The organism is Myroides sp. DF42-4-2 (genome assembly GCF_030326445.1).
Taxonomy (GTDB): domain Bacteria; phylum Bacteroidota; class Bacteroidia; order Flavobacteriales; family Flavobacteriaceae; genus Flavobacterium.
The window spans coordinates 1-57,671 of the sequence record NZ_JACAKI010000011.1; the positions used below are offsets into that span (position 1 = coordinate 1).

General features: G+C 38.5%; 49 protein-coding genes and 2 tRNA genes (1 of these 51 running past the window's edge). 19 read left to right on the forward strand and 32 right to left on the reverse strand.

The genetic code is table 11. The features are described 5' to 3' along the window. Positions 1-430: 430 nt before the first annotated feature. The 14 genes from HX062_RS09415 to HX062_RS09480 form a co-directional block, all read right to left on the reverse strand. The gene (locus tag HX062_RS09415) at positions 431-1,603 is read right to left on the reverse strand and encodes a porin (protein ID WP_182628446.1); all 1,173 of its coding nucleotides are present in this window, start codon (positions 1,601-1,603) and stop codon (positions 431-433) included. Positions 1,604-1,629: 26 nt separating this feature from the next. After that, positions 1,630-2,982: an anaerobic C4-dicarboxylate transporter family protein gene (locus HX062_RS09420; RefSeq protein ID WP_182628445.1), complete on the reverse strand. Its 1,353-nt coding sequence runs from the start codon at positions 2,980-2,982 to the stop codon at positions 1,630-1,632. 115 nt (positions 2,983-3,097) lie between these two features. Next, on the reverse strand, positions 3,098-4,168 hold the full coding sequence (locus HX062_RS09425; RefSeq protein ID WP_286467214.1) for a type II asparaginase: 1,071 nt from the start codon (positions 4,166-4,168) through the stop codon (positions 3,098-3,100). Positions 4,169-4,187: 19 nt separating this feature from the next. Next, positions 4,188-5,597: an aspartate ammonia-lyase gene (gene aspA, locus HX062_RS09430; RefSeq protein WP_182628443.1), complete on the reverse strand. Its 1,410-nt coding sequence runs from the start codon at positions 5,595-5,597 to the stop codon at positions 4,188-4,190. 508 nt (positions 5,598-6,105) lie between these two features. Next, positions 6,106-8,082, reverse strand: a complete 1,977-nt coding sequence (gene dnaG, locus HX062_RS09435; RefSeq protein WP_182628442.1) for a DNA primase — start codon at positions 8,080-8,082, stop codon at positions 6,106-6,108. Between the two features lie 76 nt (positions 8,083-8,158). Continuing rightward, complete coding sequence (locus HX062_RS09440) at positions 8,159-9,367, reverse strand: carboxypeptidase-like regulatory domain-containing protein (RefSeq protein WP_286467215.1); 1,209 nt, start codon at positions 9,365-9,367, stop codon at positions 8,159-8,161. A 14-nt stretch (positions 9,368-9,381) separates the two neighbouring features. Then, positions 9,382-10,524, reverse strand: coding sequence for a hypothetical protein (locus tag HX062_RS09445; RefSeq protein ID WP_286467217.1), 1,143 nt, complete (start codon positions 10,522-10,524; stop codon positions 9,382-9,384). Next, positions 10,514-11,143, reverse strand: a complete 630-nt coding sequence (locus HX062_RS09450; protein ID WP_182628439.1) for a hypothetical protein — start codon at positions 11,141-11,143, stop codon at positions 10,514-10,516. The genes HX062_RS09445 and HX062_RS09450 overlap by 11 nt, the downstream gene beginning before the upstream one ends. After that, positions 11,125-11,697, reverse strand: a complete 573-nt coding sequence (locus HX062_RS09455) for an RNA polymerase sigma factor (RefSeq protein WP_182628438.1) — start codon at positions 11,695-11,697, stop codon at positions 11,125-11,127. The genes HX062_RS09450 and HX062_RS09455 overlap by 19 nt, the downstream gene beginning before the upstream one ends. Before the next feature lie 277 nt (positions 11,698-11,974). Then, positions 11,975-12,583, reverse strand: coding sequence for an outer membrane beta-barrel protein (locus HX062_RS09460; RefSeq protein WP_182628437.1), 609 nt, complete (start codon positions 12,581-12,583; stop codon positions 11,975-11,977). A gap of 75 nt (positions 12,584-12,658) precedes the next feature. Continuing rightward, on the reverse strand, positions 12,659-13,639 hold the full coding sequence (locus HX062_RS09465; protein ID WP_182628436.1) for a polyprenyl synthetase family protein: 981 nt from the start codon (positions 13,637-13,639) through the stop codon (positions 12,659-12,661). A 95-nt stretch (positions 13,640-13,734) separates the two neighbouring features. Next, a complete protein-coding gene (gene rlmN / locus HX062_RS09470; RefSeq protein WP_286467218.1) occupies positions 13,735-14,775 on the reverse strand; it encodes a dual-specificity RNA methyltransferase RlmN in 1,041 nt (346 codons plus the stop codon). A 404-nt stretch (positions 14,776-15,179) separates the two neighbouring features. Next, on the reverse strand, positions 15,180-15,920 hold the full coding sequence (locus tag HX062_RS09475; RefSeq protein WP_286467219.1) for an SDR family NAD(P)-dependent oxidoreductase: 741 nt from the start codon (positions 15,918-15,920) through the stop codon (positions 15,180-15,182). 157 nt (positions 15,921-16,077) lie between these two features. Continuing rightward, positions 16,078-17,679, reverse strand: coding sequence for a fumarate hydratase (locus HX062_RS09480; protein ID WP_182628433.1), 1,602 nt, complete (start codon positions 17,677-17,679; stop codon positions 16,078-16,080). Between the two features lie 193 nt (positions 17,680-17,872). On the opposite strand from HX062_RS09480, the gene HX062_RS09485 reads away from it, so the two are divergent. Further along, positions 17,873-18,733, forward strand: coding sequence for an alpha/beta hydrolase (locus tag HX062_RS09485; RefSeq protein ID WP_286467220.1), 861 nt, complete (start codon positions 17,873-17,875; stop codon positions 18,731-18,733). 129 nt (positions 18,734-18,862) lie between these two features. Beyond that, the gene (locus tag HX062_RS09490; RefSeq protein ID WP_286467222.1) at positions 18,863-19,654 is read left to right on the forward strand and encodes a TlpA family protein disulfide reductase; all 792 of its coding nucleotides are present in this window, start codon (positions 18,863-18,865) and stop codon (positions 19,652-19,654) included. Between the two features lie 77 nt (positions 19,655-19,731). Here HX062_RS09490 and HX062_RS09495 read toward each other — a convergent pair whose 3' ends face one another. The 8 genes from HX062_RS09495 to hemA form a co-directional block, all read right to left on the reverse strand. Beyond that, entirely contained in the window at positions 19,732-20,145 is a 414-nt protein-coding gene (locus tag HX062_RS09495; protein WP_286467223.1) for a c-type cytochrome, read from the reverse strand. 185 nt (positions 20,146-20,330) lie between these two features. Next, positions 20,331-21,323 (reverse strand): porphobilinogen synthase, encoded by a 993-nt coding sequence (gene hemB / locus HX062_RS09500; RefSeq protein ID WP_182628429.1) that lies wholly within the window; start codon positions 21,321-21,323, stop codon positions 20,331-20,333. Between the two features lie 17 nt (positions 21,324-21,340). Further along, positions 21,341-22,261 carry an oxygen-dependent coproporphyrinogen oxidase gene (gene hemF, locus HX062_RS09505; RefSeq protein WP_286467224.1) on the reverse strand — a complete coding sequence of 307 codons (921 nt, stop codon included), beginning with the start codon at positions 22,259-22,261 and terminating at the stop codon, positions 21,341-21,343. A 35-nt stretch (positions 22,262-22,296) separates the two neighbouring features. Next, complete coding sequence (locus HX062_RS09510) at positions 22,297-22,656, reverse strand: hypothetical protein (RefSeq protein WP_286467225.1); 360 nt, start codon at positions 22,654-22,656, stop codon at positions 22,297-22,299. 63 nt (positions 22,657-22,719) lie between these two features. Continuing rightward, positions 22,720-23,748, reverse strand: a complete 1,029-nt coding sequence (hemE, locus tag HX062_RS09515) for a uroporphyrinogen decarboxylase (RefSeq protein WP_182628426.1) — start codon at positions 23,746-23,748, stop codon at positions 22,720-22,722. A gap of 36 nt (positions 23,749-23,784) precedes the next feature. Next, entirely contained in the window at positions 23,785-24,441 is a 657-nt protein-coding gene (locus HX062_RS09520; RefSeq protein WP_182628425.1) for a uroporphyrinogen-III synthase, read from the reverse strand. 4 nt (positions 24,442-24,445) lie between these two features. After that, positions 24,446-25,378: a hydroxymethylbilane synthase gene (gene hemC / locus HX062_RS09525; protein WP_182628424.1), complete on the reverse strand. Its 933-nt coding sequence runs from the start codon at positions 25,376-25,378 to the stop codon at positions 24,446-24,448. Continuing rightward, entirely contained in the window at positions 25,371-26,630 is a 1,260-nt protein-coding gene (gene hemA / locus HX062_RS09530) for a glutamyl-tRNA reductase (RefSeq protein WP_182628423.1), read from the reverse strand. The genes hemC and hemA overlap by 8 nt, the downstream gene beginning before the upstream one ends. Before the next feature lie 227 nt (positions 26,631-26,857). On the opposite strand from hemA, the gene HX062_RS09535 reads away from it, so the two are divergent. The 5 genes from HX062_RS09535 to HX062_RS09555 are packed head-to-tail and all read left to right on the forward strand — an operon-like array spanning position 26,858 to position 31,565. Next, positions 26,858-27,733, forward strand: a complete 876-nt coding sequence (locus tag HX062_RS09535) for an AraC family transcriptional regulator (RefSeq protein ID WP_182628422.1) — start codon at positions 26,858-26,860, stop codon at positions 27,731-27,733. Further along, on the forward strand, positions 27,733-28,752 hold the full coding sequence (gene hemH / locus HX062_RS09540; RefSeq protein ID WP_182628421.1) for a ferrochelatase: 1,020 nt from the start codon (positions 27,733-27,735) through the stop codon (positions 28,750-28,752). The genes HX062_RS09535 and hemH overlap by 1 nt, the downstream gene beginning before the upstream one ends. 9 nt (positions 28,753-28,761) lie before the next feature. Next, the gene (locus HX062_RS09545) at positions 28,762-29,307 is read left to right on the forward strand and encodes a CopD family protein (protein ID WP_182628420.1); all 546 of its coding nucleotides are present in this window, start codon (positions 28,762-28,764) and stop codon (positions 29,305-29,307) included. Further along, a complete protein-coding gene (locus tag HX062_RS09550; RefSeq protein ID WP_182628419.1) occupies positions 29,304-30,773 on the forward strand; it encodes a sensor histidine kinase in 1,470 nt (489 codons plus the stop codon). The genes HX062_RS09545 and HX062_RS09550 overlap by 4 nt, the downstream gene beginning before the upstream one ends. Before the next feature lie 12 nt (positions 30,774-30,785). After that, positions 30,786-31,565, forward strand: a complete 780-nt coding sequence (locus tag HX062_RS09555) for an enoyl-CoA hydratase/isomerase family protein (RefSeq protein WP_182628418.1) — start codon at positions 30,786-30,788, stop codon at positions 31,563-31,565. An 87-nt stretch (positions 31,566-31,652) separates the two neighbouring features. Here HX062_RS09555 and HX062_RS09560 read toward each other — a convergent pair. Both HX062_RS09560 and HX062_RS09565 read right to left on the reverse strand, forming a co-directional pair. Continuing rightward, positions 31,653-31,723 (reverse strand) — tRNA-Gln (locus HX062_RS09560). A 259-nt stretch (positions 31,724-31,982) separates the two neighbouring features. Then, positions 31,983-32,053: transfer RNA gene (locus HX062_RS09565), tRNA-Gln, on the reverse strand. A 176-nt stretch (positions 32,054-32,229) separates the two neighbouring features. Between HX062_RS09565 and HX062_RS09570 the strand changes: the two genes are divergently transcribed. The 9 genes from HX062_RS09570 (at position 32,230) to HX062_RS09610 (ending at position 47,178) form a co-directional block, all read left to right on the forward strand. Then, the gene (locus tag HX062_RS09570; protein ID WP_286467228.1) at positions 32,230-35,466 is read left to right on the forward strand and encodes a glycosyltransferase family 117 protein; all 3,237 of its coding nucleotides are present in this window, start codon (positions 32,230-32,232) and stop codon (positions 35,464-35,466) included. A 136-nt stretch (positions 35,467-35,602) separates the two neighbouring features. Then, complete coding sequence (gene thiL, locus HX062_RS09575; protein ID WP_182628416.1) at positions 35,603-36,646, forward strand: thiamine-phosphate kinase; 1,044 nt, start codon at positions 35,603-35,605, stop codon at positions 36,644-36,646. 142 nt (positions 36,647-36,788) lie between these two features. Beyond that, positions 36,789-37,169, forward strand: a complete 381-nt coding sequence (locus tag HX062_RS09580) for a hypothetical protein (protein WP_182628415.1) — start codon at positions 36,789-36,791, stop codon at positions 37,167-37,169. Between the two features lie 187 nt (positions 37,170-37,356). Continuing rightward, the gene (locus HX062_RS09585) at positions 37,357-37,734 is read left to right on the forward strand and encodes a hypothetical protein (protein ID WP_286467229.1); all 378 of its coding nucleotides are present in this window, start codon (positions 37,357-37,359) and stop codon (positions 37,732-37,734) included. Positions 37,735-37,957: 223 nt separating this feature from the next. Beyond that, the gene (locus HX062_RS09590; protein ID WP_286467230.1) at positions 37,958-42,316 is read left to right on the forward strand and encodes a CusA/CzcA family heavy metal efflux RND transporter; all 4,359 of its coding nucleotides are present in this window, start codon (positions 37,958-37,960) and stop codon (positions 42,314-42,316) included. Positions 42,317-42,320: 4 nt separating this feature from the next. Further along, complete coding sequence (locus HX062_RS09595; protein ID WP_286467231.1) at positions 42,321-43,484, forward strand: efflux RND transporter periplasmic adaptor subunit; 1,164 nt, start codon at positions 42,321-42,323, stop codon at positions 43,482-43,484. Positions 43,485-43,815: 331 nt separating this feature from the next. Next, positions 43,816-45,360, forward strand: coding sequence for a glycine--tRNA ligase (locus HX062_RS09600; RefSeq protein ID WP_286467233.1), 1,545 nt, complete (start codon positions 43,816-43,818; stop codon positions 45,358-45,360). Positions 45,361-45,574: 214 nt separating this feature from the next. Beyond that, positions 45,575-46,444, forward strand: coding sequence for a hypothetical protein (locus HX062_RS09605; RefSeq protein WP_286467235.1), 870 nt, complete (start codon positions 45,575-45,577; stop codon positions 46,442-46,444). A gap of 158 nt (positions 46,445-46,602) precedes the next feature. Beyond that, positions 46,603-47,178 (forward strand): YceI family protein, encoded by a 576-nt coding sequence (locus HX062_RS09610; RefSeq protein ID WP_182628409.1) that lies wholly within the window; start codon positions 46,603-46,605, stop codon positions 47,176-47,178. A gap of 53 nt (positions 47,179-47,231) precedes the next feature. Here HX062_RS09610 and HX062_RS09615 read toward each other — a convergent pair whose 3' ends face one another. The 3 genes from HX062_RS09615 to HX062_RS09625 all read right to left on the reverse strand — a co-directional run bounded on the left by HX062_RS09615 (position 47,232) and on the right by HX062_RS09625 (position 48,540). Beyond that, positions 47,232-47,864: an NAD(P)H-binding protein gene (locus tag HX062_RS09615; protein WP_182628408.1), complete on the reverse strand. Its 633-nt coding sequence runs from the start codon at positions 47,862-47,864 to the stop codon at positions 47,232-47,234. A 105-nt stretch (positions 47,865-47,969) separates the two neighbouring features. After that, positions 47,970-48,344 carry a YchJ family protein gene (locus HX062_RS09620; protein WP_286467236.1) on the reverse strand — a complete coding sequence of 125 codons (375 nt, stop codon included), beginning with the start codon at positions 48,342-48,344 and terminating at the stop codon, positions 47,970-47,972. 4 nt (positions 48,345-48,348) lie between these two features. Beyond that, a complete protein-coding gene (locus HX062_RS09625) occupies positions 48,349-48,540 on the reverse strand; it encodes a hypothetical protein (protein ID WP_286467237.1) in 192 nt (63 codons plus the stop codon). Between the two features lie 102 nt (positions 48,541-48,642). Between HX062_RS09625 and HX062_RS09630 the strand changes: the two genes are divergently transcribed. Together HX062_RS09630 and HX062_RS09635 are read left to right on the forward strand one after the other, a co-directional pair. Continuing rightward, positions 48,643-49,323: a ComF family protein gene (locus HX062_RS09630; protein WP_286467238.1), complete on the forward strand. Its 681-nt coding sequence runs from the start codon at positions 48,643-48,645 to the stop codon at positions 49,321-49,323. Positions 49,324-49,490: 167 nt separating this feature from the next. Continuing rightward, positions 49,491-51,002, forward strand: coding sequence for an Ig-like domain-containing domain (locus HX062_RS09635; RefSeq protein WP_286467240.1), 1,512 nt, complete (start codon positions 49,491-49,493; stop codon positions 51,000-51,002). A gap of 149 nt (positions 51,003-51,151) precedes the next feature. On the opposite strand, the gene HX062_RS09640 is transcribed toward HX062_RS09635, so the two are convergent. From HX062_RS09640 to HX062_RS09660, 5 genes are all read right to left on the reverse strand, one after another. Further along, positions 51,152-51,922 (reverse strand): nitrilase family protein, encoded by a 771-nt coding sequence (locus tag HX062_RS09640; RefSeq protein ID WP_286467242.1) that lies wholly within the window; start codon positions 51,920-51,922, stop codon positions 51,152-51,154. Between the two features lie 251 nt (positions 51,923-52,173). Further along, a complete protein-coding gene (locus HX062_RS09645) occupies positions 52,174-52,914 on the reverse strand; it encodes a succinate dehydrogenase/fumarate reductase iron-sulfur subunit (protein WP_182628402.1) in 741 nt (246 codons plus the stop codon). 51 nt (positions 52,915-52,965) lie between these two features. After that, entirely contained in the window at positions 52,966-54,966 is a 2,001-nt protein-coding gene (locus HX062_RS09650; protein ID WP_286467243.1) for a fumarate reductase/succinate dehydrogenase flavoprotein subunit, read from the reverse strand. A 17-nt stretch (positions 54,967-54,983) separates the two neighbouring features. Continuing rightward, positions 54,984-55,811 carry a succinate dehydrogenase cytochrome b subunit gene (locus HX062_RS09655; RefSeq protein WP_182628400.1) on the reverse strand — a complete coding sequence of 276 codons (828 nt, stop codon included), beginning with the start codon at positions 55,809-55,811 and terminating at the stop codon, positions 54,984-54,986. Positions 55,812-55,993: 182 nt separating this feature from the next. Then, positions 55,994-56,848, reverse strand: a complete 855-nt coding sequence (locus HX062_RS09660; protein WP_286467244.1) for a ChaN family lipoprotein — start codon at positions 56,846-56,848, stop codon at positions 55,994-55,996. Between the two features lie 158 nt (positions 56,849-57,006). Between HX062_RS09660 and HX062_RS09665 the strand changes: the two genes are divergently transcribed. Further along, positions 57,007-57,671, forward strand: the 5' portion of a protein-coding gene (locus HX062_RS09665) for an alpha/beta fold hydrolase (protein ID WP_182628447.1). 121 nt of this gene lie beyond the right edge of the window; the window shows 665 of its 786 coding nt (coding positions 1-665); it begins with the start codon at positions 57,007-57,009; the stop codon falls past the right edge of the window.

The window sequence follows — 57,671 nt, forward strand, 5'->3', positions numbered from 1 at the left end:
AATTATTTGTTGCTTTTTTTTCAGTGAAATTCCACTTTTATTCACAACTCATTACTATAACGCACGTTAGATCGAAATTTTTTTTTGTAGGTTGCTCGTTGCTCTTCGTTCTTCGTTCGATGCTCGTTGTAAAGCACAATTATCTTACAAATGAAGAAACTAAACAAACCGTTCAAATCGTAGCGTAGCGTAGATTCATCGAACACCAAAACAAATATAAACTAAGTGAGATAAACCGTGCAAAGAACAAATCGTAAATTCATCGAACACCAAAACCAATATAAACTAAGTGAGATAAACCGTGCAAAGAACAAATCGTAGATTCATCGAACACCAAAACCAATATAAACTAAGTGAGATAAACCGCGCAAAGAACAAACCGCAATAAAAAAGGAGAGCCTTGGCTCTCCTCTTTATCGTATAAAATCAATTAAAAGATCAACAATGGTGCGATAAATCCTACACTCAATCGGCCTGTATTATAATTCTCTTGTCCTAAATGCTCCTTGGCATAGGTTGAATAATTGTAATAGCGTCCTACATAAGAGGCATAAAATCGGATATTCATATTTTTAAATGGCAAATATTCTACTGTTGGAATAAATCCATAACTTGAACGAATATGGCTTACCCCGCTATTTTCAGATACTAAATTTTTAGCATAGGCATTGTTATTCATTAAAGTCAATGTAACATTTACTTTTGGAGCAATTAAATACTCTGCTTTAATCCAGTTCTCAAGGTAAGATACATTTTGTTGAGCGACTACATTATCTCCCGTCATCATATCTGTAATTATTCCCTTGCGATCTAACCCTTCGTTGCTGTATTTAAAATCGTACATCAGCGTAAATCGGTTGTTTTGATATTTATTACCAAGGGAATAATAGTTCATTCCTCTATTTTTAGCTTCTTGAAAGTAGCTGTAGCTGTAGATAGTTTCAAATTTTCCATCGAAAAAACTTCCTCTCCAATTGGTTACGATCGCCATTGGGGCTTTAGCTTTTTCAATTCCCTCTGGCATTTGTCCTTTATATACATCTTCGAAATTAGAAACGCGTGAATTTAGCACTTGTAATCCAAAAGAGTGATTGTTGGACACTTGATGCGTCACCCCAACTCCTGTAAGGAAGTTATCAGCGTATTCTAGGATATCATTGTATTCTAAGATATCAATTGGATTGAGGTCAAATTCAAATCCTCCCCAATCTGCGCTCATTTTACCGAGGTTTAGTTGAGTTTTAGGAGACAAGGCTACGCCAATGAATGCCATATCCGTAGAGCGACTAATATTATCTCTACTTCCAGGATCTGTACTTTTGGTGTAGCGATCTCTGAATCTGAAATAGACTTTTTCGTGAATTTTACCTTTAATTTCAAGTCGGAACTGATTGTTGCTAAAGGTAGATTCTTGAAATTTACCATCGTGAAATAGGTTGTCGTTGGCAAAACGCATATTAAATATCATGTCGACGTTTTTCAACAGATCAATTTTTTCAACAGGGAGTAGCGGTTTTGAGAGCGTATCGGCTGTTGTTTGTGTTTCTTGTGCAACAATTCCTACTTGCACAAAGAGTGCTAAAAATAATAAGATTTTTTTCATAGCTCAATATTTAAGGGGTGTGTACCTTACAGTAGAAAGGATCCCAAAAGGAAGCCTGCTGCGATAGCAACGGTAATGGCGACTAAACCGGGAATCATAAAACTGTGGTTCACTACAAATTTTCCAATTTTTGTACTTCCAGTACGATCAAAGTTTATTGCTGCTAATAAAGTTGGATACCCTGGCAGAACGAAGTCTGCGTTTACAGCTGGGAATATAGCGATCAATGCAGGATTTGAAACTCCTAGCGCCATCCCTAAAGGCATCATTGTTTTTGTTGTTGCTGCTTGACTAAACATCAAGGCACCTAATATAAATACAGCAATTGCAAACGTCCATGGGTATAAAGTAACGACTTCACTTAAGAACCCTTTGATAGCCACTTCGTTGTGTGACATAAAAGTCGCACTCATCCAAACCACACCAAAAACGGACACAACCGCTGTTGCCATAGAGGAGAACAAGCTAACTTTGGTCACACTGATTGCACTTGTTTTGGTAATCAACATCATCAAAGCAGAAGCAGAAAGGGTAATCATACTAATAACACTTACCATTTGCAGTTCACCATTGGCTTTGACAACCAAACTAGCGGCTCCTGGTTCAAACTGAGGTAAGAGTTGTGGAAAAGCTCCAGCAATAACAATTAATAAAACGGCAATAGCGAAAATAACCACGGATGTTTTTGCTCCTTTTTTTAGGGGAGTTTGATTTCCACTTTCATCTTCACCCGTATCCAAGCTCTTTGCAAATTCAGGATCTTTCATCTTTTCAATAAAGATTGGATCGTCTTTTAATTCTTTTCCTTTGCGCAATACGACAAAGCAAGTGATAAGTATACCGATTAAACACGCGGGGATACACACTTTCATAATATCAATTAGCGCACCTGGATAAGCGAGAATACTAGCTCCGGCAAATGCGGCAGTGGCAGCACTCATGGGACTACCTGTAATAGCCAAATGAGATGCAATCACTGAAACACTTAAGGGGCGTTCGGGTCTAATTCTCTTTTTTGTAGCTACCTCAGCGATAATTGGAAGTAACGAATACAGCAAGTGAGCTGTTCCAGCGAACAGACAAAAGAAATACACCGTAAAAGGCGCAATAAAAACAATGTTAGAAGGGTTACTGCGGATCACTTTTTCTGCTAATCGCACCAAGTAATCTAATCCTCCACAAGCTTGTAAAGTAGCTGCGGTAGACACAATAGCCATAATAACCAACATCACATCAATTGGAGGATCTCCAGGTTTCATCTGAAAGATGAACACAAAGATTAACAACCCAATCATACCCATCACTCCTAATCCTATTCCCTTCATTTGGGAACCGATTAATATCATCGCAATTAAAATTGCAAACTGAATCAATAACATAACACTCGATTTAAGACGCTCAAGCTCATCAGTAGGTACAAAAAAGGGAGCGAACCACTAAAGTGTTCTATACGCTCCCCCCATTATGTTTTCCTTTTGATGTACTCAATAGGATTTAGTATTTAAAGAATATCTCTTGTAGTTCTTTTTGATTGTTAGTCTTGGTCAAGGCTAACATCAATAAAACGCGTGCTTTCTGTGGATTTAAATCATCTGCAACAACAAAACCTAGTGCTTGATCATCTACCTCATTGAACAAAGTTACACGACCTGAACCTGCACGAGCAGATCGACAAACGGCAATTCCCTTTTTAGCTGCTGCCTCTAATGCTTCACCTACTGGAGCATTAAAGTTTCCGTTGCCCATTCCGGCGTAAACAATGCCTTGTACTCCTTCTTCAATTGCTGTAGTCACCGCTCTTGGACTTGCATCAGCATAGCCGTATACAATTTCTACTTGTGGAAGTTTAGTCAATCCTTTTACACTGAATTTTTGTTCTGGTGAACGCAGTGTTTTGTAGTAGTAGTTTACTTTTCCGTCGTAGATTAATCCGATAGGACCAAAGTTTCTCGATTTGAATGTCGCCATATTTGTAGTTACGGTTTTAGTCACATCGCGAGCCGCGTAAACTTCTTCATTCATAGCAGTCACTACACCTACATCTTTACTATTTGGAGAAGCTGCCACCATCACAGCATCCAACAAATTGCGGTTTCCATCTTGACTCATTGCTGTAGAAGGGCGCATAGCTCCAACTAGAACAACTGGTTTTGTAGCGTTTACCGTTAATTCCAAGAAATAAGCAGTTTCTTCTTGTGTATCAGTACCATGCGTTACTACTACACCATCTGCCTCATTTTTCTCAAAAATCTCGTTGATACGATTACTCAATTTCAACCAAGTCTCAACATTCATGTCTTGACTTCCGATTTGTGCAATTTGCTCCCCCTTAATTTTAGCGATGTTGTGCATTTCAGGAACAGCATTCAACAAATCGTCAATAGGCACTTTACCAGCAGTGTAGGCAGCCTTTGTTGAAGACTCACCAGCTCCGGCAATTGTTCCTCCCGTTGCCAAGATAATGACACGAGGCAAATCTTTCGTCGTTTGACTATTTTTCTTGGGCTGTGCTTGTACTTGAAAAACTAGTAAAAAGACAAACAATACATTTATGATCTTTTTCATATTAGGGTGTGATTTTAGTTTAGGATACAATTAGTTTAGGATTGATTAAGTTGTCTAACGAGTAAACTTCCTCCCATTTTGCTTGCGAAATCAACTTGCGTTCTTCTACTACAATTTGGTGTACACTTTTACCAGACAACAACGCTTCACCTGCAACACTTGCACAAGTTTCATACCCTAGGATTGGGTTTAACTGTGTTACAATTCCGATGCTGTTCATCACTAGATTCGCACAATGCTCTTCATTAGCAGTAATGCCAACAATACATTTTTCGATTAAGGTTGTTAAGCTATTTCCTAAATACTCTAGAGAAGTGAACAAAGCAAATCCGATCACAGGTTCCATAACGTTCAATTGCAATTGTCCTGCTTCAGCAGCCATGGTAACAGTTAAATCTTGTCCGATTACATAGAAACACGTTTGGTTTACTACTTCTGGAATTACAGGGTTCACTTTTCCTGGCATGATAGAAGAACCAGGTTGACGCGCTGGAAGGTTGATTTCGTTCAATCCCGTACGTGGACCAGAGCTCAACAAGCGCAAGTCATTACAAATCTTTGATATTTTGATTGCCGCGCGCTTTACTGTTCCCATGATTTGAACATAGGCCCCAGTATCGCTCGTTGCTTCAATTAAATCTGGAGATAATACTAAAGGCAATCCTGTTTCTTTAGATAAATACTTCACACATAATTCAGGATAAGCTTCTGGTGCATTAACTTTTGTTCCGATTGCTGTTGCACCCATATTTACTTCTAGGATTAAGCGTTGTGCTTCGCGCAAGCGCAATAAGTCTTCCCCAACTGTTGTTGCAAACGCGTGAAACTCTTGACCTAAAGTCATTGGCACAGCATCTTGCAATTGGGTACGCCCCATTTTAAGAACACTTTTGAATTGCTCGCCTTTGGCTGCAAATGCTTTTTCTAAATCTGATATTATTTGACAGAATCCGTCTAACTTGTAATACAAGGCCAAGCGAAAAGCTGTTGGATAAGCATCGTTGGTAGATTGAGAACAGTTTACGTGGTTATTCGGGTGTACATATTGATATTCTCCTTTTTTATGCCCGAGGTATTCCAACGCAACATTGGCAATTACTTCATTCGCATTCATGTTCACTGAGGTTCCAGCGCCACCTTGAATCAAATCACTCACAAACTGATCGTCGTATTTTCCCGCTATTACTTGATCACAAGCAAAGCAAATTGCCTCCGCAATTTTTGCGTCCAACACCCCACAGTCTCTATTGGCTAAAGCAGCAGCCTTCTTAACCTCACCTAAAGCTTTGATCAACCCTTTTTCATGATTCAGGGTAAGACCTGTAATGGTGAAATTTTCAACAGCGCGAAATGTTTGAACCCCATAATATTTGTCATTGGGAATATCTAATTCGCCTAAAAAATCGTGTTCTCTTCTTGTATCTTTCATATGCTTTAAATTTTATTATTATCGTAATTCATTTATATTATTTCTATTCGCATGCTATGCTTTATTTCACACTTCAAAAATAATGCTAGAAAAAAAATCATTTTATGACAAAAACACATTGATTATTTTATTTTTTTTACATATATTAAAGAAATCCTCCTTAGTATTACTAAACAAATCATAATAAATACTGTCTTTATGTTTAACATAATAATAAATAGTTGAAAAAAATCTCAAACCATCTATTTATAACATTAAAATATCTTAAAAACACCTATAATTACCAATCAAATATATAAAAAATTAGTGTTAGTAATTCATTTTAGCAACTTTATTTTAAAAAAAATATAAAATTACCATTATAGTTAGAAATGTTTGTTTTTTTTTGAGTTTTACCGGATTGAAAGCAAATATCTGTTTCGTTTTTCTAGTTATTTTTAGCCTTAGCGGGACTAAATGCAGAAAAAATAACGCAAAAAAAAACCTCATTGTCCATGAGGTTTATGTTTTATAATCTAAATCGGGTGGTTACTTGTCCTAATCGTTTCGAAAATGTATTCATTAAAGTGGAATAATCAATAATAATTCCGAGTATTTCAAAAGCGCGATCTTGTTCTACGCCTCCTAATTTGCTTTTATACTTCTCTATAATAGCATTTACAAGATGCATGCGCAGCGTTAGAATCGTTTCAGTTGTATATTGGGCAATACCATCTTTTTTTTGTTTGACAAAAATGTTTTGCGATTCCCATTTGTGTAAGTTTTCCTTTTCTTCCTCCATGAGAATAGTTGTCACTTGTGCAGACAGTTCACTATCTAAGCGCTTGAGGTAATCCTCTAGACTCCACGTATTGTTGTGGTAGTAGTTCATTATATCCGCATAGAGTTGTTTGAAAATAGGATTGGTCAACTGCACTTCATCTTCTTGTAAGCTCAGGTAAATGCGTTCATATACTTTTTGAACGATTTTGTGCTCCACTTCAACAATTTCGTCGTCTTCGTTCGTTTCAAAGAGGAGCTCTACAAATTGTTCTTCTTCATTGCCATACAACAACAATATTTCAATAATGCGCTGTTCTAAAAGATAGAGTGCATCAACTGCAATTTCTTCTGTTTTTTTATCAGCGTGCACCACTTCCATTTGTTGGCGCTCTTGGGTAAACTTTTTATTGGCATCAGCGAGTTCTTTTCTACTTATTTGAGCTAAAGAGGAAAAGATTACTTCTTCGGAAATATCCATGATTCGCGAACACTCTTGAATGTAGATTTCCCTTTTAATCGGATCGGGTATTTTAGAAATACTCGTCACCATATCGCGGATAATATCTGCTTTTTTAATGGGATCCCCTTTAGATTCTTCCATCAAAGTATTGGCTTTGAAACGGATAAAATCGGTAGATTGTTCTTCGAAGTAGGATTCTAATTCTTCTAAGCTGTGTTTTCGTGCGAAGCTATCAGGGTCTTCTCCTTGAGGAAGAGGGCAAATGCGCACATTCATTCCTGCTTCAAGAATTAAATCAACCCCGCGAAAAGAAGCGCGGATTCCTGCGGCATCGCCGTCGAACAGCATGGTTATATTCTGAGTCAATCGGCTTATTAGTCGAATTTGTTCGGGTGTTAGGGCAGTTCCTGAAGAAGCTACCACGTTTTTTACGCCCGTTTGATGCATCTGGATCACATCGGTATAGCCTTCGACCAAATAACAATTGTCCTTTTTAGCTATTTCTTGTTTGGCATGAGAAATCCCATACAACACTTTACTCTTGTGGTAGATATCACTCTCTGGCGAATTGAGGTATTTTGCTGCCTTTTTATCCTGGGTCAAAATACGCCCACCAAAACCCAATACACGTCCCGACATACTTTGAATGGGGAACATCACACGTCCTTTGAAACGGTCAAAACGCTTGTCATCCTTAACGATTGTCAATCCCGTTTTTTCCAAATAGTCTAACGAATAACCTTTTTTCAAAGCAGCTTCAGTAAACGCATCCCATTTATCTGGAGAATAGCCCAACCCAAAAGTCTTAATAGTATCCGAAGTAAACCCTCTTTCTTTAAAGTAAGACAAACCAATGGCTCTTCCTTCTTCTGAATTCAATAGCGTATCTTCAAAATAATTCTTGGCAAACTCCGACACGATGAACATACTTTCCTTTTCATTCATCTGTTCTTTTTCCGCATCAGTTTGCTCAGTTTCTTCTATTTCGATGCCGTATTTTTTAGCTAAATAGCGAATGGCCTCTGGATAGGAGAAGTGTTCGTGTTCCATCAAAAAGGTAATGGCATTTCCTCCTTTACCTGAACTAAAGTCTTTCCAAATCTGTTTGACAGGAGATACCATAAACGAAGGCGTCTTTTCGTTGACAAAAGGACTCAACCCTCTATAGTTTGCCCCTGCTTTCTTTAAATTGACAAAATCACCGATCACCTCCTCTACGCGAGCAGTATCAAAAACAGTATCAATGGTCGTTTTGGAAATCATAGTTTACATTTGTCCCACAAAGATAAAAAAAGAAGTTGCTTTACAATAAAACAACTTCTTTTCTATTGGTAAATGATTATTTGGTTTCTTTTGTTTGCAGCTGTTGCAGAACGCGCTCTTCTCCATCTGTCAAGGGTCGGAATACTCTGTTTTTCCAGTATTCCGTTTGATACTTGCTAGGATTTTGAAAAATATTCATTGCTTTTAGTCGGGATTTAGTGGGTAGGTTTGTCTCTTGTATTACATCATCTACAACTACTTCTCTAAGCATACTGACTACATTATCTCCGATTCGCTTATAAATGATGCGACAATCCATTCGCTGTGCTAGATAATATAGGTCATATTTACCTTGTCGTTCTTTATATACTCCTTGAAAACTCAGCTCATCGATACGCAATTGAAACAACAATGCATTTATCGTTTTAGGTTTGTTATGGTATGCTTTGGCCAATGCATAATGATAGGACAAAATTTGTTTGTGGTCTTGGGTAAAGACAATTTGTCCTTCATAGTATTTCCACCCCTCTACATTTGCTTTGGGTTTAAAAGAGACGGTTATTTCCTTTCCAGTTTCACCTTTGTTTTGTTTTAAGACATAGTCATATTCTTCGGGCGAGTCTAGTACTTCACGTACGGCATTTACTCCCGTATTGGAGGTAAAGAAATCTCGGATATCCCCTAGCCCCCCAATCAATGCAGAACTCAAAATTGCTTCATCACTCCCTCTAGGAATCTCCATTAGGGACTCAAGAACACGATGTTCTTTAAGTACTACCAAGGGAGTTTGTTTTGGTTTTTTGATATAATAGTCAAGCAAACCATCGGCTACATTAGTCACTTCCCCATTAGTCCACATAAATTCTCTCGCATAGGTCTGATAGACATCTCCACTTTTTTTAGGCCTTAACGCATTTTCAAAGGCATCATAGAACACCTTAGCTAAAGGTTCTGTAAAGGCAATGACTGCTTCAAGTTCCGTTTCTTTTAATTGTAATAGAACGGGCATCTTTCCCTGTGTATCAATTTCTCGGGTTTGATACGCTGGATGGCTCAAAACAATATGGTTCTGATTCTCCTCTAACTCAATCGAAAAATCACCATTGCCATCAGTTTGTGCCTTTCTTCCTTGGTCTTGTGTACTAATAGTAACCCCTTCAATACCGAGTTTTGATTGATGGTCTACTACATTCCCCTTCCAAACCGAAGTTTGCGCATGTATAACAGTCTTCACTCCTAATAGAAGAATCAAGACAAGAAAACACACCTTATAATATTTATCCATCTTTCTTCACTTTATTAAATATCTAATCGAAGTCCTAAAGACCACACATGTTGTTCTATACTATTGTGCTTAAATAGCGGAGTTAGTTCATACTGAAACTGTAGTGCCCAAGAGCGATAGCCTAGGTAACTTCCCACCCCAAATCTCGTTCGATCAATACCTAGATCAGAGCGATGTTTAACGCGATACGTTCCATTATCTTTATAGCGATACACTTGTTTTCCACTACTATTTCCAAAGTTAACATATCCTCCGACTCCTAAACGCCAACTACGCTCTGATATAAAATAGTTTTTCCCTGTTTTGCTATCTGTTTTCTTAGGTGTAAAATCAAACTCTAAATAAAGGGGAATTTGAAAAGAACCCAACGCTAATCTAGATTTTGTAAAGCGTTCATCGTAATCCGATAAGACCGTTTGTCCGTCTTGCACTTCAAAGAGGCGATGTTGACTCGGTTTTAGGTTACTGTACTCCCAAGCAATCCCATAGCGCAAGTGTAGTAAGTTATTGTTTTTTAGAAGTCTTGTCTTGACATGTAATCCAAACTGAATAAAATTAGACGGAACATAGCGAATTTCGGAATTAGCAAAGGCTCCATCGGTTTCCAGGTTACTAATCCCATACTGTAGATGAAGGCGAAGATTACTTCTGCGCTCCCCCAAAATGCGTTGTCCTTTTTTCTGATAGCTATCATAAGTACCGCCCATCATTACCGTTGCTACTCGTGTAGTTGTATCGGCAACTTTGAGAAATTCACCGTTCTTCATCGCGTAGTTGACCTGACTTTGTACAGCAAGAGTCAAACTGTCTTGCATGCGAACAACCTCTTTTTCAATGCGATCAGAAGCTTCTTTTGCAAATTTAGATTTCAATTCTTCTCCGAATTCTTCTGTTATACGGTTGTTATCGACCAAATTGTTAATAGAATCCACGCGGATGCGCAACCGCTCTTTTTGTTTTACTGTTGCATTCTGAATATCCACTGCAATTTGACTGACATTGTATTCAAAGGCTTTCAAGACTTGATCCGTCTTCTTTGATATCTTTTCTTTTTCTTCCAGATTATGGCCCTCTCGCTCTATTCGGATTTGTCCATAACTCGTTGTTAGGCTCAACAGCCACAACAACACCAAACTATATCTCCATTTACTTTTCATATATACTCTCTGATAAATCTACTACGGTTTTTCTCGTGGTATCAATAATTTTTTTCAATTTAGTCTCTCGGTATTCTACTTCAATTTCTCCTTCTACTTGTTTCAATAAATCGTTACTGTCCACCACAACTTTGCGCTGTGCGTTCTTTACGACGATCTCATCAATAACCAAGGAGTCCATTGTTTCTCTTTTAGCATCGATTGTTTTAGGTGCAATCGGCTCTATTTGTGCCAGCTGTAAAAATTGCGTTGTTGTTCCTACTTTATCTTGTTGTTGCGCAGGCTTAGGCACAATATATTCTGCTGGTTGTAGACTATCTTGCTGTTCCTGTGCATTCGTTTGATCGACTTGATCCGTTACGACATAATGCGTTGGTAGGGATTCTTCAGTTGAAGGCGAAGATAGGAAAGGCGCAGTGATCCAAAACACAAGGCCTAAAATTCCACCAATAAGCAAGCAAGCGGCAATTCCCATCCATTTTTGGAACGCTAGTTTTATTCCTTTCTTTTCTCTTTTGTCTAACTGTTGAGCTAATTTATCCCAAGCAGCTGAAGAAGGAGCAATGGTACGTTCGTCCATTTGCTTTTTCCAATCTTTATCTATTTTACTCCATTCCATAAACCTTGTTGTTTTAAATGCTCCAATTGTTGTTGTAATAATTTACGCGCTTGTGCGAGTTGTGATTTTGATGTGCCTTCGCTAATTTGTAGCATATGAGCGATTTCTTGGTGCTTGTATTGTTCAATTACATACAGGTTAAAGATCGTTTTACAACCCGCAGGTAATTGGTCGATTAGTCGTTGGATTTCTTCTAAAACTAAATCGCTTTCTTGGTGGTACTGCACTACTTCCTGAAGTTCGACCTGCTCTTCTAGATAGGAAAAAGGCCGCTGTGCGCGTAAGAATGAAATCGATTCATTGACCATAATCCGCCTAATCCAACCTTCAAAACTTCCTTTTCCCTCATATTTATGCACTTGTGTAAACACTTTCATAAAGGCGGTCACCATTACGTCTTCCGCATAGTGTATATCTTGTATGTACTGTCTACAGACGCTCAGCATCTTGCCCGACAACAATTGATACACCTCATGCTGAGCGGTTCGCTTCTCACACCGTAAATCATCGAGGTAATCTTCCACTTTTTTGGGGTACAATCGTATCAATTTCATAACTATTTAGTGTTGCTAAATGTATTATTTAAAATGCATCTTTGTCGTGATTCACGATAGAAATTGATGGATCCAAGACAGAATAGTGTCAACCATATTGATAATAAGTAGTAATAATCCTTTCATAATTTATTTTTTTGGGGTTCTCTATTACATAGACGCAACAAAAGAGCAAAAGGTTGGGATGAAAAGAAAAAAAAATATATTTTTTTTATCAAAAACAAGAAAGCCTCCAAATATGGAGGCTTTCTGTACAATTTAAAAAAGTTAGTTATCCTTAAAATCGATAACCAACACCAATAAAATACATCGTTGATTTGGTTACTTTTTGTGTATTAATTTTCGACAAATCGGACATAGCTTGTAGCCCTGCCTTTATCTCAACATTTTTATACATCATGTAAGATACGCCCATTCTTGCCATAAATCCAAAATTCCAACCCACATTTTTTTCTTTCCAAGTTAAATCTGTTGTTTTTTCTTGTGATTTATATAGATGTCCAGCGTATCCTCCAACATCTAGCTGTAGACTCAATTTTGTCTCATCTCCTTTTTTATAGAGAGGATAACTTGAGGTCAATCCAAAGGGAATAAGGAGATATTCATTCTTTAAATAGGTCGATTGACCCTCAAAGATACGGTTAGTTGTTAAAGAATAGGTTCCTAAACCTGCGTATACGCCAAACCCATCCCATTTTACGTCGAACTCTACGTTTACTCCATCTCGAATAAAACTATTTTGATCGACTTCTGCGCGCTGTTGTAAGACAGCATTTCCACTAAACACATAAGCAGATACGCCAAATTCAGGTTTAATTTTTTCTTTTTCTTGTGCCAATCCCCAAGTTGCTGAGGCCAAACACATACAGATTACCATTCGTTTCATCCCTATTTTTTTTTGGTTTGTTACGAATAAGACGCTAACAACTAAAAAAGGTTGGGACAAAAAAGAAAATATACGTTATTTTTTACGTTCAATCACGTAATTGACCATTTTAACCAAAGCTTCTTTATAAGGAGAAGATGGAAATTCTGCCACCAATTGTAAAGCTTCTTCTTGATAGGTAATCATTTTTTGTGTTGCATAGGTCAATCCACCGGCCTCTTTGACATACTCGATCACCTCTTTGACTCTGCGCTTGTCTTCATTGTGATTTTTTACGGAGTTAATTAGCCATTTGCGTTTTTCTTTGGTAGCGGTATTGAGGGCATATATTAGAGGCAAAGTCATTTTTTGTTCTTTAATATCGATACCCGTTGGTTTACCAATTGGTCCATCTGTATAATCAAATAAGTCATCTTTGATTTGGAAGGCCATACCAATTACCTCACCAAATTTTCGCATTCTTTCGATGAGTACAGCATCATCTGGTTGCACCGACGCAGCGCCTAAAGCACAACAAGCAGCGATGAGTGTTGCTGTTTTTTGGCGAATAATTTCGTAATAAATTTCTTCAGTAATATCTAAACGACGGGCTTTCTCGATTTGCAGCAGTTCTCCTTCACTCATTTCGCGTACAGCTACCGAAATGATGCGCAACAAGTCGAAATCTCCATTATCGATAGAGAGCAATAGTCCTTTGGACAGGAGATAGTCTCCCACTAAAACAGCAATTTTATTTTTCCACAAGGCGTTTAATGAAAAGAAACCGCGGCGTTTATTACTGTCATCCACAACATCGTCATGTACCAATGTCGCGGTATGAATCAGTTCAATCACAGAAGCCCCTCTATAGGTACGCTCATTTGCTCCCCCTTCATGCACCATTTTTGCGACTAAAAAAACAAACATCGGTCGCATTTGTTTTCCTTTTCGGTTGACAATGTAGTAGGTGATTCTGTTTAATAAAGCAACTTTCGTTGCCATAGATTTATGGAACTTCTTTTCAAAGAGATCCATTTCAACCTTAATCGGTTCCTGTATTTGCTGTACAATATTCATTATAAACAAATTTATGACTTTTTATGTCATACTATACCATTCAAACAAATATCTGTTCTATAAAAAGAGTAGAATCATCTTTTTAGTATGCATTTTTACGATTTATTCGCTAATTGTCCACAAGCTGCATCGATATCTTTTCCACGGCTTCGTCTTACTACTACGGTAATATCATTGCTTTCCAAGGCTTTAATATAATTATTTATCGCTTGTGGGTCAGCTTGTTGAAACTCACCATCGTCTATAGGATTATATTCAATTAGATTGACTTTACTCGGCATTTGCTTACAAAATTTAACCAACGCATCAATCGAAGCTTTGTCGTCATTGATTCCCTTCCACACCACATATTCGAAGGTAATTCTACTTTTTGTTTTGCTGTACCAGTACTGCAACGCATCACGTAGGTCAGTAAGTGGAAAACTTTTGGAGAATGGCATAATACGATTACGCGTTTCTTCAATTGCCGAGTGTAGAGAAACGGCTAATTTAAATTTCACCTGATCATCGGCTAGCTTTCGAATCATTTTAGGAATACCTGAAGTGGAAACGGTAATGCGCTTTGGTGACATGCCCAATCCTTCCTCTGAGGTAATTTTGTCTATAGCTGCCTGAACGTTGTTGTAGTTCATCAGGGGTTCTCCCATACCCATGAATACGATATTAGAAAGCGGACGCCCGTGGTTTTGACGGCTTTGTTGATCAATGGTCAACACTTGATCGTATATTTCATCAGGATTTAGGTTACGCATGCGTTTTAATCGTGCAGTTGCACAAAATTCACAGTCCAAACTACAGCCCACTTGAGAAGACACACAAGCTGTCGTTCTCGTTTCTGTTGGGATCAAAACGGATTCCACGATCAATCCATCGTGTAATTTTACTCCATTTTTGATGGTTCCATCTGAACTAATTTGCATATTATCCACGCGGATGTGATTAATCACAAAGTGATCTTCCAACATTTGACGAGTCGTTTTAGAGAGATTACTCATATCCTCAAAGGAATGGGCTCCTTTACTCCACAACCACTCGTACACCTGATTACCTCTAAATGGTTTATCTCCTTGAGAAACAAAAAAATCTCTCAATTGTTCTTTCGATAAACTACGTATGTCTTTTTTCTCTACTTGCATGCTGCAAATTTACTTTTTTTACTTGAATAATTAACCGTCCAATTTAGTTAACAAAAAGAGTCTTGAGAACAGCGTATTTATTCTTTGCTTTATCGTATTCGATTCCATACTATTGCTCGAATACTCAACAGGGAGTAAGCGAGCGAATACAAAGAAAAAACACGAGTTAAGTAGGTGTCTTCTTTGCATTTTGTTTGTGTTTTCTTTGAGGTACGTCCATTATGAGTCCATAGTGAGTCCATAGTGTCTCTATTAAAAGAGCGATTTCTAATAGACATACTATAGAGGCAGCATAGATGAATCATGGTCTTACCTATACCGTGTATAGATTAAAATCACAAAGACAAACCCTTCAGTGCCTAAAGAAAAAAGGCTATCTCGATGGAGACAGCCTCTTTTTTTATTTATTTTGCTAGGTATCCTCCTTCAATAGGATAATATCCTCCTGTTGCGAAGGACGCTTTATCTGAAGCCAACCACAGGATGATTTCGGCAACTTCTTCTGATTTTCCCAGACGCTGCATGGCGTGTTGGGATTCTAAGAAATGCTTCACTTGAGGGTCCATACTCGACAATAACGGTGTTTCAATAAATCCTGGTCCAACAGCATTGATGCGAATGTTTTGTGTACCATAATCCCAGGCTGCTGTTTTTGTTAATCCGACTACCCCGTGTTTTGCCGCTACATAAGCGGGAGATCCTGCAAAACCAACTTGTCCTAAAATAGATGCAATGTTGATAATGCTCCCTCCTCCATTGTTTAACATGGCTGGAATTTGATAACGCATTCCGTAAAATACCCCATCAAGGTTAATGGAGATCACTTTTTGCCATTCTTCTATCTCGTATTCACCTGTTGCTGCTGTTGCTCCGCCAATTCCTGCATTGTTTACTGCAATATCCAAACGCCCAAATTTTTCAAGCGTTTCTTTGACAAGTGCTTCATTGTCTGCAGGTGAGGAGGCATTGGATTTTACAAAATGGGTTTGAGTTCCCAAATTTTTCGCTAATTGCGTACCTAAATCTACGTTCAAGTCTGCAATAACTACTTTAGCTCCTTCTTTAACGAAGAGTTCAACAACTGCTTTTCCAATTCCTGAAGCCCCTCCTGTAACAATAGCAACTTTGTTTTCTAACATTTTCATATTTTATCTCTTTTAGTTCGCATTAAGTTACGAATTAAAAAAGGAACAAAAAGTTTCCAACTTTTTTATTAACAGACATTTAATGATAGAAGGACCAAAAAAAAACTGCCTTACCGAAGTAAGACAGCTTTTTCATCGTATTGAGTTCTTGTCTATTTTACAAATTTTGAAAGAAATCATTTCCTTTATCGTCTGTGATAATAAAGGCAGGGAAATCTTTTACCACGATTTTGCGTACCGCTTCCATTCCTAATTCTGGGAAATCGACTACCTCAACGCTCAAGATATTTTCTTTTGCAAGGATAGCGGCTGGTCCACCAATAGACCCTAAATAGAATCCACCGTGTTTTTTACATGCATCGGTTACCGCTTGAGAACGGTTTCCTTTTGCCAACATAATCATACTTCCACCTACGGCTTGGAACGGATCTACGTATGGATCCATACGGCCTGCTGTCGTTGGACCGAAACTTCCAGAAGGCATTCCTTCAGGTGTTTTTGCTGGTCCTGCATAGTAGATTGGATGATTTTTAAAGTATTCTGGCATTTCTTGACCGTTGTCTAACATCTCTTGAATCTTTGCATGTGCAATATCTCGGGCTACAATTACGGTACCGTTTAACATGACACGTGTTTTGATTGGGTGTTTGGTCAACTCAGCCAATTGTTCTTTCATTGGTTTATCTAAGTCAATAACTACAGGCTCTTCTAAATGAGGAGCTACAGCAGGTAATAAACGTGCAGGGTTTTCCTCTAATTGCTCAATAAACAATCCTTCTGCTGTAATTTTTGCTTTGATGTTACGGTCAGCCGAACACGACACCCCTAATCCAACTGGACAAGAAGCGGCGTGACGCGGTAAACGGATTACTCGAACGTCATGTGTGAAATATTTTCCTCCGAATTGAGCTCCAATATGAGATTCTTGACAAATCAATTGTAATTTCTTTTCCCACTCTATATCGCGGAAGGCTTGACCTCCCATATTTCCAGAAGTAGGTAAGTTATCATAGTAGCCCGCAGACGCTTTTTTCACTGCGGCAAGATTGGCTTCTGCAGAAGTACCACCAATCACTAAAGCTAAGTGATAGGGAGGACAAGCAGCAGTACCTAAATCCATGATTTTATCCTTGATAAATTCAGTCAAATTCTTGTCATTCAACAAAGATTTTGTCTTTTGATATAAGAACGTCTTATTTGCAGAACCTCCTCCTTTTGCCAAAAACAAAAATTCATATTTTTGACCCTGTGTCGCGTAAATATCAATTTGAGCAGGTAGATTTGATCCTGAGTTTTTCTCCTCAAACATACTGATAGGAACAATTTGAGAATATCTCAAATTCTTCTTTTGGTAGGTATTAAAGATTCCTTTGGACAAACTCTCAGCATCATTTGCTCCTGTAAATACGTTTTCTCCTTTTTTAGCTACGACGATTGCCGTACCTGTATCCTGACAAGAAGGCAATTGTCCTTCAACTGCCACTACAGCATTTTGCAATAAATTATAGGCTACAAATCGATCGTTATCCGTCGCTTCTGGATCGTCCAAGATCGCTTTTAAGCTTTCTAAGTGAGCCGTTCTCAACATAAAGGAAACATCAGTCATCGCTGCTTCAGATAAAACTTCTAAAGCCTTTGGATCTACTACTAAGATTTCGCGATCGCCTAATTTCTCAACTTTTACAAAATCAGCAGAAATTTTTTTATACTTCGTATCGTCTTTTTGAATTGGATACGGATCTTGATATATAAAGTCCATTGGATTATTCGTTTATTTTCGTCCGCTAAAATTACGAAATATACCAATGAGAAAACCGTAGAACGTTTCTAAATAACTCCCTGTTTATCGGGCTTTGAAACCAATACTCTGTGTTAATCTCCTTCTTTTTTTACCTGGTCTTCGTCAGTATCCTCCCATTTTCTGTACTTTTGGTTTTATTAAATAAAAACCTATGACCATTTTAAACAAAATTGTATCCCTTGCTTTGGGTGTATTCGCTCTCCTATTCTTTGGACAAACCCAAGCACAAAACATATCAGTTGGAGAATCTATCTCACTGACCTCAACCATCTTAAACGAGAATAGAACAATAAACATCTATCTACCTCCCTACTACCAACCCAATGATACGATAAAGTATCCCGTGGTTTACATTTTAGACGGTGGTGTAGAAGAAGATTTTATTCACCTAGCGGGATTGTTCCGCGTTAATTCACAACCGTGGGTTGACCGCTTTCCAGAAGCGATTGTTGTGGGAATTGAAAACACCAACCGCAGAAGGGACTTTACTTTTGCTGTACCGAACATTGACTTTTTAGACAACCTCCAGTATAGCAAGGATTTTTTTCCTCAATATGGCGGCGCTGAACCTTATGCGGCTTTCTTAGAAGGGGAATTGATCCCCTATATTGACCAACACTATAACACCACTAGTGAACGCACCGTTGTTGGTGAATCTTTAGCGGGATTAATGTCTTCTTACCTCTTAATCAAACACCCGCATGTATTTTCGAATTACGTAATTGTAAGTCCAAGTTTTTGGTGGGGAGAAGAAAAGTTGTTAGACGAAACAACAGTATGCTTATTGAATAAGATCAAACACCCAGTCCATGTGTATGTGGGTCTTCCGAGCAAAGAAGAAGATGAAATGATGTATGAAGTGGGAACTCGTTTCTATTCGTTCCTTCAACAAAACCCTATGATTCACGCGACGTTTGATTATATGCCAGACGAAGTACATGCTACTGTATTACATCAAGCAACACTCAATGCGATAAAAAAAGGATTTCACAAAACCAAAACCGCACAATAAAGCGTTCACTATTGAACAGTATTATACAAAACAAAAAAGTAAGCATCTGCAAAACAGCAGATTAAATATAAGATAAACCATGGTATGCCAATTGGATTATACAGCGTTAATGTATAATCCAATCCAACCATGAAAAAAACACTACTTTTATTTCTCTTGGGCACGACCCTCGCTATCGGTCAATCAAAGAAAGACAACTACATCAAAGAACACTTCCCTTTATTACTAGAAAACTTATCTTCCGAAGATTTACAGGCTTTTAAAAGCACCATGAAGATGTCGTCTAAGAACAAGCTCAAATACATTGACTCCGACTTACTTCGAAAAGGCAGTGGGGATCAATTTGGTGTGTACTACCAAATTTTTTCATTTGATCGAACTGGTGTTCGCAATCGCGTCACCATCATCGATGAGGAAAATAGAGAGATTGTTATAGAGGAAGATGGAACCATCTCTTTTGACAATACCCTGCCCCTAAGCCAAATCGACTCGGCAGCGGCTTCAACTACTCAATCTACCTTTACTACTTTTGAGGGAAAAACCTATGATTTAGCAGATTTATTAACAAGAGATGGTGTATTTCTCATTACTTCCACGACTTGCGGTCCTTGTATGTTGGCTTATGGTGACCTCAACCAATTGGCTAGTGATCCTGCCTATCAAAGTGTACCTTTTACCGCTTTATTTATCAATTCAGCAGCTAACCTCAAAACGTATACGGAAGGAACTGTATACAAAAACTTTGGACTGTTAGAGACTCCTTGGGAGTTGTTTACTTCAGCGGATCTAATTTCCCACTTGATTCCCAATTACAATGTAAAATCAAAAACGGTTCCTTATATCCTGATCAAAAAGAACAATAAGGTGGTATATTCGTCGAATCGAGGCATTAAAATCGACCAAATTAAAAAGAATTTATAACAACAAAAAAGCTTGAGTGACGAATCAACACTCAAGCTTTTTATTTTAGATGACATTAACTTGTAAATTAGGATGAATTACATGCTGCGCATATAGGCTTCCAAAGCCTCTAATTCAGTATCACTCATTTTTTTGGTGATTTCTAAATTGGCTTGCATAATAATAAACTGAGCCGGATCAACGATAGCTTCTTCTTGTCCTTTTAAGAACGAGATCAGACTGACATCGTGTTTATCGTAAATTTGAACAATTTCTCTAATACTCGGTCCGATGACTTTTTTATCAGCTAAGTGACAAGAAGCACAGGTTCCTTTTCCTTCGAATATTTTCTTTCCAAGTGCAATTTTTTCTGCTTGGGTCATTTCGGTTGCTCCACCGCGTTCTGATTCATATACTGCTTCAGGCATAGCTTGTTTTTCTTCTTTTTTTCCACAGGAAAATACAAGGAGGGCAACTAAAAAAGGAATTGTTTTAATGAGTGTATTGCGCATAGTGTTGTTTATTTTTTTGTTGTATCAAATGTACAAAAACAATTTGGGTCCACTCTTTCACAAATCACTCCTTTTCATGTAAAAAAACGACATAGCAGGCTGCAATATTCGCTACTGATGTGCTGTATTGCCTTGTATGAGTAGGCGAAAACAAAAAAGCTCAGCGTTAGGCTGAGCTTCATGTATTATTTGTTCAGCAAGATCGCTGCTTCTTTTGCAAAATAGGTTGAGATGATACTCGCCCCGGCGCGTTTAATACAGGTCAATTGCTCCATCATCACTAAATCGTGGTCCAACCAGCCTTTTTCAGCTGCAGCTTTGACCATCGCATACTCACCAGATACATGATACACAGAAACAGGTACGTTGACCGCGTCTTTTACCTCTCTTACGATATCAAGATAGGCAATTCCTGGTTTTACCATGACAATATCCGCTCCTTCTTCTACATCATACAGTGCCTCTTTGATGGCTTCTAAACGGTTGGCATAATCCATCTGATAGGTTTTTTTATCCGTTGGTATTTTGACATCCGCTCTTGGTGCACTGTCCAAAGCATCTCTAAAAGGGCCGTAAAAAGCGGAAGCATACTTAGCTGAATAGCTCATAATGCCCACATCTGTATAACCTGATTGATCTAAGGCTTCACGCATGCGCAACACACGACCATCCATCATATCACTAGGAGCAACGAAATCAGCACCAGCCTCCGCATGAGATACGCTCATACGCGTCAAGGCATCTACCGTTGCATCATTGATTACTTTTCCATTTTCAATAATACCATCATGCCCATAAATCGAATAAGGATCTAAAGCCACATCGGGCATGACAATCATTTCTGGGCAAGCGTCTTTAATAGCTTTAATAGCTGTTTGCATCAATCCATTGGCGTTCCAAGCCTCCGTTCCTGCATTGTCTTTTAGGTGATCACTTACCTTTACGTAGATATTCACTGCGCGAATACCCAAAGCGTATAGTTGTTTAACCTCTTTAACGGTTAAATCGACAGATCGCCTATAAATCCCTGGCATGGATAAAATAGGTTCTTCAACATTTATTCCCTCTGCAATAAACATGGGAAACATAAAATCTTGTGGAGTCACAATCGTCTCTCTTACGAGACTGCGAATAGACTCACTTGTTCTTAATCTTCTACCTCTTTGTAATGGAAACATACTATTTTATTTAGGGTTTACGGTGTACAATTTACGGTTAACCAATCGGTTGGATGAGCTAATACGTCTAACAGCTTAGCTTCATCACTTTCTGCTTCGGGTTGATAATCATACACCCATTGTACGTGGGGTGGCAAACTCATCAAGATGGATTCGATACGTCCATTTGTTTTCAAACCGAACAAGGTTCCTTTATCGTGTACTAAATTAAATTCTACATAACGACCTCTTCTGATTTCTTGCCAAGTGCGCTGCTCTGCGGTATACGCTAGGTTTTTTCTTCTTTCTACAATAGGGACATAGGCTTCCAAGAAGCTATCACCTACTGAAGTAACAAAATCATACCACTGTTGGGACGATTTTTCTGTTGTTTCTTCTAATCGATCAAAGAACAATCCACCAATACCACGAGCTTCATTGCGGTGTGCATTCCAGAAGTATGCATCGCATTGCTTTTTATACTGTGGATAAAAAGCAAGATCGTGCTGATCACAAGCGGTTTTACAGATTTGATGAAAATGAATAGCATCTTCTTCAAACAAATAGTAGGGCGTTAAATCTTGTCCTCCACCAAACCAGGAACGCACGACATTACCTTGTTTGTCGTACATTTCAAAATAGCGCCAATTCGCGTGTACCGTCGGCACCATTGGATTTTTGGGATGGATAACCAAACTCAATCCACAAGCATAAAAATCAACATCACCTACGTTGAAATACTGCTGCATTGATTTGGGTAATGATCCGTGAACGGCAGAAATATTAACGCCTCCTTTTTCAAAAACACGTCCATTTTCAATTACTCTTGTTCTTCCTCCTCCTCCTTCGGGGCGTTCCCAAAGGTCTTGTTGAAATTTAGCTTCCCCATCGACTTCTTCTAAACGAGCGGTAATTTGATCTTGGAGTTGCTGTATATAGTGATAAAACTGTTCTTTCATATGTTGTATAAGCCCAATGACTTAGTTACTTTCAATTAAAGTTGTCCTATTTTTGCCATAATCTCAAAGGAAAAAGCCTTACTTTCATTTTGAATAAAAGAATAGAGGCTTTTGGCTTTTGCTTTAAAGCGCTCTTCTTTTTTAGCCCATTGTGCCATTACATCGGCAAACTGTTCCATGCGATCCCAGCCAAAATTAAACTGCAGCAATTGTTGATTCAAGGCAGTAGCCTCCATCTCTAGCAAAATCGCAAAGGTCAAGCCTATTTTTGCTAATTCTGCGTCAATTTCTTCTTTTACTTTTAGATCATCGGGAACAAATCCAATGGACGAAAGCTTCACAACAATCGACTCGATTCTTCTATCTTCTTCGCTTTTTACTCCTTTATTCAGCATAAATTTGGGTATAAAAGGCAAAAAAGTTTACGCTGTATCCGTAAACCTTTTTGCGTAATTCTTTTATTTTTGTTCGTATTCTTTTACTGCTTCGATAAAAGCTTTGGCGTGATCCACAGGAATATGCGGTAAAATACCATGTCCTAGGTTCACGATATACTTGTCTTTTCCGAAAGCGTCAATCATTTCGTGCACCATTTTTTTGATGGTTGGAATCGGTGACATCAATCGACTTGGGTCAAAATTTCCTTGTAGGGTAATGTCGCCACCTGTAAATAAACGCGCATTTTTAGGGCTACAGGTCCAATCTACCCCTAAAGCAGAGGCTTTAGACTGTGCCATTTCAGGCAAGGCAAACCAACACCCTTTTCCAAACACAATGACAGGTGTAATTTCGGCTAAGGCCTCAACGATTTGATTGATGTATTTCCACGAGAACTCTTGGTAATCTACTGGCGATAACATCCCCCCCCAAGAATCAAAAATCTGCACGGCATTTACCCCTGCTTTTACTTTTTCTTTTAAGTATAAGATCGTAGTATCCGTGATTTTTTGAAGTAAGGTATGTGCAGCAACTGGATCGGAGAAACAGAAGCCTTTGGCTAAATCAAAGCTCTTTGATCCTTTTCCTTCAACGGCATAACAGAAGATCGTCCATGGCGAACCAGCAAACCCGATAAGGGGCACCTCATCATTCAACATTTCTTTGGTCACTTTAATGGCATCCATCACATAGCCGAGTGTTTCCTCTATATTGGGTACGATCACTTGTTCGACATCCTTGGCAGATCGAATGGGATTAGGCACCCATGGCCCTACACCAGGTCTCATTTCCACATCGATATTCATCGCCTGTGGTACAACTAAAATATCAGAAAATAGAATAGCGGCATCTGGTTTTACAATACGAATCGGTTGTACCGTAATTTCAGCTGCAATTTCAGGCATTCTACAACGGGTAAAAAAATCGTATTTATCTCGTAAAGCACGGAATTCGGGTAGGTATCTACCTGCTTGACGCATCATCCAAACGGGTGGTCTTTCCACCGTTTCTCCTTTTAAAGCTCTTAAGAATAAATCATTTTTAATCATTTCTAAACCATTTAAGTACGTCAATTTTAGCTGACACTATTTATAATATGCTAAACAAGCAAGTAGGGTAGCTTCGATGGTCGGTTGACTTGCTACGACTATTTGCTGTGTAATTCCGTTGAGTGCATCTGCTGTTGTATCGCCTATACAAAAGCAAACTTCAGTTGTGATTTGATTGTTTTGCAAAAAACTTTCAATTGCCGATGGGCTGTAAAAACAGATGCCATCGACTTTGTTTTGAAGTGCATGGGGTTGTTTCACGGTTTGATACGCCTCATACTCATCAAAAACGAGGTTGTGTTTTTTAAAAAAGGTTGGCAGTGTTTCGCGTCGGATATTTCCACAGCAAAAAGAAAAACTACAGTTAAAGAAATCGCGTTCAATTACTGCGGTTAACTCTTTGGCATAATGGGTCCATGCTTTCACTTCCCAGCCGTGTTCTTCTAAAAGCGCTTTTGTTTTTACCCCAACACAAATAGCTGGTCTTGTCTTTAACCGCTGTGCATGGGGGTTATTCAATACGCTTTTAACGGCATTTTGACTGGTAAACACCACCAGATCACGAACGGTATCTACGGTGAACTCTTGCGGCTGTATCGCGATAAAGTCCTTTTCCATCCATCGGACAACAGATGTGTTGAGGAGTTGACGATGCGCATCGCTCAAGATTCGCGTTGATAAAACCGTTGGCATATTGTTATCGTTTTAATTCTTGACGTAATTTTTCCATCAACGCTTGTCCTCCATCAGCCAATAATTCTTGTGCTGCATAGAAGCCTAATTTTTTCCACTCTTGGATGGGTACTGTCTTTTTAATTTCGAATTTTTCTTTTCCGTCCAAAGACAGTAGCACGCCTGTAAAGTCGATATTTTCTTCTTTTTGATTATAGGTAGCAATTGCTCCGATTGGCGCCGTGCATCCTCCTTCTAAAGTGCGCAAGAACTGACGCTCAATATGTGTCGTCATCTCTGCCTCATAATCGTTTAATTGACGTAAAGCGTCTAAGGCGAAAGAGTCTTCAGCCATAGCCACAACCACCATTGCTCCTTGTGCAGGCGCAGGAATCATCCAGTCTAAATTGACAAATCCCTTTGGTTTTTTCTTGATGCGATCAAGACCTGCTGAGGCAAAAATCGCTCCACTCCAATCGGCATTGTCCGCCAATTTTTGCATTCTAGTATTGACATTTCCTCTTAAATCCACTAGGTTATGTTTGGGAAATCGGTTGAGCCATTGGGCTTTTCTTCTCAAACTTCCCGTTGCAACGATAGCTGTTTTATCAGGGTCTAAAAAGGAGGTATCTCCTTTGTGCAATAAAATATCAACCGTATTCGCTCTTGGCAATACTGCTGCCTGTACAATACCTTGTGGTAAAGCGGTTGGTACATCTTTCATGGAGTGAACAGCAATATCAACTTTTTTGTTGATCATGGCTACATCCAACGTTTTGGTAAAAATACCCGTGATTCCCATTTCATATAAAGGCTTGTCTAAAACCAAATCCCCTTCGGATTTCACTGGAACCAATTCCGTTTTATATCCTAAAGCTTGTAAAGCCTTCTCCACTGTTGTTGCTTGCCACATTGCAAGCTCGCTATCGCGTGTACCGATACGAATAACTCTATCCATTTTGTCTACTATCTAATTGAAAAACTTTTTCTATCCATTCAATGCTCTCATCTACAACGGTTTCCTCATGTCGTAGGTGATTGGCAAAGTGGGTGGTGATCTTCTGAATAATACGCATTGTCAGTACTTCAGCTTGTTCACTATCAAAGTTCTCATATTTTTTTCGATGGTAGTCTATTTCTCCATCTTTTATTTGCTCTAAACGTGTTTTTAAGGCGTGAATTGTCGGCGCGAATTTTCTCATTTTTGTCCAAGCGACAAATTCCGACATCACTTCATCAATAATTTCTTCCGCTTGCGGAATAAATTCTTTGCGTCTTTCGATCGTCTTATCCGTCATTTTAGACAGGTCATCCATGTGAATCAATTCTACCATAGGATGATTAGCCACAGCGGGATCTACATTTTTGGGTATTGACAAATCCAAAATCGTCAAGGGTTTATCCAATTGCAACATGGGCAAGTCTATGGTTGGCTGTTGAGCGCCTGTAGCCACCACCAAAACATCGGCTTTGCAGACCTCTGTTTGGAGATTGGCGTAATCTTTTACAAGTAGATTAAACTTACCCGCAACCTCTACTGCGCGTTCTTTAGTTCTATTAATTAGAACAATATGATCGTTATGGGTGTGTTTGACCAGGTTCTCACAGGTGTTTCGTCCAATTTTCCCTGTTCCAAATAACAAAATATTTTTAGCAGAAATATCTGCTACCTGATCCATAATGTATTGAACGGCAGCAAAAGACACTGAAGTAGCCCCTGAGCTTAATTCTGTTTCATTTTTAATGCGTTTGCTAGCTTGAATCACCGCATTGACCAAGCGTTCGAAGTAATTGGTCGTCAGTCCTTGCTGTTTTGCTAGAATAAAACCATTTTTAATTTGGCTAATAATTTCAAAATCACCGAGAATTTGGCTATCCAATCCCGTTCCTACTCGAAATAAGTGACGTATTGCTTCGTTGTTTTTACACACATAAGCAACGCGTTGAAAATCGTCAACAGTACCCTTACTATTATCGCATAACAATTTAATAAGTTCAAAAGGATGTTGAGCAAACCCGTAAATCTCCGTTCGATTACACGTAGAAATTACCAGTAAACTATCAATCCCTTCTTCTTTCGCTTGACGTAATAGATTTTCTTTGGCCGTCTCACTCAAACTAAACTTTCCCCTCATCTCGGCATCCGCTTTTTTATAGCTTAACCCTACTGCATAAAAAGTAGTTGATTTGACCTTATCTATTTTTTCCATACCCATTTCAATTTCAAAAGTAAGCAAATTTAACGCTAATGATTCGATAAAAGTAACGCTAGAAGGACTATTAATAACGCTAAAAGAAAAAGAAAAACAATTAGCAATATTTCATTATAATACAGTACATTTGCAGAAATAGCAAGGGTTACGAACGGCTTTATATAGAATCATTCTAAATAAAAAATACAACTTTTCGTTTTCTTGCATTTCAAAAAAATAACGCTATGAGTCCCATAGAAGAAATTAATATCGATCCGGAATTTTCTGTCTTTAAACTAGACAACAACAGTCCGCACCCCTTAAGTTTTCACAAGGAAATCGGCACGGATATCATCCAATTTTATTTTTGTTTAAGAGGATCAGGTCAGTTTATTTACAATCAAGGAGCCTATACATTAGAGTTGCCAGAGGAGAAATCCTTACTTTTATACAATCCTCAAAAACAACTTCCCATTCACCTTGAGATAAAGAGTCAATCGGCCATTATATGCCTGATGATTCCCATCAAAAAATTTCACTCCCTCTTTTCATCTGAGGCGGAGTTTATTGGTTTTTTGACAGAGGAGAACAAGGAAAAAAAATATTATACAGAAGAAAAGATCACCCCGGCCATTGCGATTGTTCTGACGCAAATGCTCAATGCATCAATGCATCCATCGGTAAAAAACTTATTTTACAAAGGAAAGACCTACGAATTATTAAGCCTTGTATTTAACTATAATGAGGAGCAAAACATCGATAATTGTCCTTTCCTATCCGACGAAGAGGATGTGATTAAGATCAAAAAAGCCAAAGACATTATGATTCAGCAAATGACGGAACCACCGACATTGCAAGAATTAGCTGACCTTATTGGTTTAAACATCAAAAAATTAAAGATTGGGTTCAAACAAATTTACGGCGATTCTGTTTTTAGCTTTCTATTTGATTACAAAATGGATTACGCGCGCAAATTGTTAGACGAAGGCAATTACAATGTAAATGAGGTGGGATTAAAGATTGGCTACAGCTCAGCGAGTCACTTTATTTCAGCATTTAAAAAGAAATACGGCATCACGCCGAAAAAATATTTAATGTCAATTAATTCAAACAATCAATAATGAAAGGGATATTACTTGTCAATTTAGGATCGCCGAAATCTCCAACCCCTGAGGATGTCAAGCCTTATTTGGATGAATTTTTAATGGACAAAAGAGTCATTGATATGCCCTATTTACTCAGAGCGTTCTTGGTAAAGGGAATCATTTTAAACACGAGACCAAAAAAATCGGCTGAAGCGTATCAAAAAGTATGGTGGCCTGAAGGATCGCCATTAATCGTCATATCGCAACGCCAACAAAAAAAACTACAACAAAAAATCGACTTGCCCATTGCACTAGCGATGCGCTATGGAGAGCCATCGATTAAAACGGGCCTACAAGAGCTGAAAGACAAAGGAGTAACGGATGTTTTTATGATTCCGCTTTATCCCCAATTTGCCATGGCTACAACTGAAACGATTGAGGTTTTGGCGGAGGAATTGCGCAAGAAGCACTTCCCACAAATGAAAATAACCAGTATGCCTGCTTTTTACAACAAACAGGAATATGTTGATGCCTTGGCTGCGTCGATTCAAACGCATCTAGAACAAAATGAATGGGACCACCTGCTCTTTTCCTATCACGGCGTACCTGAACGACATATATACAAATCAGACCGAACCAAGTCGCATTGTAAGATCGACGGTTCTTGTTGTAACACCCCTTCTGTCGCACACCAGCACTGCTACAGACATCAATGCTTAGAAACGACAAAACAGGTAGTTGAAAAATTAAATATACCAGAAGGAAAGTACACCAATACGTTTCAATCGCGTCTAGGCCCAGATAAATGGCTACAACCTCCAACGGATAAAACCGTAAATCAACTTGCGGAAAATGGCGTAAAACACTTAGCTGTGGTTACCCCTGCCTTCGTTGCAGATTGTTTGGAAACGTTGGAAGAAATTGGAATGGAAGCACACGATGAGTTCTTACACCACGGAGGAACTTCCTTCAAAACCATTCCGTGCCTCAACGACAGCGACGCTTTTATTGATGCCTTAGCGTCTTGGATAACAACATGGCAACAAACTAATTAATACAACGCTATGGCCTATCTATATTTAAAAGCACTACACGTTATATTTGTTGTCTGTTGGTTTGCAGGCTTATTCTACATTGTTCGCCTCTTTGTATATTACGTAGAGGCGAATGAAAAACCACAGTTGGAACAGGATATTCTCAAAAAACAATACCGCCTGATGACCAATCGCCTTTGGAACATCATCACCTGGCCTGCTGCTGTTCTAACGCTGGTTTTTGGAATTTCCCTTTTTGTGCTAAATCCCCTTCTGCTACAACAACCCTGGATGCACGTAAAATTGCTGTTCGTCATACTTTTAATTGCTTATCACCTAAAGTGTCATCAGTTTGTCAAACAAATCAATCGCAATACTTTAACGAAAACATCTTCCTTCTTTCGACTATGGAATGAAGGAGCAACAATTATTTTATTTTCTGTTGTTTTTTTAGTATTTTTAAAGAATGCTTTCAACTGGATATTCGGTGTAGTCGGATTAATTGCTTTGGCTATATTGTTAATGCTAGGTATTAAGCTTTACAAAGGAAGACGTCAACGCAATATGAATGAATGAAAGACAAGTTTTTTATCAAAAGTTTCTCTCTACAAAATAGAATATTTTTCTCGTTAATCTTTTTAAGCATCATATCTTCCATATTGATCTCTGCCGTTTCCGTGTATCAATTTAAGGAAGAAGCACGTACGTACCATCAGTATCGACTCGAGCGAAAAGAAAGCTCAATCACAGAAAACATCAATTATATTTTAACGACAACCTCTTACCCCTTGAGCACGGAGAACTTACCGCTCATTTTTAAGGATAAGATACACGAGCTAGCCTCCATACACAATACAGAACTATATATACACGATCTAGACGGAAAATTACTACTGTCCTCTAAGGGGACTTTTTCCGTTGATAGCATACAGCCCAATGTACCCCTTATCATCTTAAAAACGATAAAATCCTCCCCCCACAAGCGCTTTGTCGATGCAGAGGAAATAGATGATGTGCGAATTCGAACGTCGTATCGCTATGTCAAGGATCAAAAATTTAAACCGCTGGGCATTGTCAAAATCCCCTATGCGGAAGAAACCGAATTTTACGAGAACGAAGTACACAATTTTATGTCGAAATTCGGACAGGTTTACATCATTATGCTCATCATGTCCATTGTCATATCATACTTTTTATCCAACTACATCACCCAGAGTTTAAACAAGTTAAGCGTTAAAATGACACGCACAAAACTCGGACAGAAAAATGAAAAGATTGAAGATATTTCGACGAGTAAGGAGATTTCGAATTTGATCAATGCGTATAATGATATGGTTGAGAAATTGGACGAGACGTATCAGCAGTTAGCGCAAAACGAACGCGAGCAAGCTTGGCGAGAAATGGCCAAACAAGTGGCTCACGAAATTAAAAATCCCCTTACCCCCATGCGATTAACCGTTCAGAGCTTTGAGCGAAAATTCGACCCTACCGACCCTGACATTAGCAGTAAACTCAAGGACTATTCTGCCGTACTCATTGGACAAATCGATACCATGTCCTCCGTGGCAACGGCTTTCTCAAGTTTTGCATCCATGCCGGCTCAGCAAAATGAAACCTTAGATATAATTAAAACCATTCGCATTTCTTTGGATATATTTACAGAGGATTTTATTTATTTCGAACACGAAGAAGATGAAATTATCGCTCTAATTGATCAGACACAACTTATCCGTATTATTACTAACTTAGTAAAAAATGCGATTCAGGCCATTCCTGATAGCAATCCGAGTCCGATAGTTCGCGTTAAAGCGTATCAAGATGGCGAAAACATCATCATTTCGGTCACGGACAATGGAACGGGAGTTTCCATAGCAGACAAGACGAGGATCTTTGAACCGAAGTTTACCACCAAATCAAGCGGAATGGGACTTGGTCTGGGGATTATAAAAAATATTGTAGAAAATTATAAAGGAACCATTACCTTTGAAACAGAAGCTGGTAAGGGAACTACTTTTACTGTAACTTTGCCACTGACCAAATAAAATTTGAGAATTATGGAATATGAAAATATTTTAATTGAAACGGATGACCATATATCGGTCATAACGATTAACAGACCTACAAAGTTAAATGCATTAAACAAACCCACTATTGAGGAATTACACCGCGCTTTGCTTCAACTTGAGGAAGACAAAAGTGTACGCGTAGTCATCATCACAGGAAGTGGTGAAAAAGCTTTTGTTGCAGGGGCTGATATTAAAGAATTTTCTAGCTTCAATGTAAGTGAAGGCTCGCAATTAGCAGCCAAAGGACAAGAATTGCTATTTGATTACGCTCAAAACTATTCAAAACCCATCATTGCTGCTATCAACGGATTTGCCTTAGGAGGTGGATTAGAATTAGCGATGGCTTGTCATTTTAGAGTAGCTTCTACGAATGCTAAAATGGGATTACCTGAAGTAACCCTAGGGTTAATTCCGGGCTATGGAGGAACCCAGCGTTTGCCTCAATTAATAGGCAAAGGACGCGCAATGGAACTTATCATGACAGCGGAGATGATCAATGCGGCAAAAGCATTGGAATACGGTTTAGTAAACCACGTGGTAGAGCAAGCGGAGCTATTAGCCTTCACTAAAGGGATTGCCCAAAAAATCTCTAACAACTCAATCACCGCAATTTCCAAAGCCATAAAATCTGTCAATGCGAACTTCAAAGACGGCACAAATGGCTATCACGAAGAAATTAAACACTTTGGTGAGTGTTTCAATACCACAGATTTCACAGAAGGAACTACGGCCTTCTTAGAAAAGAGAAAACCAAATTTTAAAGGATAAGAAAAAAAGGTTGGAAGTGAGATTCCAACCTTTTTTATTTACACACAAGGTCATAAAAAAAGCTCCTTGAAATTCAAGGAGCTCTTGTTGGCCTACTAGGACTCGAACCTAGAACGACTGAACCAAAATCAGCTGTGTTACCATTACACCATAGGCCAGTACCACTTTGCGTTCAAAAGTAATTTACTTCTGTAATGCGGATGCAAAAGTAGCATTATTTCTATACTTACCAAAGATTTTGACAAGAATAATAACCTCCAAAAACCGCCCCCTAATACAACCCATTAATAATCAATTGAAAACAAGGTAAATTTTAACATATTTATTTTTACTCGCTTGATCCCCTATTGCTCTCTACAGGTAATATTCGTCATTTATTTCGAAAAAAAAAGCTCCTTGAAATTCAAGGAGCTCTTGTTGGCCTACTAGGACTCGAACCTAGAACGACTGAACCAAAATCAGCTGTGTTACCATTACACCATAGGCCAGTACCACTTTGCGTTCAAAAGTAGTAACTACTTCTGCATTGCGGAGGCAAAAGTAACACTTTTTTTATATTATCCAAAAACAAAATGCAAAATTATTTTTTTTTAATGTGATACGTATCTAATAAAAAAAGACTTTCTTTGTATATAATGATTAAAAATACCTAGAATATTCTTATATGTTAACATTCAACTACAAAAAGTGGAATATAATCGGTGGATGGCTATGCTTCCTCGTTGCGTTAATCACTTATACTTTAACCGTAGAACCTACTGTTAGTTTCTGGGATCCAGGAGAATACATTGCAACTTCAGCGAAACTCGAAGTAGGTCACCCTCCAGGGGCTCCATTTTACCAAATGTTAGGCGCTTTGTTTTCGCTATTTGCTATTTCGAAAGAACACATTGCCCTAGCAGTGAATATGGTAGCCGTTTTTTCAAGTGCATTTACAATCCTCTTTATGTTTTGGTCAATGACCAATATCTTAAAGAAAATGGTTAGAAAAACGTCTGAATGGAATACCTCTAATGCAATTGCCGTTCTAGGTAGCGCTGCAATTGGATCGTTAGCCTTTAGTTTTACTGACAGTTTTTGGTTTAACGCTGTAGAATCAGAGGTTTATGCTTCTGCAATGTTCTTAACATCCCTCCTTCTTTATTTAGGATTGAGATGGGTGGATGACTTGGATCAACCTAGAGGGAATCGTTGGTTACTTCTCATTGGCCTAGTTGCAGGATGTTCTTTTGGTGTCCATTTGATGGCCCTTCTGTCCATTCCTTCCATTTGTTTGCTGTACTACTTTAAAAAATATGAAAAGGTAACCATTAAGAACTTTATCATTGGTAACATTGCAGCTGTTGCCGCCTTGTTTTTCTTATTTGCCTTTTTCTTCCCTAAGCTTTTAGCTTTCTTTGGAAAAACTGAAATATTTGCCGTTAATACACTTGGACTTCCTTTTAATAGCGGAACCATCCTCGCTTTTTTACTATTAATCGGCGCTACAGTATTTGGGCTGCGCTATACGCGTAAAAAAGGACACACCAAAGCCAATACGCTCATTCTCACCTTAGTTTTCGTTTGTGTGGGATTAAGTGCTTGGATGATGTTGCCTATTCGCGCCAATGCCAACGTAACCATTAATGAAAACAGACCTTCAGATGCAGCTGAGTTATTGGCTTATTACCAAAGAGAACAATACGGAGATGAGAGCATCTATTACGATTCATACTTTACAAAAGCTTATGTAGGCTTAGATGCGAACAACCCCTATAAAGATCAGCAACCCAACTATGAAAGAGACTACAAAACAGGAAAATACGTTGTAGTTAACGAATGGAAAAATGCAGGACAAAACTTTGATGAGAGACACAAAGGCTTTTTACCGCGCATGTGGAGTACTGATAAAAACCACCGCATTAACTATATGCGTTATTCCAAACCGCTGAATTTCAACTTAGCACAAGGGTATACCAATAATGAAAACTTGGTATATATGGAGCGAGCAGTAAAACAAAAACTGGCAAGTGGTGAGTTTGGTATAGAAGAATTAGACAATTACTTGAGCAAATACGGCCAAGCTTTAGATATTGAAGTGCCTACTTTTTCAGATAATATGTCGTTTATGTTTACCTACCAATTTGGGTATATGTATTGGAGATATTTGATGTGGAACTTCGTAGGTCGCCAGGACGACATACAAGGTCAGGGTGATTTAGAACACGGAAACTGGTTGAGCGGCATTAAATTTTTAGACGAAATTCGCTTGGGTTCTCAAGATAACCTTCCTACAGATGTGTTAGAAAACAAAGGAAGAAATACGTATTTCTTCTTGCCTTTTATTTTAGGTGTTATTGGAATTGTATTCAATTACCGCAAGGATCCAAAAATGTTCTGGGTGCTTTTAGTCCTCTTCTTATTCACGAGTTTAGCGTTAAAAGTATTCTTAAACGAACGTCCATTTGAACCGCGAGAACGCGACTATGCCGTTGTACCTTCCTTCTATATTTTTGCCATGTGGCTTGGATTTGGCGTGTACTCTATCTATGAAGGATTGAGCAAATACCTCAACCCAAAACTAGCCAATGCCCTAGTATTATCTGTATGTACTTTAGCGGCACCTGTCCTATTGGCACAACAAAATTGGAATGATCACGATCGTTCAAATCGCTATACTGCATTAGCTAATGCACGTGCTTACTTAGATTCATGTGATCCAAATGCTATTATTTTTACCATTGGAGACAATGATACCTTCCCGCTGTGGTACCTTCAAGAGATTGAAGGCTATCGAACAGACGTACGCGTGGTATGTACGAGTTTACTGACCCAAGACTGGTATATCGACCAAATGAAAGCAAAGGCTTACGATTCTGAACCGCTTCCAATTAAATTTACACACGATCAATATGTAGGGAATAAGCGAGATATTACCGTAATTAACCCTACTTCAGAAGAACGATACGATCTATCCTTTTTGTTAGATGTCGTGCGAACAGATGATCAACGAACGAAAAAACTAACCGAAGCAGGAACAACCCTATACTTGTTCCCAACAGACAAAGCATACCTACCTGTGGACCGCGAAATTATCGCGAAAAACAATATTGTATCGCCTTACCTCATGGATCAGGTAGTTCCTCATGTAGAAATTGACATTACAGATCAAGCGATTTACAAACATCGCTTAATCATGTTAGACATTATTGCCAACAATAACTGGGAACGTCCAGTTTATTTCTCTGGAGGTAGTTTCAACAATGACGATTTTGCTTGGATGAAAGATTACTTGCAACTACAAGGTTTGATCTATAAATTAGTTCCAATTAAATCTGAAGGAAAAAATGCACATCCACTTGACTTGGGTATGATTGATTCAGAACGCATGTACAAAACGGTAAAATCATGGTACTGGGGGAATATGGGTAGTGATAAAATCTATCACGATCCACAAACGCGCAGAAATTCATTGAATTATCGCGTTAATTTGAGCCGCCTAGCAGAACAGTTAATTGAGGAAGGCAAAAACGATAAAGCAAAAGAAATCCTGGATATTGCGATGATTAATATGCCTATTAAGTACTTTGGCTACTATCAAATGGTTATCCCATTTGTAGAATGCTACTACAAAATAGGTGAAACGGCTTTGGCGCAAAAATATGCCAAAGAACTAGCGCAAAAATCAAACGAGAAATTGTTTTACTACAAAAACCTTTCGTTAGAAGAGCAAAATTACAATGCCTATGAAATTCTTTCAGAATTAAATATCTGGAGACACTTGGTTGAAATTGTTGATACAGAAGACAAGCAAACTAATTTTGTCAATGAATATAAAAACGATTTTAATTCATACTTTACGCACTTTAACTACTTGTTTAAAAAATATCAAGGAGAAGAAGACGAAGAGTATGTAGAATAAAAAATAGCATACCCTCAGCAAAACAGCCTTTATTACTCTATAAAGGCTGTTTTTTTTTACCCTGTGAACAAGCAAACAATTCGAGAGTTCACCATTGAATTTTTAGTAACTTTGTCCTTCAAAAGGAAAACACAATATGATTGAAAATAAAAATCAAAGCAAAACAGATTTAGAGCAATTGGGTGAATTTGGTTTAATTCAGCATTTAACGAAAGACTTCTCTATCACACAACCTTCTACATTAAAGGGAATTGGAGACGACGCTGCTGTACTTGACTTTGCAGCAGATAAAGTGGTTGTATCAACCGATTTACTCATTGAAGGTGTACATTTTGATTTGGCTTATGCTCCGTTAAAACACTTGGGGTATAAAGCCATTGTAGTCAATCTATCAGATATCTGTGCTATGAATGCCATTCCCACTCAGGTAACCGTTTCCATCGCCGTTTCTAATCGCTTTCCCTTAGAGGCTTTAGAAGAGCTATACGAAGGGATTGCACTGGCTTGTAATTATTATAAAGTAGATCTAATTGGCGGTGACACTACTTCTTCTCAAAAAGGATTGATCATCAGCGTAACTGCTGTCGGTCAAGCCAAAGCAGAAGAACTTGTCTATAGAGATCAAGCCCAAGACAACGACCTAGTAGTGCTCACTGGAGACATTGGAGGCGCTTATATGGGATTACAAGTATTGGAGAGAGAAAAACAAGTATACCTGGTAAATCCAAATAACCAACCCGACTTGTCTACCTATGACTACATCATCGAAAGACAACTAAAACCAGAAGCTCGCACAGACATCAAACAGCTTTTGGCGGAGCTAGAAGTTCAACCAACGAGTATGATTGACGTATCTGATGGCCTTTCCTCAGAAATTATGCACCTGTGTACCCAATCAAAAGTTGGCTGTAACCTGTTTGAAGACAAATTGCCGCTAGATCCTCAGTTCATCAATACATGTGAAGAATTCAATATAGACGCAACGACCATTGCCATTAACGGTGGAGAAGACTATGAATTGTTGTTCACCATCAAAATGGAGGATTATGACAAAATTAAAGGAAATCCAAACTTAACCGTGATCGGTCATATGACACCAGCAAGTGAAGGAATCCACCTCATCACAAGGGACAATACTAAAATTCCAATCAAAGCAAAAGGATGGAATGCATTACAATAACGACAAAACTGGCTTTCAGCCAGTTTTTTTTTGCTTTATTTTGGCTACTACTCAACACATATTAACTTGATCTGTATAAAAAACAACTTTTATTTACGAATATTTAATAAATTAACGTAAATTTGAGTTAAAACACCTTACTATGGATACAAATCATCAAGAAGAAAATCAAGAGCAACGCGTAGCATCTACACCCGTTCAACAAAAAGAAGTCGTTACCCCTCCAGCCAATCCAGGCTATCAAAATTTTCCACCACCGCTACAGGCAAACGCAGAGAAAAACAATATAGGACTAACAGGGTTTATCTTGTCTATTGTCGCTATCGTAATCTCATTAGTGCCCATAGTGGGTTGGCTGTGTTGGTTATTGGGATTAATCTTATCCATCATTGGCGTATTTAAAAAACCACGTGGATTTGCCATTGCAGGTTTAGTGATTTCTTTAATTGGACTCATTATCATGTTCGTTGTACTGGGGGTATTAGGCACTGCAATTGCGGTAGCGGCAGCATCAGAAATGTAAGAAAACCGTTTAATATACTGAAAAGCAGAACCTTGAGTTCTGCTTTTTTTGTGTTATACAAACATTAAATTTTCATTAGAATTGTGGTAGTAGTTATTTGGATTATAAACAAATTAGTATCTTGCGCACACCTATACGGAAAAGAATACTTAATTTTGTATCAACTAATACACACTAAACAAGCGTCGTGAAAAGAAAACTAGCCCTGTTTTTTATGTTTGCGTTTCTTATTTCAACAACTGAATTTGGTCAGCTGTTGAAGTTTCCATTGCTTGTTGAGCATTATGTTGAGCACAAAGGGGCAAATCCCAATTTGAGTATATGGGGGTTTTTACAAATCCACTATGACAATAACCACAAAGAAGATGGAGATCCAACAGATGAGAAGCTGCCTTTTGTTTCCCACGCTCCTATTATTCATCTTGTGGCAACACCCCCACCAACCATACTTAAAATCGATCGTGTCAAAATTCCAACAAACAATACCCCGGTGGAAAGCGATCACGATACCGTTTTTGAAAGTAGTTTCCTATCCTCTATTTGGCAACCGCCGAAATTTTGTTAGTACATATTGATTTTTTTATCGTCCAACCTATGTCTTCATAGTTTGAACGGTTCTATCGTATTTATATATCAACTCAATAGCTACTGCAACTAGACTTAGCCCTATACTACAAAATATAGCACTATTTTCCTCTAAATTGTTCACTTTTTAGAGAGAAACACACTTGCTATATCGCTTATGTATTGGCTTATATGCTGTAGATTTTGAGATTAACTCTTACTTTATGTTAAACAAAATTATAGCGTATTCTGTAAAGAATAAGCTCATCATCGGCTTAATGGTACTAGGCCTCATCGGTGTTGGACTATTTCAAATGACGAAATTACCCATCGATGCAGTACCGGACATCACAGATAACCAAGTACAAATAATCACAGTAGCTCCAAACTATGGGGCTACGGATATAGAACGATTAGTTACGTTCCCTATTGAACAAGCCAACAGCAATATTCCAGGTATGAAAAGCATACGAAGTTTTTCGCGTTTTGGCTTGTCTTTAATCACGATTGTTTTTGAAGAAGACGTCGATATATATTGGGCACGACAACAAGTGGGCGAACGCTTACAACAAGTGCAAAACGACATTCCTAAGGAAGTAGGTCAACCAGAACTAGGTCCAATTTCTACTGGATTAGGCGAGATTTATCAATATGTTGTACGCCCAGAGAAGGGGTATGAACAACAGTATAATCTCACCGAATTGAGATCCATTCAGGACTGGATAGTTCGACGCCAGTTAATTGCTGTAAAAGGAGTAGCTGAAGTCAGTAGTTTTGGTGGAAAGCTCAAACAATACGAAATAGCCATTGATCCCAACCGTTTAGATGCAGCTGGTTTGACTATTACGGCTGTATTTGAAGCATTGAATCAAAATAACGAAAACACAGGGGGTGCCTATATTGAGAAAGGCCCGACTGTTTTATACATTCGCTCCGAGGGGTTGATTGGCAGTATTGAAGACATTGAGAATATTGCTATTCCCACGAAAGACAAAGAATTTCCAGTACTGATACGCGACATCGCTAAGGTTCAACTCGGACATGCAACGCGCTATGGTGCGATGACCTATAATGATCAAGGGGAAGTGGCAGGAGGAATTGTCCTGATGTTGAAAGGAGAAAACAGCAATAACGTCATTCAAGACGTCAAAGATCGCGTAGCAGAAATACAGCAATCCTTGCCCAAAGGTGTGGTAATTGAGCCCTTTCTCGATCGCACAAAAATGGTAAACAACGCCATTGGAACTGTTGAAACCAACCTGTTGGAAGGAGCATTAATTGTAGTACTTGTACTCGTGCTTTTCTTGGGTAATTTCCGCGCAGGACTTTTGGTTGCTTCTATTATTCCCTTAGCGATGCTATTTGCCATCTGCATGATGAATCTATTTGGCGTTAGTGGCAATTTAATGAGCCTAGGGGCCTTAGACTTCGGGTTAATTATCGATGGGGCTGTCATTATTGTAGAGGCCGTACTCCATCAATTCAGCCACAACAATAAATTCAAAGAGAAAGTCTTGCTCAAACAGGAAGAGATGAATCAAACGGTGGTACAATCTGCCTCTAAAATGATGAATAGCGCTGTATTTGGTCAGATAATTATTCTTATCGTTTACATTCCCATCCTAACGTTACAAGGTATTGAAGGAAAGATGTTCAAGCCCATGGCACAAACAGTTGCTTTTGCCTTGCTCGGCGCCTTTTTACTCTCGTTAACCTATGTTCCCATGATGAGTGCGCTCATCCTAAGTAGAAAAGTGAATAATACACCCAATTTTTCCGATCGTTTGATGGCGAAATTGGAAAAAATATACCAAAAGGCTTTGGTCAAAGTTTTGGAGATCCCCAAGACCATCTATACTGTTGTTGTCCTCCTTTTTGCCAGTGCACTATACATCTTGTCCACACTAGGAGGCGAGTTCATTCCTTCCTTAGAAGAGGGGGATTTTGCGGTGGACACCAAGGTATTAAACGGCAGTAACCTAACAACGACGATTGAAAGTACCCAAAAAGCGGTTCACATCCTTATCACGCAATTTCCGGAAGTGGAAAAAGTAGTAACTAAAATCGGAAATAGCGAAGTGCCGACTGATCCAATGCCTATGGAAGCAGGTGACATGATGGTGATCTTAAAAGACAAAAAAGAATGGACTTCAGCTACGACATTCCCAGAGTTAGCGGAAAAAATGACACAGGCCTTGGAGGAAGTTCCCGGCATTACTGTTGGATTTCAATTTCCAGTGCAAATGCGTTTCAATGAATTGATGACAGGTGCACGACAAGACGTTGTGGTAAAAGTATTTGGCGATAACTTAGATACGCTAGCCGCTACAGCTAGCCAAATTGGACAAATTATCAACACCATTCCTGGTGCGGTAAACTTATATGTGGAACCCATCACAGGAATGCCTCAACTGCTGATTGAATACGATCGTACGGCTATTGCTCGTCATCATTTGTCGATAGGAGACATCAACCGCATTGTCAATACATCTTTGGCAGGACAAAGCGCAGGGGTGGTCTATGAAGGAGAAAATAGGTTTGATTTGGTGGTTCGCATGGAGGAAAAAAACAAAAAAGACATCCAACAGATCCGAAACATTCTAATTCCAACACCCGCAGGCATTCAAGTTCCGTTGAATCAACTAGCTACTGTGGAGATCAAAGAAGGGCCAAACCAAATTCAACGTGAAAATGCACAGCGTCGTATATTCGTTGGGTTCAATGTAAAAGGGCGAGATGTTCAAAGTATTGTGGAAGAACTACAGCAAAAAGTAGAAGCGAAGATTACGTTGCCTACAGGCTACCGCATAACCTATGGTGGACAGTTTGAGAATTTAAACGAAGCCAAAGAACGCTTAGCAATTGCTGTACCATTAGCCTTAGTACTCATCTTTGTTTTACTTTTCTTTGCTTTTAAAGACATCAAAGAATGTTTGATGATTTTTACGGCCATTCCCCTATCTATTATCGGAGGAGTCTTTTTATTAGCCTTGCGCGGAATGCCTTTTAGCATCAGTGCAGGTGTTGGTTTTATTGCGTTATTTGGCGTCGCCGTTCTCAATGGCATTGTATTGATCGCCGAATTCAACCGCCTGAGAAAATCGGGCAATACCAACATCGTTTACATTGTGGTACGTGGTGCAAAAAGTCGTTTGCGCCCCGTATTAATGACTGCTTCGGTTGCTTCCTTTGGGTTTCTACCCATGGCGTTGAGCAATGGCGCAGGTGCAGAAGTACAACGTCCATTAGCGACAGTTGTTATTGGAGGATTAATTCTAGCCACTTTTTTAACTTTATTTATTTTGCCTTTACTCTATATTACTTTTGAACAAAAGCTAAATTTTTCACTCTTTAAAAAGAAGAAAACTAGCGCATTTACAGCCATTACTTGCCTACTATTAACCGCAACAAGTCCTGGGTTTGCCCAAACGCCTATCGGTTTAGCTGACGCCTTGAATCAGGCTGAAGCAAACAACAAAACAATTCGAACCGAACACTTGCGAACCGCTTTTGCCAAAGCGTTTATTCACACCGCTACCGATATTCCACAAACGACAGTTTCAGGTGAATTTGGACAAATCAATGGCCCTTATACTGACAATAAATTTTCGTTGAGCCAGGAAATCGCATTTCCAACAGTGTACAGCAAACAAAAAAACCTATACACCAAAGCGTGGCAAAAGAGCATTTTTGACCTAGCACTTAAAACCAATGAAGTGAAACGAGAAGTGACACAAAATTTTTATGACTATTTCTATTGGAGTGAAAAAGAAGAACTCCTTCACCAAGCAGATAGTCTATATACAAGCTTTTACGCGAAAGCTAGGTTGCGCTTCACCAAGGGAGAAAGTACTATTTTAGAACAAACAACAGCCAAGAATCAACTAATTAAGATTCAAATGCAACTTGCCGAGGTCACGCATGCAAAGAGCCTCGCCCAACTACAATTGAAATACCTATTAAACACAGAGGAGGACCTCCTGCCCACAGCAACCTCTAAAAAATTGGACTTGCAAACGCTAGAACAGCATCTCAACGATAATATTCAGGTAAAAATAGCCGAACAGAACAAGGAATTAGCAATCGCCCAAACCAAACTTGAGCGATCGAAGCTTTTACCTACCCTACAGCTGGCTTACAACAACAGTAGTTTCATGGGATTGGCTGCCAATGACATGTACTACGATCGAAAAGATCGCTTTCACGCATTCCAAGTTGGACTAACCTTGCCTTTATTTGATTTTGGCCAAAAAGGTAGAATACGCGCTTCCAAACAAGCAGAAAAAATAGCAGAAGCGGAAGTAGAACTCACCCAACAAAATATACAAAACCGTTATCAACAATTGTTGATAACCCTTGACAGTAGTCAACAAATTTTGACAAGTTATGAACAACAAGCCCCAAAAGGAGCAACTGTGATCATGCAAACAGCGGAATTACAATTTATCAACGGAGAAATTAATTACTTGGAATACGTACTCCTAACCAATCAAGCATTAGAGTTATTGAGTAACTATTTCGATGCACTCAAAGCATATAACGACACCGTAATCCAAATCAACTACCTAACTTCAAATAACTAAAATCATGTTTACACCACATAAAATAAACCTGCGCTTCTCACTCCTTGTGCTGCTACTGTTACCGATGTTGCTTTTTACCCAATGTAAAGGGGAGACGACTCAAAGAGAAGAACTAGACGTACAAGAAGAAACAGACCTTGTACAACTAACCGATGCACAATTGAAACACGTAGACCTGCAGACTACGCGACTACAAGATCACCGCATTGCTACAGTTTTAAAACTAAATGGAAAGATTGATGTTCCTCCTCAAAATTTAATTTCCATTACCAATCCCCTTGGAGGTTATGTCAAGCAAACCCAGTTAATGCCGGGGATGCAAATTAAAAAAGGGCAACAAATTGCCTTGATGGAAGATCCGCGATATATTGAGTTACAACAGAATTACTTGATCGCCAAAGACAAATTTCAATTTGCACAGCTGGACTATCAACGTCAGAAAGAATTAAATGCTAGTCAAGCTAGCAGCGACAAGGTTATGCAACAAGCTCAAGCAGAGATGAATGCACAGCGCATTACCATGAATGCACTAGGTCAACAATTGAGTTTGATCAACATCAATCCCCATACGCTGACGTCGAACAACATCAGTAAAACCATAGCAATTTATAGCCCAATCAACGGCTTTGTGAGCAATACCTATGTCAACATTGGAAAATATGTCACTCCTTCCGATGTGCTCTTTGAGCTCATTGACCCCTCGGATATCCACTTAAACCTAAAAGTGTATGAAAAAGATCTCGATAAATTAGAAGTAGGTCAGCGTGTATTAAGTTATACCAACGGCGATCCGGCAAAAAAATACGAAGGCGAAATTGTATTAATTAGCATGGATGTCAATGCAGAAGGAACATCAGAAGTACACTGTCATTTTAAGAATGTTGAAAAAAACTTAGTACCGGGCATGTACATGAATGCAGAAATTGATACGCATTCGGCACAAACCAAAGCACTACCTGAAGAAAGTGTAGTATATTTTGAAGCCAAACACTTTGTCTTTATCGAAGTGAGCAAACAAACCTATCAACTCGTTCCGGTAGAAATTGGCGAAACAGAGAACGGTTTTACAGCCATTCGCAATACCGAAACGCTACAAGGTAAATCTATTGTTTCTAAAGGAGCTTACACTTTATTGATGAAACTCCGCAACACAGAAGAAGAAGAATAAAAAAAGTCCAGCAAATTGCTGGACTTTTTTGTGTTAATTTATACCGTTAGTAGACTTGAAACCATCACCTTCAAATACCACAAATGCAAGCGTAAAAACATGGGCACATGACAGTCTCCGATGGCGCGACAATCCGTTCCTTTATATTTTGTTGATATTGTTCTATAGATTTAATTAAGTATTTTTACCCCCGATTGAAACATCTAACGCACGGATTGCGCGATCAGGAATAGTAAGCAATTATAATATAAACCAAAAAACTTAAGATTATTAACAGCAAATAGCTTGAAGTGAAGTTTTTAATCTTAAAGTCTTTTATTACTTTTGCAGTATGGCAAAACAAGATGATATTTTTAAGAATGTTATTTCGCACGCAAAGGAGTATGGATATATTTTTCCATCAAGCGAAATATACGATGGTTTGAGTGCAGTATATGACTATGCTCAAAACGGTGTAGAATTAAAGAGAAATATTAGAGAGTACTGGTGGAAATCCATGGTACAAATGCACGAAAATATTGTAGGAATTGATGCCTCAATCTTTATGCATCCAACCACTTGGAAGGCTTCAGGTCACGTTGATGCATTCAATGACCCTTTAATTGACAATAAAGACAGTAAAAAAAGATATAGAGCAGATGTTTTAATTGAAGACTACTGTGAAAAATTACACCAAAAAGCATTAAAAGAGATTGAAAAAGCGAAAAAACGCTTTGGTGAATCTTTTGATGAAGCGCAATTTGTCGCTACCAATCCACGTGTTGTAGAGTACTACGCAAAGAAAAAAGAGATTCTAGCGCGTATGGCTCACGGGTTAGATACTGGAGATTTGGCTGATGTTAAAGCACTTATCGAAGAGTTGGAAATTGCAGATCCCGATACAGGTTCTAAAAACTGGACGGAAGTGCGCCAATTCAACTTGATGTTCGGTACAAAATTAGGAGCTTCTGCCGATACAGCAATGGATTTATACTTACGTCCTGAAACGGCTCAAGGTATTTTTGTTAACTTCTTAAACGTTCAGAAAACGGGACGTATGAAAATTCCTTTTGGTATTGCTCAAACAGGAAAAGCCTTCCGTAACGAAATTGTAGCCCGTCAATTCATTTTCCGTATGCGCGAATTTGAACAAATGGAAATGCAATTCTTCGTCAAACCAGGAGAGGAAATGAAGTATTACCAATACTGGAAAGACACGCGTTTAAAATGGCATTTATCTTTAGGTATGGGAGCGGAAAACTACCGCTACCACGACCACGAAAAACTGGCACATTACGCCAATGCAGCTACAGATATCGAATTTAACTTCCCATTCGGATTTAAAGAATTAGAAGGAATTCACTCGCGTACTGATTTCGACTTAAAAGCACACGAACAATTCTCTGGTAAGAAATTGCAGTTCTTCGACAACGAAACCAACTCCTCTTATGTTCCTTATGTAGTAGAAACATCGGTAGGATTGGATCGAATGTTCTTATCTGTTTTCTCTAAATCCCTACAAGAAGAAACATTAGAAGACGGAACAACGAGAACGGTATTAAAATTACCAGCTGTATTAGCACCGACAAAAGCTGCTATTTTCCCCTTGGTAAAAAAAGATGGTTTACCAGAAATCGCGCAAGCAATTATTGAAGATCTGAAATGGGATTTCAATGTTGCCTATGATGAAAAAGACGCTGTAGGTCGTCGTTACCGTCGTGCAGATGCTTTGGGGACTCCTTTCTGTATTACGGTGGATCACCAAACACTAGAAGACCAAACAGTAACGATCCGCCATAGGGACACAATGAAGCAAGATCGCGTGGCAATTGCCGATCTTCGAAACATCATCAATGAAGAGGTTTCCATGAAAAACTGGTTAAAAAAAATGATCTAATAATTTAGATTCAACCTATATGAGAGGGTATCCAAAAGGATGCCCTCTTTTTTTTGTCGCTAAAGTGTATTGTATTTCCTTCATCGAGAAACATCCATAAAAAAATGTCTTATTACTCCACTTAACTTAATAAATACATTTTTTTTAAATCAATATGGATAAACTATTAATAAATTTTAATAAATTTACAATAATTAACACATTTAGATTGACCATGAGAAAAAATATACTATATGCCTTACTCCTCTCACTAACCTTAGGTTCCTGTGGAGAAAAAATGGACGATGCCAACTACATGACAACAGCATTCCTAGCTCAACCAACACCCCCTGCAACAGAAGGTCCTCTTCGCCTACTATTTGTAGGAAACAGTCACACCGAATACTTTGCTAGTTTCCCCAAAATGCTCGAAGCCTTAGCCAAGTCGAACAACAAGTCCTTGGAAGTAATGAAATTAGTTGACATGGGAGTGAGTATAGATCAAATTCTCGTCGCCAATCAAGAAGAAGTGGATAACTTATTCAGTGCTACCGATACAGATGGCAACTATTTTGATTTTTTAATCTTACAAGAATCCACTCCTGTGGTGATTCAAGAATTGACCAATTACCAGGCTAATGTAAAAAGCGTACACGATTTGATCACAGCCAATAGTCCTGGTGTAGCTACTTATATTTATGGCCTAACGGCTCCTTTTGACTACCATGACCCAGATTATAGCGTTTACCAATCGATCTTACAAGAAAATGGCGTCATAGTGGCACAATCAACACCGAATACTGGCTATCTCAATTTCGCTGGCGTATTAGGCGCGGCATATCGCGGAAAAGAGGGGTATGTAGCTCTCGTTGATGGGAAAGACCAATTGCGCTTCACAGATAGTTCGCACCATATGTTGAACGATGCTGTATTTATAAACAGCCTTGTCTTATACAAAACGCTCTTTGGAGAAATGCCTGAAATACCACAACAATTGCCTTTGAGTACAGGAACGGGAGACAAAGACATTATCCAAATGATGGATGTGGAAACGGGAATTAGTAATCCCAACGCTCTGATAAAAATTGCTGCAAATTTTAAATAAACCGATTACACAACAAGTAAAAACAGGCAAATGCCTGCTTTTACTTTGTTTACGTAAAGGTATAGCCTCAAAGGGGGGCTTTCTTAATGTAGGTTAAGTACCTATCTCACACAAGGTTAGTATCTTTGTATCATTGATAATCAAAAAACACAATTTATATGAAAAAAATAGCTTTATTCGTTGTAGCTGCCTTATTTTCAGTTACTTCATTCGCTCAAACGAAATGGAATGTCGATCCGATGCACTCTTTCTTGAATTTCTCAGTTAAACACTTGGGCATTTCTTTTGTCGACGGTCGATTAGACAAATACGAGGGTACATTTGTAGGAAACCCAGAGGAATTAACGAAAGGGGCCTTTCATTTTACGGTTGATTTAAACAGTATCAACACTAGTGTAGAGATGCGCGACAACCACTTAAAGTCAGCTGACTTTTTTGATGCGGCTAATTATCCTACAATGAAATTCGAGAGTACCTCTATCAAAAAAACAGGAAAAGACAAATACGAACTAACAGGAAATCTAACGATTAAAAAAACGACCAAACCAGTTACCTTCCAATTGAACTATGGTGGTTTATTGGCTGATGATGGCAATGGAAATACAAAAATAGGTTTTCAGGCAAAAACAACTATCAACCGCTTCGACTACGATGTTGCTTATGATCCAACAGGACAAGCAATTGGAAAAAACGTTGATATTACTGTAAACTTAGAATTCAGTAAGGCTAACTAATCCTTTATAATACCTTCAAATGAAAAAGGCTTGCACTAGTGGCAAGCCTTTTTTTATATTTCTTCATTGTCAATCACAACGAGGTTATACGCTACATGTTGGGCGGCAGCTTCGCGAATTCGAGCTGCCACTCTAGATACGGGTACAGGTTTATACGCTTTAAACAATCCGATTCGATTGAGCCAGGTCAAGATCTTTACGCCCCACTCTTCGCCTTTTCTGTCGGAATGAGGGCGAATAAGTGAACTAGGACGAATGATAATAATCCGATTAAAATGCAATTGTGCAATTGCTTGTTCAATGCGCCCTTTGAGATACAAATAAAACACTTTGCTGCGATAATTAGCTCCCATAGAAGAAACCAACACGAATGTATGTACGGATTTAGCTTTACAATACTTGGCAAATTGCACAACATAGTCATAGTCCACACGCCATTGGTTTTTTTTGCTTCCTGCTAGCTTTTTGGTCGTTCCCAAACAACTAAAAGCGATATCGCCATCGATTAAATGATGCCACTCATCCATTTTCTCAAAATCTACAACATGACAAATCAACTTGGGATGTTGAATATCCCAAGAGCGTCTCACAAAAATTTCGACAAAATTATAGCGATCATCACACAGCAATTGACGCACTAATACTTTTCCAACGGCTCCAGTAGCCCCAATTATTACAGCTCTCATACTAGTAATTTACAAAAAAAAACAAAGCAACAACACTCTTTTTCAGTTGATTTTCTTCTGATAGCATAGGAAGAGGCATTGATCCTGTCTGCAAAAAATAGCTATTTACTCTTCAAATGTACCCGATACATAGTATAACTTTCCGCCTAAAGCTTCAAAAGTAGAGTGCTCATAATGACGATGTTCCGTCCCAGTTTGATCTTTAAAAAAAGCAGAAAAAGTAACCGTTGTTGTGGTTGCTTCTTCTATATTCAATCCCAACCATTGATTGTCTTTCGCCCACTGTAGGATTGATTTTTTACTGTACAAATGGCGGGTTCTCGGATGCGTGGTATCTATCAAATACGCGGCATTAGCAAGGACATAAGCCGTATACCTAGATCGCATTAACGCTTCGGCTGTTTGGGGGTATTTTTCTCCTTTTACAAAGGCCAAGCAACAATTCGCTGCTTCTTGTTCACTTCCACAAGGACAACTCATCTTCTTAGGGTTTAATTTTTTCTTGGAGATCTTCTACAATCTTTTGCATTTTCGCCAAGCGAACCAAAGCTTCATCCGCTGTTTCAACATCCATCATGCGCTGTAATTGTTTCTTAATTTCAACAGCAAAAACTTCGGCTACGACATAGTCACCTTTCTCTATCAACTGCATCAATTCAAGTATTGCTTTCTCCATATTTTTTCTACTTATTTCGTATACGTTACAAAGATATCAGTTGCATTGATTTAAACTGGCTTTTTATTTGCGTTATTTTCGACAATCCCAAAAACTCCTCCTATGATCCAAGAACTACTTCATCTGTTTTTTCCCAACTACTGTTGTGGATGCGATGCCATGCTATTGCCACAAGAAGAGTTACTTTGCGTAAGTTGTAGGGCATTTTTGCCGTTTACGGATCAACATCTATATACGCCTAACGAAGCCCTCAATAAATTTTATGGCAAAGTAAAGATCGCACAAGCAAGTTGTATGTTATACTATACCAAAGAGGGTATTGTCTCGAATCTCCTCCATCAATTAAAATACAACAACCAACCGAAAATTAGTTATACATTAGGAAAAATGTACGCTGAACTACTGGCGGATACCCCCCATTTGACAACGGTGGATTACCTTATTCCCGTACCCATGCACAAGAAAAAACGCAGACAACGCGGATATAACCAAGTAGATGGATTTGCAACAGCACTCGCCCAATACTTTGGCATTCCCATCAACAAAACCCTGCTGACCAAAATAACGCATACTCCCTCACAGACAACCAAGACGTTTAGAGAGCGGATCAAAACCAAGAACACAGTCTTTCAACTCAACGACGCTTCCTCCTTTACAGGTAAGCACCTGCTTTTATTGGACGATATTTTGACTACCGGTAGCACATTGGAAACCTGTGCGCGATTATTGCTCCAAATACCCCAAACTACGGTGAGTATTTTGTGTTTAGCTTACACAAAATAAAGTTTTTAAGGGTCGATATTTTCTAAGTAAAAAATATAATTGTTACTTTGTCTTTTCAAAACAAAACTATGTCGAAGTTTCGTCTATACTTTTTTACTTGTTTACTCATTTTGTGTGTAACCTGTTTTTCGAATTGTGCTAAAAGAGGGTTTATATCAGGTGGTCCTATGGATACGCTACCTCCTGTTGTACTGAAAAGCAATCCCGAAAACTATTCTATCAACTTTAACAAAGATGAAATCAAAATCGAATTTGATGAGTTCATTAAATTGAAAAATATCACTCAAAATTTGATTGTGTCTCCTCCGTTGAAAAACACTCCTGAGATTCAACCCATGGGTGGGCCAAAAAAGACCTTGACAGTCATCCTTAGAGATACACTACTGCCAAACACCACCTATAGCTTCAATTTTGGAGATGCTATTATTGATAATAACGAAGGCAATGTATTGCCTCAATTCAAGTATATTTTCTCTACAGGAACCTATATTGATTCCCTAAAATTAGAGGGAAGCATTCAATCCGCTCATAAATTAAAAACGGATAATTTTGTCAACGTCATGCTTTATGATGCCAAAACGTTCAACGATTCAACCGTTTACAAAGAGAAACCGCTGTATATTACCAACACTTTAGATTCTCTAACTACTTTTTCAATTGAAAACATTAAAGCGGGTACTTATTATTTAGTAGGATTAAAGCAAAAAACGAATAACTACATGTTTAATCCGGAACAGGATAAAATTGCCTTTATTCAGGATTCTATTGTCATTCCAACAGACAATAAATACAATTTAGTTTTGTTTAAATCTGAAGAGAAATTTTCAGCGAAACGTCCGGCTCAACTTTCAGAGAACAAATGGTATATCCCCTACATGGGCAATAGAAAGGGAGCCCAAGTTAAAGTAACAAAAAACGACAGTTTAATTCGCAGTGTGTATACCCCTTTAGAAGGAAAAGACACCCTTCAACTATGGTTCCCGAAAGTCATGGCAGATTCCTTGCACATTACAGTGACACAAGAGGATTATTTAGAAACTTTTACAGTGCGTCCCCGTGCAAAGATGAAAGAGATTGACACCTTAAAAATCACGGCAAAAAACAGTGCTATTGACTTTAAGGAAGATTTCGCCCTAAAAATGTCAACCCCGCTTGGGCAGGTCAACAAGGATTTGATACACATCATCAAAAAAGATTCTCTACCAGTTTCCTTCGAAGTTCGAGAATTACCCGAAGAACAAAAGGTGATCTTACACTTTGATAAACTTCAAGAAGAATTGTATCATATCAAACTAATGCCTCAGGCAATTACCGATTATTTTGGACAACCTAACGATACGTTACAATTCACATTAAAAACCACAAAACACAGTGATTACGGTAACTTAAATCTAAATTTGAGTGCTGTTAAACGCTATCCGATTATTGTAGAATTGATTGATGAACAAGAAAAAGTATACGCTACTCAAGTGGTTGAAACGGCGCGAACAGTTGTATTTGATTTACTCCCTCCGCGCAAATATTATGTTCGCGTAATATACGACGACAATAAAAATGGTCAATGGGATACAGGATATTATTGGGGTAAACGACAACCCGAAGAGACGTACTACGCTAAAGAAGCGATTGACGTACGCGCTAATTGGGACATCAACCAGGACATGAATCTGGCAAAATAGTTCCAATGTCCCTTGTTGTTCGTGCTAATTGCTCGTTATTTTAATGCACGAGCACAGTGAGAAGAAACAAATTAGTCAAATATAGTAAGCAAAGCTACCCTAGTGGTAGCTTTTTATTTTGGGCATATTTTTGTTATTGCGGTATTATTTTAGGCTATTATATCAAATGCATCCGCATCTTTCAAGAAGGCAAATCGGTTTCTTGCTTTATCCTGCATGCCTTTGTCCAAGACGATATAGCGAGTAGTTTCACCTTCTAAGGGTTCAATCAAATACTGTCCCATATAGTCGAGCACTTGAGAATGCCCTGTATACTGGTTGTCATTTTGATCTTCTCCGCAGCGATTAACGCCAATTACGTAGCTCATATTTTCAATTGCTCGAGCTTTTAAAAGGGAGTCCCAAGCGTAAATGCGTTGATCGGGCCAGCTGGCAACATAGAGCAATAAGTCATAAGCAGCGGTGAGATTTCGAGCAAAAGCAGGGAAGCGAAGGTCATAGCACACCAACGGACAAATTTTCCACCCCTTATATTCAACGATCAATCGGTCACTACCAGGTGTATATACTTTTTCCTCGCCTGCAAGTGAGAACAAATGGCGTTTGTCATAGGTATGAAATTCACCCGTAGGAAGAATAAAAAATAAACGGTTGTAAAACTGATTGTTTTCTTTGATTACTATACTGCCGGTTAACGCAAAATGACGCGTTTTACAGCACGTTTGCAATTGTTCAATAAACTTGTCCTCCATGGTCATAAAAACGCGCTCAGGATTCATGGTAAAGCCTGAAGTGAACATCTCTGGAAGGATAACCAGATCCGTTTCTTGTTCAATCTGTTGTAATTGATTTTTAAAATAAGTCGTATTCTGTTCGACATCTTCCCAAACCAAAGGGGCTTGAATTAGTGCTATTTTCATACCTGAGTGTTAAGTATTTCAAAAGTACAAAATATAATTGGCAGACCTGCGCACCTCTAGCGATAAGACAATTTAAAATAAGTCATTTACTTCCGTAGAGCATTATTCGTGATTTACATCTGAACAAATTGCTGTGATAGTTATATCGTATCATTTGAAAATAGCATGCTAATCCAATCGAGTGGGCCAATAAAAAAAGCAGAACCGGTGATGTTCTGCTTTTTCCTTTTTCAAAAAAATATTAAAATCTACTATAATGCAGCTTTAAGGTATTCTCTGTTCATACGAGCAATGTTCTCTAATGAAATACCTTTTGGACATTCAACCTCACAAGCCCCTGTATTAGTACAGTTACCGAAGCCTAAAGCGTCCATCTCAGCAACCATGTTCATTACGCGGTCTGCTGCTTCAACTTTACCTTGTGGCAACAAAGCAAATTGAGAAACTTTAGCCGAAACGAATAACATAGCCGAAGAGTTTTTACACGTTGCAACACATGCTCCACATCCGATACAAGTTGCTGCGTCAAAAGAGCGGTCAGCATCGTGTTTTGGAATAGGAATAGCGTTAGCATCTTGTGTATTTCCAGAAGTATTTACCGAAATAAATCCTCCAGCGTGTTGAATTTTATCAAAAGCGGTACGGTCTACTACTAAATCCTTGATTACTGGGAAAGCTTTTGCTCTAAATGGCTCAATATAAATTGTATCACCATCTTTGAACTTTCTCATGTGTAACTGACAAGTAGTAACGCCTCTATCTGGTCCGTGAGCTTGTCCATTAATAAATAACGAACACATTCCACAAATACCTTCACGACAGTCGTGGTCAAATGCTACGGGATCATCCCCTTTCTCGATAAGCTCATTGTTTAAAACATCAAGCATTTCTAAGAAAGACATATCAGGAGAAACATTGTTAATTTTATATTCAACAATTTTTCCTTGTTCTTTAGCGTTTTTTTGACGCCATATTTTTAATGTAAGATTCATCTGCATCGAATTTTTACAACAAGATATGATTCAAGAATCAATACCTCAATATTATTTATAACTACGAGTTACCAACTTAATATTTTCATACACCAAGTCTTCTTTGTGTAGAACAGCGTCTCTAGGATTTCCTTTGTACTCCCATGCAGCAGCATAAGCAAAGTTTTCATCATCACGTTGTGCTTCCCCGTCTTCTGTTTGGTGTTCTTCGCGGAAGTGTCCTCCACAAGATTCTTCACGGTGTAAAGCATCTTTTGCGAATAATTCTCCTAACTCTAGGAAGTCAGCAACTCTAAGTGCTTTTTCTAACTCTTGGTTAAAGCTATCTGCAGTTCCAGATACTTTCACGTCTTTGTAGAATTCTTCTCTCAATGCAGCAATCTCGTCCATCGCTTCCGTTAGACCTTGTGCATTACGAGCCATACCTACTTTATCCCACATAATTTTACCTAATTTCTTGTGGAAATAATCTACTGAATGTGATCCTTTATTGTTCATTAAGTGATCGATCATGTCTTGTACATTTTTCTCCGCAGCGTCGAACTCTGGTAAGTTAGTAGGGATCGCACCTGTACGAATATCATCAGCTAAGTAATCCCCGATTGTATAAGGCAATACGAAGTATCCATCCGCTAAACCTTGCATCAAAGCAGAAGCACCTAAGCGGTTAGCTCCGTGATCTGAGAAGTTTGCTTCACCAATTACATAACATCCCTCAATAGTAGACATTAAGTTGTAATCTACCCAAACACCACCCATTGTATAGTGTACTGCTGGATAAATCATCATTGGCGTTGTGTATGGATCCTCGTCAACGATTTTCTCATACATTTGGAATAAGTTTCCGTACTTGTTCTCTACAACGTCTCTACCTAATTTGTAAACTAATTTCGCATCGTTTTCATCTAAATGTTGAATACGCGCTTGTTCTTTACCGTAACGCTCAATCGCTGAAGCGAAGTCTAAGTAAACTGCTTCTCCTGTTGCGTTAACTCCATACCCAGCATCACATCTTTCTTTTGCAGCACGAGACGCAACGTCACGTGGTACTAAGTTTCCGAATGATGGATATCTTCTTTCTAAGTAGTAATCTCTATCTTCTTCTGCAATTTGCGTTGGTCTTAATTTACCTTCTCTAATCGCAACTGCATCTTCTATTTTCTTTGGAACCCAAATACGTCCATCATTACGCAAAGACTCAGACATCAAAGTTAATTTTGATTGGTGGTCTCCTGTAACAGGAATACAAGTTGGGTGAATTTGTGTAAAACAAGGGTTAGCGAAGAATGCTCCACGTTTGTGTGCTTTCCAAGCTGCGGTCACGTTTGACCCCATTGCGTTTGTAGACAAGAAGAATACGTTTCCATATCCACCTGTAGCAATTACTACAGCGTGTCCTGAATGACGTTCAATCTCCCCATTAATTAAGTTGCGCGCAATAATTCCTCTTGCTTTTCCATCTACTAAAACTAAGTCTAGCATTTCGTGACGGTTGTACATCTTGATCTTTCCGCGACCAATTTGACGGTTCATTGCAGAGTATGCACCTAATAATAACTGTTGTCCAGTTTGTCCTTTTGCGTAGAAGGTACGAGAAACTTGTGTTCCTCCAAAAGAACGGTTGTCCAATAAACCACCGTACTCACGTGCTAATGGCACACCTTGAGCCACACATTGGTCAATAATATTAGCAGAAACTTCAGACAAACGGTGAACGTTTGCTTCACGAGCGCGGTAATCCCCTCCTTTTACAGTATCATAGAATAATCTGTAGATCGAGTCACCGTCACCTTGATAGTTTTTAGCCGCGTTAATCCCCCCTTGTGCAGCAATTGAGTGCGCACGACGAGGCGAATCTTGATAACAAAATGCTTTTACATTATAACCTAACTCTGCTAAAGTAGCAGCAGCAGATCCACCAGCTAATCCAGTTCCCACAACGATAACATCAATATTACGTTTATTGGCTGGGTTCACTAATTTAATGTGGTTTTTATAATCAGACCATTTCTTATCGATTGGTCCTTGAGGTATCTTTGAATCTAATTTCATAATCAATTTCTTTAGGACTATTTAATAAAGTGAATGTATAATGGAATGATTGCGAACAAAGCAGGAACTAAATAGGCAAATAAGTAGCCAATGCCTTTAATCAAACAGTTATACTTTGGATTATTTACCCCTAAAGATTGGAATGCACTTGCAAAACCATGAGATAAATGGAATCCAAGAACAATCATTGCGATTACATATAAAATTGTGCTAATCAATCCCGTTGAAGGATCTTTGAAAAACTCAACAGTAATTTTATGTAAATCTTTGTAACCATCTGCAATTTTTAAATCTGTCCCTTTTTGGTAAAACGCAGTTCCTTTAATTTCCAACTGTCCCATTTCAACCGCTCTAACATCGATTGGTTGCTCTTGAACTGTTTTGTAAATCATAACTGGCTCTTCTTGCCCTTCAATTGTCACTTCAATTGTTTGCAATGGCATAGCCGAAAAGTGCATTTTCGCCCAAAAATTAACCATGTGTGTTACGATGAAAACCAACAATAAAGTCCCCAATACCGCCATGTTACGAGAAGCCCATTTACTGTTTGCAGCAGCGTTGTTCTTCGCGTATCCGATCGGACGAGCTTTTTTGTTTTGAATTGTTAGAACTATACCATCAATCGCGTGAAAAAGGATTGATATATACGTTACATAAGATAATACTTTTACCGCTGGATTAGTCGTCATGAACAAGGCATACTCGTTGAATTTTGAGGCATCCCCAAAAATCAACTGAAGATTCCCTACCAAGTGACCAACTAAAAACAAGCATAAAAATAACCCCGTAAGAGACATCCAATATTTCTTTGCAATGGATGACTTTAAAAGTGCAGATTTTGCCATAATGTAATTTTAATTGTTTTTCTTGAAAAAATCTCTCAAAAATACACCTAATTAACGTTATCTACAATGCGTACACATCTATTTATACTCAATATAAACAAAGTATTTTACATTATTTTATTTAAAAAAAAAGTATTGCCAAACTAGATTTAAGACTAAATAGTGTTTTTTTCTATAACATTCTAAAACGACTTTAAAATATTCGCATCTATAACAAGAATAAAGTCGGCCAATCCAAGATTGAGTTTTTCGAAATTACCTACATTATCGCCTTCTACCATAGTAATTGTCGTCACTTTAAGTTGGGGCGCATAGTGATTCAAATACCAATAGATCCCCTCATAGTTGTTGCTGTGGTAAGAGCCATTATAGTGTATGAACAATTTGTTTTCCTCTTTATTAGCCTGAATAAAATGCGCCATAGTTGCGTCTTTAATCGCTTGTGCTTTAGGCAAATTTTCATTGACGTGATCCGATTCAAACATCGTCAACATCTCTTTATAACCTGGCAATTCTGGATCATAAGGAAAAGGCAAAGGTGCAATCCACGCTTTTTCATCTACGTCTAAGGTATCTAGTGCTTCCACTCCTCCTTTATACAATAAACTCGCATAGCGACGTGGTACATTTGTCGCTATAAAAGGAAAGCGCTTTGCTTTTGCATATTCGACTAACGGACGGTAATCCCCTTTGTAATTATTCCACAAACGAACGGCTTGAGTGAACTCTTCTTCTTGCATATCGCCTCTGACGTAATTCGTTAACCCTTCTTGATTATCTGCTTCAAACATCTCCGCACCTAAAACCAAATCTTGCTGCTCTCCCAAACTTTCAGTCACTTTTAATTGCAACCAATGCCCCAAAGAGTTATTGTGGTATTCACCAAACAGCACAACATCAGACTTTGCCAACTGCTTGATCATTTGTTTATACGTTACTTTCTTACCTTTTGCATTGTAAATTTGATAAGGCAGCCCTTCTCCTGCGAAAACCGTTCCTACCACTAAAGCGAATAATACGCTGTAAATATATTTCATATGACCTATGTTTTTATCTGCCTCAAAGATAATTCTATTTCAGTAATTTAGAATAGATAAAAATAGAAAACCGCCATAGCTAGAGCGGATTTATCTGAAAGAAAGTTTTTTTTTCCTTTTGCATCCTGTACTTTTGCTGACTCAACAAAACACAAATGATGATTCAAAAATCGCTGATATACAAAAACATTCCAATCAATTACTATGACAGCGGCAAAGGAAATGCATTGATCTTTTTACACGGCTTCCTGGAAAACGCTAAGATGTGGACAGATTATATGGATCACTTTTCCGCTAAATATCGCGTAATTAGTTTGGATTTATTGGGTCATGGCGAAACTGGTTGCTTGGGGTATATTCACACTATGGAAGACATGGCAGATGCTGTTCATGCCGTAGTTTCACAACTCAAATTAAAAAAAGTTACTCTTATTGGCCACTCAATGGGGGGATATGTTTCGCTTGCTTTTGCAGAACTATATCCTGATATGGTAAAAAACATGGTATTAATTAACTCTACTGCACGTGCAGATAGTCCCGAACGCGTGGAAAATAGGAATCGAGCCATTGATTTGATTAAGAGAAATGCACCGGTTTTTATCAACATGGCTATCAACAACCTCTTTAGCGATAGTATCAGGCCTTTACACCAAAAAGCGATTGATCACACAAGGGAAGAGGCATTGAAAACACCAACCCAAGGCGTCATTGCGGCACTAGAAGGCATGAAAACGAGAATTGACAGAGAAGTACTCCTCCACTTTGCTCCCTATTCAATTGCTTTTGTATTGGGGAAAGACGATCCTGTTATGCCTTATGAAGA

Bases quoted from the DNA above. Each gene is read 5' to 3' on its own strand.
- HX062_RS09415 (WP_182628446.1), bottom strand. From the start codon at position 1,603: ATGAAAAAAATCTTATTATTTTTAGCACTCTTTGTGCAAGTAGGAATT.
- HX062_RS09420 (WP_182628445.1), bottom strand. From the start codon at position 2,982: ATGTTATTGATTCAGTTTGCAATTTTAATTGCGATGATATTAATCGGT.
- HX062_RS09425 (WP_286467214.1), bottom strand. From the start codon at position 4,168: ATGAAAAAGATCATAAATGTATTGTTTGTCTTTTTACTAGTTTTTCAA.
- aspA (WP_182628443.1), bottom strand. From the start codon at position 5,597: ATGAAAGATACAAGAAGAGAACACGATTTTTTAGGCGAATTAGATATT.
- dnaG (WP_182628442.1), bottom strand. From the start codon at position 8,082: ATGATTTCCAAAACGACCATTGATACTGTTTTTGATACTGCTCGCGTA.
- HX062_RS09440 (WP_286467215.1), bottom strand. From the start codon at position 9,367: ATGGATAAATATTATAAGGTGTGTTTTCTTGTCTTGATTCTTCTATTA.
- HX062_RS09445 (WP_286467217.1), bottom strand. From the start codon at position 10,524: ATGAAAAGTAAATGGAGATATAGTTTGGTGTTGTTGTGGCTGTTGAGC.
- HX062_RS09450 (WP_182628439.1), bottom strand. From the start codon at position 11,143: ATGGAATGGAGTAAAATAGATAAAGATTGGAAAAAGCAAATGGACGAA.
- HX062_RS09455 (WP_182628438.1), bottom strand. From the start codon at position 11,697: ATGAAATTGATACGATTGTACCCCAAAAAAGTGGAAGATTACCTCGAT.
- HX062_RS09460 (WP_182628437.1), bottom strand. From the start codon at position 12,583: ATGAAACGAATGGTAATCTGTATGTGTTTGGCCTCAGCAACTTGGGGA.
- HX062_RS09465 (WP_182628436.1), bottom strand. From the start codon at position 13,639: ATGAATATTGTACAGCAAATACAGGAACCGATTAAGGTTGAAATGGAT.
- rlmN (WP_286467218.1), bottom strand. From the start codon at position 14,775: ATGCAAGTAGAGAAAAAAGACATACGTAGTTTATCGAAAGAACAATTG.
- HX062_RS09475 (WP_286467219.1), bottom strand. From the start codon at position 15,920: ATGAAAATGTTAGAAAACAAAGTTGCTATTGTTACAGGAGGGGCTTCA.
- HX062_RS09480 (WP_182628433.1), bottom strand. From the start codon at position 17,679: ATGGACTTTATATATCAAGATCCGTATCCAATTCAAAAAGACGATACG.
- HX062_RS09485 (WP_286467220.1), top strand. From the start codon at position 17,873: ATGACCATTTTAAACAAAATTGTATCCCTTGCTTTGGGTGTATTCGCT.
- HX062_RS09490 (WP_286467222.1), top strand. From the start codon at position 18,863: ATGAAAAAAACACTACTTTTATTTCTCTTGGGCACGACCCTCGCTATC.
- HX062_RS09495 (WP_286467223.1), bottom strand. From the start codon at position 20,145: ATGCGCAATACACTCATTAAAACAATTCCTTTTTTAGTTGCCCTCCTT.
- hemB (WP_182628429.1), bottom strand. From the start codon at position 21,323: ATGTTTCCATTACAAAGAGGTAGAAGATTAAGAACAAGTGAGTCTATT.
- hemF (WP_286467224.1), bottom strand. From the start codon at position 22,261: ATGAAAGAACAGTTTTATCACTATATACAGCAACTCCAAGATCAAATT.
- HX062_RS09510 (WP_286467225.1), bottom strand. From the start codon at position 22,656: ATGCTGAATAAAGGAGTAAAAAGCGAAGAAGATAGAAGAATCGAGTCG.
- hemE (WP_182628426.1), bottom strand. From the start codon at position 23,748: ATGATTAAAAATGATTTATTCTTAAGAGCTTTAAAAGGAGAAACGGTG.
- HX062_RS09520 (WP_182628425.1), bottom strand. From the start codon at position 24,441: ATGCCAACGGTTTTATCAACGCGAATCTTGAGCGATGCGCATCGTCAA.
- hemC (WP_182628424.1), bottom strand. From the start codon at position 25,378: ATGGATAGAGTTATTCGTATCGGTACACGCGATAGCGAGCTTGCAATG.
- hemA (WP_182628423.1), bottom strand. From the start codon at position 26,630: ATGGAAAAAATAGATAAGGTCAAATCAACTACTTTTTATGCAGTAGGG.
- HX062_RS09535 (WP_182628422.1), top strand. From the start codon at position 26,858: ATGAGTCCCATAGAAGAAATTAATATCGATCCGGAATTTTCTGTCTTT.
- hemH (WP_182628421.1), top strand. From the start codon at position 27,733: ATGAAAGGGATATTACTTGTCAATTTAGGATCGCCGAAATCTCCAACC.
- HX062_RS09545 (WP_182628420.1), top strand. From the start codon at position 28,762: ATGGCCTATCTATATTTAAAAGCACTACACGTTATATTTGTTGTCTGT.
- HX062_RS09550 (WP_182628419.1), top strand. From the start codon at position 29,304: ATGAAAGACAAGTTTTTTATCAAAAGTTTCTCTCTACAAAATAGAATA.
- HX062_RS09555 (WP_182628418.1), top strand. From the start codon at position 30,786: ATGGAATATGAAAATATTTTAATTGAAACGGATGACCATATATCGGTC.
- HX062_RS09570 (WP_286467228.1), top strand. From the start codon at position 32,230: ATGTTAACATTCAACTACAAAAAGTGGAATATAATCGGTGGATGGCTA.
- thiL (WP_182628416.1), top strand. From the start codon at position 35,603: ATGATTGAAAATAAAAATCAAAGCAAAACAGATTTAGAGCAATTGGGT.
- HX062_RS09580 (WP_182628415.1), top strand. From the start codon at position 36,789: ATGGATACAAATCATCAAGAAGAAAATCAAGAGCAACGCGTAGCATCT.
- HX062_RS09590 (WP_286467230.1), top strand. From the start codon at position 37,958: ATGTTAAACAAAATTATAGCGTATTCTGTAAAGAATAAGCTCATCATC.
- HX062_RS09595 (WP_286467231.1), top strand. From the start codon at position 42,321: ATGTTTACACCACATAAAATAAACCTGCGCTTCTCACTCCTTGTGCTG.
- HX062_RS09600 (WP_286467233.1), top strand. From the start codon at position 43,816: ATGGCAAAACAAGATGATATTTTTAAGAATGTTATTTCGCACGCAAAG.
- HX062_RS09605 (WP_286467235.1), top strand. From the start codon at position 45,575: ATGAGAAAAAATATACTATATGCCTTACTCCTCTCACTAACCTTAGGT.
- HX062_RS09610 (WP_182628409.1), top strand. From the start codon at position 46,603: ATGAAAAAAATAGCTTTATTCGTTGTAGCTGCCTTATTTTCAGTTACT.
- HX062_RS09615 (WP_182628408.1), bottom strand. From the start codon at position 47,864: ATGAGAGCTGTAATAATTGGGGCTACTGGAGCCGTTGGAAAAGTATTA.
- HX062_RS09620 (WP_286467236.1), bottom strand. From the start codon at position 48,344: ATGAGTTGTCCTTGTGGAAGTGAACAAGAAGCAGCGAATTGTTGCTTG.
- HX062_RS09625 (WP_286467237.1), bottom strand. From the start codon at position 48,540: ATGGAGAAAGCAATACTTGAATTGATGCAGTTGATAGAGAAAGGTGAC.
- HX062_RS09630 (WP_286467238.1), top strand. From the start codon at position 48,643: ATGATCCAAGAACTACTTCATCTGTTTTTTCCCAACTACTGTTGTGGA.
- HX062_RS09635 (WP_286467240.1), top strand. From the start codon at position 49,491: ATGGATACGCTACCTCCTGTTGTACTGAAAAGCAATCCCGAAAACTAT.
- HX062_RS09640 (WP_286467242.1), bottom strand. From the start codon at position 51,922: ATGAAAATAGCACTAATTCAAGCCCCTTTGGTTTGGGAAGATGTCGAA.
- HX062_RS09645 (WP_182628402.1), bottom strand. From the start codon at position 52,914: ATGAATCTTACATTAAAAATATGGCGTCAAAAAAACGCTAAAGAACAA.
- HX062_RS09650 (WP_286467243.1), bottom strand. From the start codon at position 54,966: ATGAAATTAGATTCAAAGATACCTCAAGGACCAATCGATAAGAAATGG.
- HX062_RS09655 (WP_182628400.1), bottom strand. From the start codon at position 55,811: ATGGCAAAATCTGCACTTTTAAAGTCATCCATTGCAAAGAAATATTGG.
- HX062_RS09660 (WP_286467244.1), bottom strand. From the start codon at position 56,848: ATGAAATATATTTACAGCGTATTATTCGCTTTAGTGGTAGGAACGGTT.